Annotated in this window: 32 protein-coding genes (1 of these 32 cut by a window edge); 8 read left to right on the plus strand and 24 right to left on the minus strand. The window is 38.5% G+C overall.

Annotation, left to right across the window (positions count from 1 at the left end; genetic code table 11):
• Nucleotides 1-134: 134 nt before the first annotated feature.
• The 15 genes from VUJ46_RS05485 to VUJ46_RS05555 all read right to left on the minus strand — a co-directional run bounded on the left by VUJ46_RS05485 (nucleotide 135) and on the right by VUJ46_RS05555 (nucleotide 28335).
• Nucleotides 135-1286 (minus strand): alpha-hydroxy acid oxidase, encoded by a 1152-nt coding sequence (locus tag VUJ46_RS05485; RefSeq protein WP_326983996.1) that lies wholly within the window; start codon nucleotides 1284-1286, stop codon nucleotides 135-137.
• Nucleotides 1287-1374: 88 nt separating this feature from the next.
• Nucleotides 1375-2760: an FGGY-family carbohydrate kinase gene (locus tag VUJ46_RS05490; protein ID WP_326983997.1), complete on the minus strand. Its 1386-nt coding sequence runs from the start codon at nucleotides 2758-2760 to the stop codon at nucleotides 1375-1377.
• A 488-nt stretch (nucleotides 2761-3248) separates the two neighbouring features.
• A complete protein-coding gene (locus VUJ46_RS05495) occupies nucleotides 3249-4529 on the minus strand; it encodes a sugar isomerase (RefSeq protein ID WP_326983998.1) in 1281 nt (426 codons plus the stop codon).
• Nucleotides 4530-4724: 195 nt separating this feature from the next.
• The gene (locus VUJ46_RS05500; protein WP_326983999.1) at nucleotides 4725-6827 is read right to left on the minus strand and encodes a bifunctional aldolase/short-chain dehydrogenase; all 2103 of its coding nucleotides are present in this window, start codon (nucleotides 6825-6827) and stop codon (nucleotides 4725-4727) included.
• A 264-nt stretch (nucleotides 6828-7091) separates the two neighbouring features.
• Nucleotides 7092-9167, minus strand: a complete 2076-nt coding sequence (locus VUJ46_RS05505) for a RagB/SusD family nutrient uptake outer membrane protein (protein ID WP_326984000.1) — start codon at nucleotides 9165-9167, stop codon at nucleotides 7092-7094.
• 18 nt (nucleotides 9168-9185) lie between these two features.
• On the minus strand, nucleotides 9186-12227 hold the full coding sequence (locus VUJ46_RS05510) for a SusC/RagA family TonB-linked outer membrane protein (RefSeq protein WP_326984001.1): 3042 nt from the start codon (nucleotides 12225-12227) through the stop codon (nucleotides 9186-9188).
• A gap of 370 nt (nucleotides 12228-12597) precedes the next feature.
• On the minus strand, nucleotides 12598-13686 hold the full coding sequence (gene rhaT / locus VUJ46_RS05515; protein WP_326984002.1) for an L-rhamnose/proton symporter RhaT: 1089 nt from the start codon (nucleotides 13684-13686) through the stop codon (nucleotides 12598-12600).
• Between the two features lie 730 nt (nucleotides 13687-14416).
• Nucleotides 14417-15565 carry a glycoside hydrolase family 88/105 protein gene (locus VUJ46_RS05520; protein WP_326984003.1) on the minus strand — a complete coding sequence of 383 codons (1149 nt, stop codon included), beginning with the start codon at nucleotides 15563-15565 and terminating at the stop codon, nucleotides 14417-14419.
• Between the two features lie 222 nt (nucleotides 15566-15787).
• A complete protein-coding gene (locus VUJ46_RS05525; protein ID WP_326984004.1) occupies nucleotides 15788-16564 on the minus strand; it encodes a rhamnogalacturonan acetylesterase in 777 nt (258 codons plus the stop codon).
• Between the two features lie 238 nt (nucleotides 16565-16802).
• Nucleotides 16803-18677: a rhamnogalacturonan lyase gene (locus tag VUJ46_RS05530; protein ID WP_326984005.1), complete on the minus strand. Its 1875-nt coding sequence runs from the start codon at nucleotides 18675-18677 to the stop codon at nucleotides 16803-16805.
• A 259-nt stretch (nucleotides 18678-18936) separates the two neighbouring features.
• Nucleotides 18937-19734: a DUF4350 domain-containing protein gene (locus tag VUJ46_RS05535; RefSeq protein ID WP_326984006.1), complete on the minus strand. Its 798-nt coding sequence runs from the start codon at nucleotides 19732-19734 to the stop codon at nucleotides 18937-18939.
• Between the two features lie 151 nt (nucleotides 19735-19885).
• Complete coding sequence (locus tag VUJ46_RS05540; protein WP_326984007.1) at nucleotides 19886-22660, minus strand: glycosyl hydrolase; 2775 nt, start codon at nucleotides 22658-22660, stop codon at nucleotides 19886-19888.
• Between the two features lie 122 nt (nucleotides 22661-22782).
• Nucleotides 22783-24105: a rhamnogalacturonan acetylesterase gene (locus VUJ46_RS05545; RefSeq protein WP_326984008.1), complete on the minus strand. Its 1323-nt coding sequence runs from the start codon at nucleotides 24103-24105 to the stop codon at nucleotides 22783-22785.
• A 1-nt stretch (nucleotide 24106) separates the two neighbouring features.
• The gene (locus tag VUJ46_RS05550) at nucleotides 24107-26935 is read right to left on the minus strand and encodes a glycoside hydrolase family 2 protein (protein ID WP_326984009.1); all 2829 of its coding nucleotides are present in this window, start codon (nucleotides 26933-26935) and stop codon (nucleotides 24107-24109) included.
• A gap of 23 nt (nucleotides 26936-26958) precedes the next feature.
• Nucleotides 26959-28335 (minus strand): rhamnogalacturonidase, encoded by a 1377-nt coding sequence (locus VUJ46_RS05555; RefSeq protein ID WP_326984010.1) that lies wholly within the window; start codon nucleotides 28333-28335, stop codon nucleotides 26959-26961.
• Nucleotides 28336-28571: 236 nt separating this feature from the next.
• Between VUJ46_RS05555 and VUJ46_RS05560 the strand changes: the two genes are divergently transcribed.
• The gene (locus VUJ46_RS05560) at nucleotides 28572-28751 is read left to right on the plus strand and encodes a hypothetical protein (RefSeq protein WP_326984011.1); all 180 of its coding nucleotides are present in this window, start codon (nucleotides 28572-28574) and stop codon (nucleotides 28749-28751) included.
• Between the two features lie 540 nt (nucleotides 28752-29291).
• On the opposite strand, the gene VUJ46_RS05565 is transcribed toward VUJ46_RS05560, so the two are convergent.
• Complete coding sequence (locus VUJ46_RS05565; RefSeq protein WP_326984012.1) at nucleotides 29292-30716, minus strand: tetratricopeptide repeat protein; 1425 nt, start codon at nucleotides 30714-30716, stop codon at nucleotides 29292-29294.
• Nucleotides 30717-32150: 1434 nt separating this feature from the next.
• Between VUJ46_RS05565 and VUJ46_RS05570 the strand changes: the two genes are divergently transcribed.
• Nucleotides 32151-32636: a hypothetical protein gene (locus VUJ46_RS05570; RefSeq protein WP_326984013.1), complete on the plus strand. Its 486-nt coding sequence runs from the start codon at nucleotides 32151-32153 to the stop codon at nucleotides 32634-32636.
• Between the two features lie 255 nt (nucleotides 32637-32891).
• On the opposite strand, the gene ilvA is transcribed toward VUJ46_RS05570, so the two are convergent.
• The 8 genes from ilvA to VUJ46_RS05610 all read right to left on the minus strand — a co-directional run bounded on the left by ilvA (nucleotide 32892) and on the right by VUJ46_RS05610 (nucleotide 44613).
• On the minus strand, nucleotides 32892-34160 hold the full coding sequence (gene ilvA / locus VUJ46_RS05575; protein WP_326984014.1) for a threonine ammonia-lyase: 1269 nt from the start codon (nucleotides 34158-34160) through the stop codon (nucleotides 32892-32894).
• Nucleotides 34161-35627, minus strand: a complete 1467-nt coding sequence (locus tag VUJ46_RS05580; protein ID WP_326984015.1) for an ATP-binding cassette domain-containing protein — start codon at nucleotides 35625-35627, stop codon at nucleotides 34161-34163.
• A gap of 703 nt (nucleotides 35628-36330) precedes the next feature.
• Complete coding sequence (ilvC, locus tag VUJ46_RS05585) at nucleotides 36331-37812, minus strand: ketol-acid reductoisomerase (protein WP_326984016.1); 1482 nt, start codon at nucleotides 37810-37812, stop codon at nucleotides 36331-36333.
• Nucleotides 37813-37910: 98 nt separating this feature from the next.
• On the minus strand, nucleotides 37911-38501 hold the full coding sequence (gene ilvN / locus VUJ46_RS05590; protein WP_326984017.1) for an acetolactate synthase small subunit: 591 nt from the start codon (nucleotides 38499-38501) through the stop codon (nucleotides 37911-37913).
• A gap of 198 nt (nucleotides 38502-38699) precedes the next feature.
• A complete protein-coding gene (gene ilvB / locus VUJ46_RS05595) occupies nucleotides 38700-40442 on the minus strand; it encodes a biosynthetic-type acetolactate synthase large subunit (RefSeq protein WP_326984018.1) in 1743 nt (580 codons plus the stop codon).
• A 174-nt stretch (nucleotides 40443-40616) separates the two neighbouring features.
• Complete coding sequence (gene ilvD, locus VUJ46_RS05600; protein WP_326984019.1) at nucleotides 40617-42302, minus strand: dihydroxy-acid dehydratase; 1686 nt, start codon at nucleotides 42300-42302, stop codon at nucleotides 40617-40619.
• On the minus strand, nucleotides 42295-43197 hold the full coding sequence (locus VUJ46_RS05605) for a branched-chain amino acid transaminase (protein ID WP_326984020.1): 903 nt from the start codon (nucleotides 43195-43197) through the stop codon (nucleotides 42295-42297). The genes ilvD and VUJ46_RS05605 overlap by 8 nt, the downstream gene beginning before the upstream one ends.
• A gap of 435 nt (nucleotides 43198-43632) precedes the next feature.
• Nucleotides 43633-44613 carry an AraC family transcriptional regulator gene (locus VUJ46_RS05610; protein ID WP_326984021.1) on the minus strand — a complete coding sequence of 327 codons (981 nt, stop codon included), beginning with the start codon at nucleotides 44611-44613 and terminating at the stop codon, nucleotides 43633-43635.
• 420 nt (nucleotides 44614-45033) lie between these two features.
• Between VUJ46_RS05610 and VUJ46_RS05615 the strand changes: the two genes are divergently transcribed.
• The 6 genes from VUJ46_RS05615 to VUJ46_RS05640 form a co-directional block, all read left to right on the plus strand.
• On the plus strand, nucleotides 45034-47424 hold the full coding sequence (locus VUJ46_RS05615; protein ID WP_326984022.1) for a TonB-dependent receptor plug domain-containing protein: 2391 nt from the start codon (nucleotides 45034-45036) through the stop codon (nucleotides 47422-47424).
• 27 nt (nucleotides 47425-47451) lie between these two features.
• Complete coding sequence (locus tag VUJ46_RS05620) at nucleotides 47452-48729, plus strand: DUF4374 domain-containing protein (RefSeq protein WP_326984023.1); 1278 nt, start codon at nucleotides 47452-47454, stop codon at nucleotides 48727-48729.
• Nucleotides 48730-48817: 88 nt separating this feature from the next.
• Nucleotides 48818-49243, plus strand: coding sequence for a hypothetical protein (locus VUJ46_RS05625; protein ID WP_326984024.1), 426 nt, complete (start codon nucleotides 48818-48820; stop codon nucleotides 49241-49243).
• A 5-nt stretch (nucleotides 49244-49248) separates the two neighbouring features.
• Complete coding sequence (locus VUJ46_RS05630) at nucleotides 49249-50700, plus strand: flavin-containing monooxygenase (RefSeq protein WP_326984025.1); 1452 nt, start codon at nucleotides 49249-49251, stop codon at nucleotides 50698-50700.
• Between the two features lie 29 nt (nucleotides 50701-50729).
• Nucleotides 50730-54587, plus strand: coding sequence for an AMP-binding protein (locus VUJ46_RS05635; RefSeq protein WP_326984026.1), 3858 nt, complete (start codon nucleotides 50730-50732; stop codon nucleotides 54585-54587).
• A 16-nt stretch (nucleotides 54588-54603) separates the two neighbouring features.
• Nucleotides 54604-57671, plus strand: partial view of a type I polyketide synthase gene (locus tag VUJ46_RS05640; RefSeq protein WP_326984027.1) — the 5' portion only. Its footprint extends 1942 nt past the window's final position; the window shows 3068 of its 5010 coding nt (coding positions 1-3068); the start codon lies at nucleotides 54604-54606; the stop codon falls past the right edge of the window.

Here is a 57671-nt window from a genome sequence, read left to right on the forward strand (position 1 = left end):
GGATAATATTCCTAATGAAAAAACGGGCTAAAACCCGTTCCTATTGATCAATTGATTCTATAATATTATTTTCGAAATTGTTTTAATACCCTTCCTCCAACCTCAAACTTCCAGCTTCCGTCATCAAGTTAAAACTACTTTACCCTAAAATTCTGCAATGCCTCCGGTTTTTCACAGCAAACCTGCTCCATCACCTGTCTGAACTGCATTTTAAGCATTTCAATAATATGATCTCCGCCTTTATCGCCTAAAGCTCCGACAGCATACATAAAAGTACGTCCCATAAAGGTAAATTCAGCACCACAGCTTAAGGCACGGGCAACATCCGGACCGGTTCTTACCCCGCTGTCCATCATGATTTTAATTTGACCTTTATATTTTTCGCTGATTTCTTTTACCACAGCGATCGTAGATTCACCCGCATCCAGCTGCCTTCCGCCGTGGTTGGAAATAATCATTCCGTCGAAACCTAAACGTACTGCTTCTTCTGCATCTTCGTCCGAAGCTACGCCTTTAATGACTAATTTTCCTTTCCATTTATCACGAATGGCTTTAATTCTGTCTGAATTTAGCCTTCCTGAAAACGTTGAATTCATGAACTGTCCCAGCTGTTTCACATTCATGTTTTTATCCATGTATTTTTCCATCGTTTTAAAACTTGGAACGCCATGTTTTAATATTTCAAGACACCATTCAGGTTTTGCCAACGCTTGAGAAACATTTCGGAAATTCAACTGAGGAGGCATTGCCAGACCGTTTCGTATTTCTTTGGCTCTGTACCCAAAAGTCGGAACATCCGATAAAACACACAAAACGTCGTAACCGGAAGCTTCACAACGCTCGAGAATATCATCTCTCAACCATTCTTCTCTCGGATGATACAGTTGATACCATGCTTTTCCTTCCGTTAATTCAGCAATTCTTTCAATACTGCTCGTCGTAACGGTACTTAAAATAAATGGAATATTATGTTTAAATGCCGCTTTTGCCAGAATTTCAGGTGCATTCGGCCACATTAAACCTTGTAGGCCAACGGGAGAAATTCCGAAAGGTGCAGAATATTTTACACCAAATAATTCGGTTTCCATGTTGGCTTCGGCATAATTGTTATTCAAATAACGCGGACGAAGTAAAACATCTCTTAATTCATTGGTATTTCGGTCTCTGTTAATATTTTCATTACAACCTCCATCCAGATATTCGAAAGCAAAACGGGGCATTCTCTTTTTTGCTCTTTCGATAAGAAGTTCTAGCGAGGCGTAGCGGGTATCAAACGGAAATGACATAATTTGTTTATCGTTGTGGGTTGATAGTTGTTGGTTTTAATATTTTGCTGTCTGTCAACTGACAACAATCAACCAACAACCTAAAATATTATAAATTAAAAATTAAAGGTTGTAGCAAATTCATCTGATAATGCTGCTGCAAAAATGTTTCATCAATTTCTTTATTGGAAATCACCATCGACGCTCCCAATGCAGACCCTAATGGCGAATGGGTAGACATCACGCTGTAATCCTGAAAATGGTGAGACATCAGCTTCATAAATACATCATTATCTGTGAATCCTCCATCAATATAAATGGTATTAATTTCCGAATTTCCGATTGCATTTTTTATGGTATGAATCTGTAAATCCATCAATTCAATCATTAACTGATGATAAGCTTCCTCAAATGTAGCAAAAGAATTTAAATCTGTTTCGCTGATCATTTTTCTTTTTAATGAAATTCCTTCAAAACGGAAATAGACCGCCTGATGCTTCATCAAATGTAAGTACAGATCCTGATCAAACTGTACTTCCCGGTGATAGCCGTACTCTTTTCCGTAATGAGCACACAGTTTTTCCACCTGAATTTTATACTCATTACCCATGAAAAAACGGGACGCTTTTACACGTTTTCCGTCGATTCGCATATAATTAAGGCAATTATTTTCAATGTCTTCATCCGTTAAGCTTTCATCATTAAATGGATTTAAAGAAATACTCCAGGTTCCTGTTGAAAGTAATAAAAACGGTTCTTTTTTGCTTAAAATATAAGGCAATAGCGCTGATGAAGAATCATGAATTCCAACCCCGATTTTAATTTTTTTATTTCTGTACGAAGTGTTGATACTTGCTGAAGTCGGCACAATCGGAGGTAATAAAACATCGATTCCCTCTTCATATACCCAGTTGTGATAATCATTTTTATCGTAGTCCCACAAATTGGTGTGGCAGCCTATCGAAGTGAATTCCGACACACAAATTCCGGTAAACAGATAGGATAAATACTGAGGTAAGTGAAGACTGTATTTAATCTTTTTAAAGGTTTCGGGATGCTTATATTTTAACCAAAATAATTGTAACCCTGAGTTCAGCATTCCGGCTTGCGGAGACGCGGTTTCACGTGCAATTTTCAGCTTACTTCCATGTTTTTCGTAGAACAGATCAAGGATATCCTGATCCATTGGTTTGGTGTAATTGTACAAAGGCGTCAAAACATTTCCTTTCTGATCCAGATGCACAAAACTCGCTCCATATGTAGAGAAATTGATGGCCTTTACTTCAAAATTTTCATCATCCAGAATGGCATTGAAATTATCTTTGATCCAGTTTTGTAAGGCTCCAAGATCTTCTGTGGGATAACCGTCTTCATCCGTCGTGAGCGGCAATTCTGTATACTCACGAACAATTTCTTTATAATTTTTATCAAATAAAAAGAATTTTTTATTGGTCTTTCCAATATCAAATACGATGGTTACCTTTTTCTTAGACATTCTTGGGATGAATTTTTTTATATTTTAAACACAAATAGCACGAATATTTTTCACTAATTGCACTCATTTTTTGTTGAGTTTCTTTAACGCAAAGTCCGAAAATATTTTTTTGGACTACTAAACGTTTTAAGTTCGCAAAGGCGTTTCACCCAGCAAAGGGATGCTTTTTTTAACACCAATAGCACTATTTTTTACTGATTCCTTTTTATTTAAACACAAATTGTACGAATATTTTTTCACTAATGACACTATTTTATAATTGTGACATTTGCGCAAATAATTTGTGATATTTGTCTTTAACAAACACCATTAAGGAGTGTTCAGTTATTAAAATTCATTAAGAAAAAATCCACTAATTTCTGAAGCAATGATGCTTAAAATCTCAATAATCTAAACACTTTCAACCTTAATGATAAAAATATAAGGATACATATAATTAAGGACTTTCGATTGCACCTGAAAGTCCAAATTATCAATTTAATACAGGTTTAAAGCCCTGTTGCTTTTACATTTAACCCTCTTTCTGAGATTAAATTTTCTCTTACTTTAAGATTTCTGTACGCCGAAATCGGGTCTAATGCCGCACCTGTCTGCAATCTCGCCGCTTTTAACAACGGACGAACATCTGTTCTGTACGCATTTTGTAAAATCTCTTGTGCACGAACGACGTCATTATTCAACTGAGCCTCTTTCAATGCTTTTTGATCTACTAAAAGAGCCTGTGCATAAGCAATTAAGATCGCTTCCAACGATTGAATTAAATCTTCCAACGGATCTTTGATATTATGACTGGCATCGATCATCCAGGCCGGATAAGGATTTTGAGGATTGTTCTCGATTCCGTAAACCAATTCGTTGAAAATTAAGAATAACGCATAAGGTTTGATTGAACCTACCGTTAAATCATCATCTCCATATTTGCTGTCGTTGAAATGGAAGCCTCCTAGTTTTCCTTTATACATCAATGTGGCAACAATTTGCTCGATGTTGGAATTCGGTAAATGGTGACCTAAATCTACCAATGTGTAGGCTCTTTCACCGCACGCATTCGCTAACATGAAAGACGTACCCCAATCCTGAATGGTTGTGGAATAGAAATTCGGTTCGTAAGGTTTATACTCGATGAATAATTTCCAGTCTTCCGGCATTCCTGCGTAGATTTCTTTTAAACTTTGCTCTGTTTTTGACAAAGCCGTCTGGAAATTCAATTGTCCCGGAAAACTCGATCCATCTGCCAACCAAACGGTTAAGCTTTTCGAACCTAATTCTTTTCCTATTCTGACCACTTCTTTATTATGTTCAACCGCGTAAGCTCTAGAATCTTCATTTACAGCATTTAAAGAACCAAACTTATAAGAATGTTTTGCATCCGCCTGATCCTGAAACGTGTTGGAATTCATGGCATCGAAAATCAGTCCATGGGAAACTGCTTTTTCTTTAATCGCCACCACATCCGTCGGAATATCCCATGGAATATGCAAAGAAATCGCTCCTGCAGAATGCGTTAAAGCGTGAATCAATCCAACATCATCTAATTTTTGCTCTAAAGAAGAAGGCTCACCTCCGTAAGAAAACCTTCCGAAACGGGTTCCTCCTGCTCCCAAAGCCCAACTTGGAATTGCTACCTGAAAATCAGCAATTTTGTTGACAATTTCAGCAACATTTGCTCCTGATCTTGTTAATTTATCTGATAAATATCCGAAGTCTGAATTGAAGTTTTCAACTTCGTTTTTATTGTTCTGTTCAATGATATCTTTTCCTATAATCATAATTTGATTTTTGATTAACCATGTCAAGGTTTTAAACCTTGACATGGTTGAATTAGTATTAAATATTTATTTTCGTTCCTTCAATTGCTTTCGAAGCTCTCGCAGCCCGACCTGAGTGGAGCTCTTTTTGTGAGGAGGTACGACGAGCAAAAAAGGGGGAACGGAGGGCGGATTAAGCTGCCCAAATAAAATAAATTATCTTGGGAAGGCATTGGCCATTCCGCCATCTACATTAATGATGTTTCCTGTACTTTTATCCAAAATCGCAACACAGGCAAAAACGCCGTTAGCAATATCCTCAGGAAGGATAATTTCGTTCAAAAGGTTTCTTTTTGCGTAAAATGCAGGTAATTCTTCCACAGAAATTCCGTTGGCTTTTGCACGGCCTTCCGCCCAGGAACCTTCCCAGATTTTGCTTCCAACGATAACACCGTCTGGATTTACCACGTTTACTCTGATTTTGTCTGCCGCCAATTCTGCTGCCAATAATCTCGTCATGTGTTGTTGCGCCGCTTTTGCAGTTCCATAGGCCACGTTGTTGGGTCCGGCAACCAATCCGTTTTTACTTGCAATGTTGACAATATCTCCACCTAAGCCTTGTTTTTTAACGATCTCAACCCCTGTTTTAACCATTAAAAACTGACCTTTAACCAAAACATCTTCCAGTAAATCCCAGTCTTTTGTCGTTGTGTCTTCCAAAGATTTTGAAATCGCCAAACCTGCAGAATGAACGATGATATCTACTCCACCAAAAGCCAAAACTGTTTCTTTGAAAGCATTGGTGATTGCTTCTTCACTCGTAACGTCGCATAGAACACCAACTGCCTGATCTTTATTATATTTAGAAGTTACCGCATCTAAAGCTTCCTGATTTAAATCTGTGAAAACCACAACCGCGCCTTCAGCAACCATTTTATCAGCAATTGCCTGTCCGATTCCGCCTCCGGCTCCGGTAACAACGGCGATTTTTCTTGACAATGGCTTTTCTTTCGGCATTCTCTGAAGTTTTGCCTCTTCCAACAACCAATATTCGATGTCAAAAGCTTCTTGTCTTGGTAATGAAGTGTATTCAGAAATAGCTTCTGCGCCACGCATTACGTTGATTGCGTTTACATAAAACTCACTTGCAACACGCGTTGTCTGTTTATCTTTTGAGAAACTGAACATTCCCACTCCCGGATAAATGATGATCACCGGGTTTGGATCACGCATGGCAGGGCTGTTTGGATGCTTGCACGTTTCGTAATATTCTTTGTATTCCTGTCTGTATTGTTCGAAAAGAGGTGTTAATTTTTCAAGAACAGCTTTAGAATCCGTTAAATCTTCATTTTTATCTAAAGTTAAAACTAAAGGCTGAATTTTTGTTCTTAAAAAGTGATCCGGGCAAGACGTTCCCAACGGAGCCAATCTTTCCAAATCATTACTATTGATATATTCCAACACAACATCGCTGTCTGTGAAATGCCCCACCATTCTGCTTTCAGAAGAAGCTAAACCTCTTAATAAAGGCATGATCTGAGCGGCTTTATTTTTACGTTCGTCAGCAGGAAGAGATTCTACTTTTTGTCCGCCAAAAACCGAACCTTTTTCTTCGATTTTTTTAGCGATATATTCAGAAGCCATTTCAATCACTTCCAAACTATTGATATAAGATTCGTACGAAGTATCTCCCCAAGTGAACAATCCGTGGCTGCCTAAAACGATTCCTCTGATTCCCGGATTATCGTTTAAACATTTTTCTAATTGCAAACCTAAATCGAAACCAGGTCTCTGCCATGGAACCCACCCCATTGTATCTCCCCAGATTTCTTTAGTAATTGCTTCGCTGTCTTTCGCTGCAGCCACTGCAATAAGAGCATCCGGATGAAGGTGATCGATATGTTTGAATGGAAGTAAACCATGAAGAGGCGTATCAATAGAAGGCGCTTTGCTGTCTAAATCGAAGATACAGTGATTGAATAAACCTACCATTCTGTCTTCGTCGGCTAAGCCTTGATAAACATTTTTAAGGTTACGAAGTCTTTCTGTGTACAAACCTGCAATCCCTTTTCTCGTAAGCGTTCCGATGTCTCCACCTGAACCTTTTACCCACATTACCTCCACTTCTTCGTTGGTAAGCGGATCTTTTTCGATGGTTTTGCAACTTGTGTTTCCGCCTCCGTAATTGGTAATTCTAAGGTCTGCCCCCAAGATGTTTGAACGGTATAAAAATAAAGCAACCTGGTCATCTCCGAAAGATGCTGCTTTTTCATCATCCCACAAATAGTCTACGTATTTGAATGTTTTTACTTTTTCCATTGTTTATCTTATATTTCTAAAATTCTAAATCAAAATTAGACTGTTATATTGTGTACAGCATCCCGTACTATACTGCTTAATGCCTGAATTAAGGATAAATTAACGTTTAAATGATTTTTATCAGAATTTATCTTTATATCAGCCTTATTTTGATTATTGGTTATTAATATTTTATGATTTAGTATTTAATTTGCATCATTACCTATTTAACAACAAAAATGTATTGCCGTTAAATAGGTAATGAATATTTTAAGCAGTACTGAACTAATATCCAGGCAGCTGCGTCAAATTCGGGTTATCCACCAAAGGATGCCCTGCAGAAGCTGCTGCAAATGGAAGTAGCTCTGTTTTATTGGGTACAAATCCGTAGAAAAGACCATCGCCGCCGCCTTCGATCCAGTTTGGATAAGTTCCGCCGTTCTCGGCCGAACCTGTAGGCTTGGTATAAATAATATTTCCTATCTGAAGCTGATTAAACCCGGCTAAAAATCCCGCCGCTTTTCTTGCATTTCCATTAAACGTACTTGTATACGCCTGGAACATATTGGTAGGATACCATTTATCATCTGCAGTTGTAGTTTGCCCGTGTGCTGTTACAATCGCTCGCAGTGCAGTTTGATAAGCAGCATAATTCGCAGAACTTGTAGGCACAGTGCTAATGGTTGCAATTTCCGTAGGATTTGTAATATCAATGTATTTCAATGCTAAATAAGGATCTCCATATATTTGCGCATTCTTTTCCAATTTATAAAGACGATAAACAGGAGTATTGGCGTAAGCTCCGGATTTATTTGATAAATTTTTCATTGCCTGTTTTGTGGCTTCAATCTCGCTTGCCAAACGATTCATTCTGATCAAATCGGTACGAAGGTTGAATTCTCCGGCAAATTCCCACTTACGCTCCTGAACGATTGCTGATTCATAAGCCTGCTGACCTGATGGAAGAGGTACACTTCCAATTCCGGCACGGTTTCTTACCTGCATTAAGGCTGCATTTCCTGCCGCAGTAGGTCCTCCGTTTAAGTAGTTTTGTGTTTCAGCATACATCAATAAAACATCTGCATATCTTAAAATCGGAATATTCAGGTTACGGGCATCGGCCGCCTGAGGCGCTACACACCATCCCATTCTGAATTTACCTGCCATAATACATGAAAAAGTAGTTCCGGCATTTACCCAGGTATCACTTGCATTACCTGAATTCAGGAAATAAACACTGTATGATGTACAAGAAACATCTCTACGCGTATCTCCCTGATTAAATGACAAATAATAACTAGGAAGCACAAATTGTAAAGCTTTTCTTGACCCATAAGTTCCGCCACGAGAACCTTCATTGGCATACACTCCAAAAGCAGAGTTGGTATTAGCTCCGTATTCCGCGATCTGCCAAAGGACTTCTGTATTGGTTACTGAGAATTTTCTTTGATCGAAATTAAACCACAATGCCTCGAAACCACTTTTACCGCTCTGAGCCTGCACCAAGGAATTTGTTCCCCCGTTGATAATCGCAGCACAGGCATTGTCCGCGATCTGATAGAGTTGCTGAACTCTTGTGTTATCGCTGCGACGAGCCATCATGGCTCCACTTCCTGTATTCAGATCCCAACGAAGAGAATATCCTGCCGCATATAAAGCTATTCTTGCTAATAAAGCATTAACCCCCTGTTTGGTTAAACGCTCTGTTGTTGCATAGCCACTCTGCGCAAAATTAGGAATTACTGTAGTCGCTTCCTGAAGATCACCGATGATCTGATCATAAATGGCATCACGTGAAGAACGTTTTGGGTACAAAGTACCTGGATCATTAGGATCCAGTTCGTCTAAAGGTTTAAAAACTGAAGGAACATCTCCGTATACACGAATTAAATTATAATAACAAAATGCACGAATGGCCTTAGCTTCAGCGATTAAAACATTTCGTTTCGCACTTTCCGGCATTTTGCTCAGTCCGCTAACCGCAATATTTGTTCTTTCGATCACCGCATACATGGCAGAATAAACACCTGTAATGGTATTAGGTGTGTAAGCATCATACTGATAGTTACAGATATTGTATTTTGAATTATTGGTAGACCCATCTTCAGAGGAATGAATCACTGTATCTCCAGCTCCCAGCTGATAATACATTTCAGTAGGAATGACTCCTCTATAGCAGCCCAAAACATACATTTCTGCGGTATCTATATTATTAAATACCGATTCTGTATCCAATGAATTGTAAGCCGGCTGATCTAAAAAATCTTCGCTACAGGAATTCATGGACGAAACAGCCAGGAAAATAGCGGGAAGTATAATTAATTTTCTTAAAAATCCGGAGGTTATATATCTATTTTTCATGATTTAAAAAGTTAGATGTTAGAAAGTTAAATTAAGACCAAGAACATAACTTCTTGAACGTGGATAGGTAGAACTGTCGTAACCTGGTGTCACAGTCACTCCACTTGCTGCCGTAACTTCAGGATCATAACCTGAATATCCGGTGATCGTTGCTAAATTATTCACTGTGAAATAAATACGTGCATTGGACAGCATCACTTTATTTAAAAATTCTTTAGCAAAAGAATACCCTAAGGTAACCTGAGCAATTCTTAAATAAGAGCCATTCTCGACATAATAAGAAGAAGGATAAGCAATATTGGCCGTATTGGTATTGCTTAAACTCCAAAGGTTGGAATCCTCGTTTGGATTCAATTCTTTCAATCTTACCAAATTTGTTGTTGCCAAACCTGTATTCGGGTCAATCAAATGATAATAATTATTTCCGAATTCTGAAGGCACGTTCTGAAACATGGCGTAAGGACTTAAACTCTGCTTCGTCGCATTATAAATATCATTCCCTACACTGAACTTCATAAATACCGCCAAATCAAAGCCTTTATATGAGAAATTATTACTGATTCCCCCAATAAAATCAGGAGTTCCATTTCCTATCTTTTGCATTTTTCTGGTGAATTGATCTCCGGCTTCGTTGTCCGCGGCAAATTTCATATCTCCTGGCTTCGGAGTTCCTGAAGAAGGTTTTACCACCCCCGGCTTTAAGCTTAATGTTCCGTCTGTATTCTGAGTGAAGTCATCTGTGGTATACACTCCCTGGTAAACATATCCGTACATATCTCCCAGCTGCTCCCCTACAGTTGCATAGTAGGTTACCATTCCCGTTCTGCTGCCTCCGACACTGAAGGTTTTATTCAACTGCCCGTCTTCAAGAGACATTACTTTTGATTTATTGAAAGAGATGTTTAAATCGGTCGTCCATCTGAAATTGTTTGATTTAACGTTGATGGTATTCAATGTGAATTCCATCCCTCTGTTTCTCATCGAACCGATATTCTGATACTGTCTGGAGTACCCTGTAGAAACCGGAATTATCGACTGAAATAACATTTTGCTAACGTTATTGTTATACCATTCTGACGTTAATTTAACTCTACTGTTAAAAAATGCCATATCTACCCCAATATTTGTGGTTCTCAGCTCTTCCCACTGAAGCAAAGGATTCCCCCAGTTGGTACTGGTAACATACGCAGGAAACCCTTGAGTATTATTCATCGGATAATCTGTCAGTAAAACATTGGTTCTCCACAAGTTATTAGAGACCCCGTTGTTACCTGTAACTCCATATTCAATTCTTAATTTAAAATCATTAAAGAAATTATTGATTTTATGATCTTTCCAGAAGTTTTCCTGAGAAACACGCCACGCTCCCGCTACAGAAGGAAAATATCCCCAACGGGAACCTTCGGCAAATTTAGATGAACCATCCGCACGGAATGTTCCTGTAATTAAATAACGGTTGTCATAATTGTAGTTGACACGTGTAAAATAGGAAAGTAAACTATTGCTTGATCGATCTGTATTTTTATCAGCGACCGTCGCATTTCCAATATCATCCAGTCCGAAATTCGGATAAGGAAATTTAATCAGCCTCATGCTGCTTCCTTCCGATTCTTCATACCAGATTTCATTTCCGAGTAAAGCGTTTACCTTATGCTTCTCTCCAAAAGTTTTAGTATAATTTAAAGTATTGGTAATTTGATAACGGTAACTTTCTGCATTGGCGATATTCCCGTTGATTCCCGTATTGACAGGATCGGTAAGGAATGCCCTTGAGTTTTGATCAGAGAACGAAGTCGATTTACTATTTGTCCAGCTATATTGTCCGGCTGTTCTCCAGGTAAAGTTTTTTAAGAAATCAAACTCAATTCCTGCATTAGCAACGAAAGTTCTTGTTTTTTTATTTGAAGTAGATGCCTGAGTTTCGATGAATGGATTTTCCGTATCAAAACCGGAGTCCAGTGCTGAATAATCAGGGAAAGTCTGGGTATTGAACAGCTGATCGTCAGTAAATAACGTTCCTCCAGTAATTGGTTGAAGAAGGATCTTTTTCATCCCGGAATAAGATCCGCCCCCGTTGACAGAATTATTCGTAAACATGGTATTAAAATCTACCCTGATGCCTTTGTATAATTCTGAATTAATATTAGCACGCAATGAGTTTCTTGTTTCGCTGAAGTTCTGAAGCAAACCATCCTGCTTGTTGTAATTATAACTGATGAATGCCTGTGTTTTATCATTTCCAACGGAAACATTCACGTTGTGGTTTTGGGTTAATCCCGTTCCGCCCAACATTTTTTTCTGCCAGTCTAATGCAGCAGCAGATCCGTAACGGTCTGCAATTCTTTTAAAGGCTCCCGCATTGAATCCTGGAGTATCTGTCCCTAAACTATTATCAAAGGCATTGCTCCATTGCGTTGTTTTTCCCTGAAGCTGTGCCAGTTCGTACTGATATTTTACAAACTGCTCCGAATCGGAGATCATATCCAGCTTCTTCGAAAGCATATCAAAAGACATGAACGTGTTATAATTAATCACCGTTCTTCCTTTTTTACCGCTTTTGGTTTTAATCACAATAATACCATTCGAGCCACGCGCTCCGTAAATAGCAATGGCTGAAGCTCCTTTCAATACATCAATACTTTCAATATCATTAGGATTGATCACATTCAATGCATTATCCAGCTGAAAACCATCTACAATATAAAGTGGATCTGAACTTTGGGTAATGGAAGAACCTCCTCGCACCGTCACATTCGCACTTGCTCCCGGAGCTCCGCCCGCTGTTACGATATTCAGACCCGCTGCTCTACCTTGTAGTGCCTGCAAAGCATTCATTGCCGGTGTTGCCGCCAATTCTTTCGCTGAAACTGAAGAAACAGATCCCGTAAGATCTGATTTTTTCACTTTTCCATAACCGATAATGACTACTTCATCAATATCTTTTGTATTCGTTTTCACACTATCGTTCACTCCTTTCTGCCCCCAGACAAAACTAGCTGAAAGCATAAAAGCAGGAAACACGATCCGCTTTATATTCTGATGTTTAATTATTAAAGACATATGTTAGTTTTTATAAGGATTCATATTACTACATCACAATGTTACATTCTTACAACAATTCCCGCATCCTGCCATATCCTGCCCGAATTATTAAATAGATAACAAGTAGCAAATATTAATATAAATTTTTAGTTTAAAACAGTTAAATAGTAATGATTTTATCAAGTCATAGTGAAAATAGCAAGTGTTATTCCCTGCATTAAATCAATGATAATCATCTGATAATAAATTCTCATCAAAGAGAATAATCTCATATTAAAAAAGGCAACCGAAAAGAATCAATTGCCTTATTGAAAATTAAACTATATATTGATTAATGAAGAAATCATCCTTACTTATTTCACTTTTTTGTTCACTTAGTAATCTCCGTTTATCGCAGTGAGTTCCCATATCCCACAATCAGGATCGAAATAAACATCACCAGCATTCCCGCCACAATCGTAGAGATTGTTTTTTTTGAAACGCCTTTCCATTCTTTGATGATTACACCCCAAAGGTTCGCGATCAAAATAATAAATGCCATATGAAGAATCCATGAGCTCGGTCCGTTCCCCATTTTACTTTCTCCCATCCCATAAAAGAAGAACTGTAAAAACCACATGGTTCCGGCAAGCGCACAGAAGATAATATTCTTTACAACAGGTACATTTTTTTTAGCATAATCCGTATACGATTTATTTTTAAATGAAAGATAAAGACAGCCGATAAGGTTCGTAGCCATCCCACCCCAAAGGACAACGATATATGTGACATTGTTCTGAAAAAGAAACTCGCCCTGATTGGGATTTGCCAGTTTCCAGGCTTCATTGGCAACTACTGCCATAGGTTTTCCGGCTTCAAGACCAAAGTTGAAACAGGCACTCAAAACACCTGATATAATGGCAACCGTCAATCCCAAACCGAATTTATACTCGGTTTTTACCTGCACACCGTGAGGGTCTACAGATTCGGTCTGAAGTTCCTTGTCTTTCATTACTCCCGCTTTTCCGCTGATGATAATGCCGATAACACAGACAAAAAGTCCCAATAAAACAAATTGTCCCCACGAGCTTGAAAGCATCAGGCCAATATTATCTTTTCCGTCCTGTGGAGAAAATTCATAGTACATTGAGGGAACAAGTGAACCAATAACCATTGTCAGCCCCAACATAATGCTACTTCCAAGTGCAACACCCAAATAACGAACCCCAAGACCATACATAAAACCACCGATTCCCCACAGGGCTCCGAACAAAAAGGTAAGACCTAAAATAGATGAACTTTCATTTTTAATGATTTCCCAAAAGCCGGGTATCGTAAGAAATGCAGCTAGAGGCGGAACGATGATCCAAGAAAAAAATCCACCGATCAACCAAAAGGTTTCCCATTGCCATCCCTTTACTTTCTTGTAGGGTAAGTAAAAACTTCCCGAAGAAAAACCTCCTAAAAAATGGAAAATAACTCCTAATAATGCATTCATAATTTAGTCTTATTGATTGAAATTGAAAATTAACAAGATGGAATCGATTGCGCATCTTGTAGTGTCATGCTTAATTTTTTGATAAAATAAGATTTTTTCTCATGTTTTAAGAAGAATTCGTAAATCAATGATTAGTTATGAGTTATGGCGATTTTGAATGAATTTCGGTTAAGAATGATTTGCCGAAATCTCTAGTCAGCAGCCTGGATCAGCTCATTTAGACGAAAAATATAAAACTCTGTAAAAGGGAATACTTCACCCATTTTTAGGAGTAAATTATCTTTGTGAATAAGTTGTTACTATTTTTATTTATCAAGAATTTTCGTAAATGATGCTGTCTTTGTTGGTTTTTCGCAAAGACGCAAAGATATTTTTTAATACTCTATGTTTTTAAGGCGCAAGGATTTTATCGAAGATAAAATTGAGGGCTGAATCGTATAGCCACGAATGCACGAATATTTTATGTCCCACAGATGGCACAAGTTTTACAGATGATACTGTCTTTGTTGGTTTTTCGCAAAGACGCAAAGATATTTTTTAATACTCTATGTTTTTAAGGCGCAAGGATTTTATCGAAGATAAAATTGAGGGCTGCATCGTATGGCCACGAATGCACGAATGTATTTTGTTTTCCCTGCAAAAGAATTAGAGTATGTTGAATCTATGGGCATAAAAAAAACCTAACGCATTTAAAAAACCCGTTAGGTCAGATCAGAAAATATTGTATTATTTATTTCAACTTGTAAACTTCACTTGCTGCAAGAAGCACACAACCCAATCCGTAATCTTCAAAATCAGGAACCTTATCGATAGCTAAAGGCTGTCCATCTTTCGGTTCTTTCCCGGTTCCCTGAACCCATCCTAAAAATCCATTTGGCTGAACAGAATCTTTTACAATGGCATTCCAGGCTTTGATTAAAACAGGAAGATATGTTTTTTTATCAATCAAACCTTTATTGATTCCGTAAGCCATTCCATAAACGAAAAGAGCAGTTCCTGTAGTTTCTTTTCCTCCGTAATTTGTGGGATCATGAAGACTTACATTCCAGAAACCATCTTCCCTCTGAATCGGAAGAACAGCCGATAGTAAATCTTTATAATCCTGCAGATATTCTTTATAATGAGGATCAGATTTTGGAGTATCTTCCAAAGTACGCGCTAATGCAGCCACTACCCACCCGTTTCCACGGCTCCAGTAGCAATCTTCCCCATTCGGTTCTTTGTAAGGCGGAACGAAACTTTTGTCTCTCCACCAAAGCTTATCTTTCGCGTTGTATAAGCCGTTTCCTCCATGTTTGTATTTTGTATACGCGTACATTTCGTAATTTCTGTCAAAATACTTTTTATCGCCTGTAATTCTACCCAATTTTGTAAAAATCGGCATCGACATTTGTAAAGCATCAATCCACCACCAATCGTCAACCTGCTTCGTCGCCATCATGCTGTCAATCGAAGCTTTCACAAACTTTATTCTCTCAGGATTCTTTTTACCATCGATTTCATAAAGGTCGATATACGTTTGTCCACACGCCTGATGATCGGCATTTCGCGTATATGTCCCGCGCATCATGTCCCAATTATGTTTTTGAGACCAATCCATCGCATAATTGTAATATTCCTTTTTCGGATCTACTTTGTACAACGCGATTAATCCTTCATAATAAACGGCTCTCGTCCAAAGATTACTTGGCCACACTTTTTTCCCTACAATTTCTTTTCCCGGATCTGTCCATTTATCCATGAAATATTTGTTGGTACGTTCTGCGACTTCCAAAACTTCTTTTTTATTCGGAAGAGCATTTTTCTGTTTCTGTGCCGAGCAGGAAGAGAAACCTCCGATCATTAAGGCAACAAAACTTGCTGTTAGTAGTTTTTTCATAATATCTTTTTTATTTTATTTAAATTGAATTTTGTTGAATATACTTTGATTTTAACGCAAAGTCGCAAGGTTTTTCTTAATTCCCCTGCTTACTATTTTCGTTTGCAAGGGCACTTCGTTCAGCAAATGATAGCAGAATAACTTATTTGTAGTTTGCATTAAACTTCAAAATTTTACGTGCTAAAATCTTTTGTGACTTTTGTGGTTAAACAAAATCTTTAGTTATTTAATATATTTTTTCAGATCACATTTCTTCAGATCTTTAATACCTTTTACAACCAATTCTGCATTGAGTTTAGCTCCTGCTTCGTTGGTATGCGTATGATCTTTTGGGAAGAAAGCTTTTACTTTTTCGGCTCCCATTTTTTGATATTCAGTGATTACCATATCATTTAAATCCAAAAAATAAGCTCCGGTTTGTTTTGCCACTTCCTTCGCCCAAACTCCGTATTTATCATTTTCGATTTTTCCTTCTTTAGTAAAATTATTCCTCGGAACGGGTGAAACAATAATCGGAACAGCTCCTTTTGATTTGGCTTCATTCGCATACTTCCTCATATAATAGCCATACGTGTACACCGTTTCATTCATTTTTCGGATCGGATTATAGATGTCTTTCGATTCTTCTCCAATACCTTTTATCGTTCCTCTCGCTCTCAACGTATCCGCCAGTTCACCACCGTCATTATGACCAAACTGCATCAACACATAGTCGCCTTTTTTTATGGTCTTCATAATTGAATCCCAACGGCCTTCCGTTAAGAAAGTGCGGCTGCTTCGACCTCCTTTTGCGTGATTCTGAATTTCAATTTTATCGGTATTTAAATATAAATCCATAAAACTTCCCCAACCCCAAAGTGAATCTGCGCCTTTTCCAGAGCCATTTTGCACGGTAGAATCTCCGATAATATATAAAACAGGTTTATTCTGGAGTTTTTGAAATGAAGCTGCAATAAGGACAACTAAAGCAATGATTGGGATGATTATTTTGATTTTCATGAATTTTAATTTTATGATTAAATATTTTGATTATGATGTTAAATTTTGAACACTAAGCGCGCTAAGTTTTTTATTTAAAATGTTTTTTTAGTTTCACAAAACGAAGTTTCGCCGATTCAAATAAATTATATGTAATATGAGGCAAAGCCACTAGCGCTTATAAAAGTTCATCTTATTATTTTAATTAAATAGTAACCCATAAATATTCGTGCATTCGTGGCAAAAAAAGCATTTACAGTTAATTCTTTTTCGTAAAAATATTCGGTTTTGGAATTTCTTTAATGGATTCATCTAAATAATAATCGGTATGTGGCGGCTGATTGTAACCCACATTTTGCCAGACGATACTTAATCGGTACTGCGGATTGTGCATCAAAGTATATAATCTGTGTTTCGTCGGAATCGTGGTGCTGAAAATTCTCAATTCCTTATTATCAGAAGTTCTGTAGATCACCTCTTCTCGCCAGTCTCCAAACAGATCCGCCACTAAGGACGGGTTTTTCTTGGTTCCGTTGTTGGATTCACACTGGAAATCTTTTGTTTCAAGAACGACATTGGATTTTGAATTTTTCCAGTCCCATTTTGAAACCGTTGTTCCATCCAAAATTTCACTTAAAAAATCACCGTCCCAGTAAATCCCCATATTACAGGCGGGCGTTTTTTCAGCAATTTTATTTCCTTTGGCATCGTAAAGCCCCTTCACTCCCGCTCCGGCAGCCCAACATTCTGAACCTTCATAACGCGGATCGATATTTAAAGACAATCCCCTTCCCGGCCCCTGAAATTTACTGTCTTTGCTGTAGTTTAAAGAAGGTAACTTCCAAAGCACTTTTCCTGTTTTTCCATCTCTGAAATGGGCTCCCGCATCATCAAACCGCTCCTGAATATCAAAAATTTCCAATCCGGGATTTGAAGGATCCAGATCTCCAACATGTAATGCATCACCGTGACCGTAACCTGTGCTGTTCAACACTTTTCCGTTATCATCTACCGTCATCGCACCGAAAATAATCTCGTCTTTTCCGTCGTTATCGACATCTGCAATGCTTAGGTTATGATTTCCCTGACCTCTGTATTTTTTATTTTCTTCGGAACTTTCCGTGTCGAAAAGCCAGCGAAGACTCAGTTTTTTATCTTTAAAATCCCACGCGGCAATCGCTGTTCTGGTGTAATACCCTCTAGACATAATCACGCTGGGTCTTTTGCCGTCCAGATAGGCAACCGCTCCTAAAAAACGGTCGATTCGGTTTCCTTTGGCATCGCCCCAGGTTTCGGTCATCTCTTCATTGGTCGGATTTAAACTGCCTGCAAACCTCGGAACCTGATAATTAACCGTAGTGATCTCTTCTCCTGTTTCCCCATTAAAAACCGTCAGATATTCGGGGCCGGAAAGAATAAATCCGTTTTCATTGACGTAATTTTTTGTCGGATCTCCAATGAATTTCCCTTTTGCATCTTTGGTTCCGTCAGCAGTTTTCATGACGATTTCCGCTTTTCCGTCCTGATCGAGGTCGTAGACCAAAAACTGCGTATAATGCGCTCCTTCTCTTATATTTTTACCTAAATTGATTTCCCATAAAAACTGACCATTCAGCTTATAAGCCTGAATAATTGGCGGATCGGTCTCACCTTTCTGACTATTGTCTTTTGACCTTCCCGTCTGATGAAGAATGATCTCGTACTCTCCATCGCCATCCAAATCAGCAATGGAAGCATCATTCGGCGTATATCCTGCCGGGGTTTTCAAAGGAATTGAGAGATACGGCTTCTGATTGGCGGTATATTGTGCAAAATCCTGATCCACTTTCTGATCATTCGTATTGGATTTAATGAAATAGGTGTAGTTTTTTCCTTTATCCGCTGTTGCATCTAAAAAATGAGTTTCCTTAAGCAATGGTTTTTCATTCAGCTTCCTGGTCTGGTTATTTTCAGTGCGATACACATCAAAATGGGTATTCTGAGCTTCTGTTCCGAGCAGACGCCAGCTTACAAAAACACCCGATTTTGCAGGAATAGCCACGATTCCTCTTTTCAGATATTCCATTTGTCTTTGGGCTGAAAATGCCTGAGAAAGAAAAATAGCTGATATAATGAAGATATATTTGATTTTCATAATTCTTCTTGCTTTAATAATTTTTTGGCTAAAGCCGAATTTGAACCTTTATCTTTTTTAAACGGTTTAAAACCCGTTTCTATTGATACTATTACGTTTTTCAAGGAAATCATATTTCAACCAATGAATCTCTCGCAGCCCGACCTGAGTGGAGCTCTTTTTGACGAAGCAAAGCGAAGACAAAAAAGCGGGAACGGAGGGCGGATTAAGCTGCCCAAATATTTCTGATAAAAAATTCAACCGATTGCGCAAATATTGTTTATTTAACTTGTTTCAATAACCATTTTACCCATTCCTCTGTTCCCTGGAAATTGGTAAAATCTGCGGGAAGCTTTTTGCCATCGATATATTCGTTGTAGCACCAAGGATCTCCCAATGCGAAAACAGTACCTTTTCCGACTTTCGCAACGGCACCAATGTTTTTGTTTTCTGCCGTCAAAATCGTTTTTGCGGGAGCTTTAACCTCCATCGTACTCACTTCTTTCATGTATAATTTTTGCGCAGAAAATACAGGATTTCCTTCTGCAACCATTACTTTCCCTTGCTCGAATTCTCTTCCTTTAACACGATTAATGCTGTCATCATTAAAATGAATTCCGAATTTTTCTGCCAATTGATTGAAATGTACAAACTCAGAATTGCCATTGTCGTTGCTTAACAAGACTAAAACGCCACCGTTTTTAACCCACTCTGTCAAGTTTTTAATCGTTATCGGATCAATTAAATTTGCTTTTCCACTGAAAGCCTCTTTATCAATATCCGGGTCTACGATGATGTAGATGTTGGCATTTTTTAAATCTTTTTTTGAAGGAGCAGTCGTCAAAGTTGCGATTTCAGCTCCTTGCTTTGTGAAGATTTCACCCAGCAAAGAAAATCCGCCATTCGTTGTGTCATTCCATGTGTAATGCCACGATTTTATTTCTCCAGTTTCTTTATCCGCTTTTTTCTCGTTGTTGAAGAAGTTATCCAAAACGACTTTTGGTTTGTTTTGGGCATTGGAAAATCCAAAGGTTAATAAGGTTCCTAATGTTATTGTTTTTATGATATTTTGTTTCATTTTTTTATTTATATATAATTTTTCTTGTTAAGGCCTCGACATGCTCAGCCTGACATCTCTAATACTAAACGATCTATTTTGCGTTGTCACACTGAGCTTGTCGAAGTATTTCTATAATTTAATCATCTTTAACATTTTAATCAAATCAATTTTATTTTGAATAATGCAATGGAATTAACTGAATTTCTCCGTCCAGACCCGAAGGCTGCACTTTCCAGCTGGAGGCATCAAAAGGTTTATAATCAATATTTACAAAATTGATTTCGTGATAATTACGCCACTGGATTTTATTTTGATCCATATATCGAATTCTGTTCGCCATCAAATTGCAAACTTCAATCTGAATGGTATTTTTTCCTTTTTTCAGGTATTTTCCGATGTTGATTTCAAAAGGAAGACTCCACACCATTCCCGCATCCTGACCATTAACGATCACTTTTGCACTTTCGTACAATTTATCAAATTTTAACTGATAATCATCTGTTTTTTTATTCTTCAAATCAAGAGTCGTTGTGTACACTCCTGTTCCTGAAAAACTTTGTGTTAAAGCATCATCTGAAAAGTTTGTCCACGGTTCTAATTTCTTTAGAATTCGGGATTTCGGAAGTTCGGGACCGCCTTCTTTAAACGTTAAATTCCAAGGTTGATTTAACACAATCGGAACATCGGTTTTTTCAATATATTTCCATTTTGGAATTAAATTATCAGCATTTTCCGAAACTTTTACAATAATAGATTCTCCAGATTTCAATTGAATTTTAACTGAATTATTCTGCGCGGTTGTAACTCCAAAATCTCCGTTTTCAGGATTCATCAAAGCAATTTGCTTTCCAGAATAATTCAATGGAATTGATTGGTTGATTTCTTTTGAAGTATGATTGACAATATAATAAAACTTCCCGCCATCAAACTGTCTTCTGACAAATTTCAATCCGGTATCCGTCAATTTTTCTCTTTCAATTTTTAAATATTCCAGTCCTTTTGAAACATCGGAAGTCAATAGAATTTTTCCTTTTCCGAACGTTGCAGATTTTATATTTCCGTTTTGACTAAATTGAATTTTGTTCCATAAAGCATGAAATTCATTTCTTCTTTTCTCAACCTCAAAATTCCCCGGAATATCTCTCGGCTCACTTTGAAAAATGATTGAAGCTCCGTTTTCTGCCAGACGTAAGATATTTCTTAAAGTAGATTCGGGCAGAAAATTCAATTGAGGAACGACTAAAACCTGATAAGAGCCACCTTCTTTTGAGACCTGAATATTTTGATGATCCAATTTCGCCTCATCAATCATTTTATCAGAAATTATATCCAGAGAGTATCCGGATTTTCCTAATTTCTCAAGATTTTCATAAAATGCAGTCGGATGCAGCCATTTTTCAATATTATGAATTTTGAAAGCCATATCTTTTCCTTTTGGACTCGCCCATTGATCGTAAACAGGCCAGTACATCAGGATTTCGTTGTCCGATTTTCCGCTTTGCAGAACAGACTGCGTTCTTTCAATATAGGAATTGAGTCCTTTAATATTGGGCCATAAACTGTTTTCAGGAACGAAATTCGTCGACGCATAGAACAGCCATCCCGGAAACTGAACATCAGCTGGAGTATACGTTGTTCCGTGATAAAAAATATGGTTGATTCCCGAAAGAAAAATCTGCTCAGCTTCGGGTTTTACCTGTGACCAGGATGTTTTAAAATGCTCCGTTAACCAGGTAAAAGATTCATTGGAAATCAAAGGTTTTCCGGTAATATTGGCTGCTGAAGAAGCAAATTTCAGCATATTGATATCGGGAACTTCTTTTGTATTAATGTCTTCCACATTTCTCTTCAAGCCCTGAATATCAAATTTTGTACTTCCGAAAGTTTCAGATTCAGGAATATCCACCGCAGCATATAAATCCAGTAAATTTCCCGGTGAACCGTGTGCCTGATTGGTATTCTTGGAATTTTTGTAATGTGCCCAATTGGTGAAATTTTCAGTGAAATGATGTAAAATCAGTTCGCTCATCGTTTCCCGGTAATCCGATTTTACTCTTCCCGCAATTTCGCCTTCTTCGTCACTTACCAAATATTTGATATAAGGACTCAGATCATACCCTCTCCTTTTCTTGAATTCTTCCTTAAAATCGGCTGTCCAATCTGCATTGTACACCTCATAACTGTCGTTAAAGAAAGACCGGATCCCGTAATTGGAATTTCCAAAAGCCTTATCAAACGTTTTCAGATAATCCTTTGTGGCATTCGGTGAAAAATGGTCTAAAGTATAGCCATCTCCACCCGGTGCGGCGCGTTTTACTTTTTGTAATGTTTTGCCAATGAAAACAGCATATACCATCCATGTTCCGGAAGTTGGTTTCCAGTTTAAAGTTCCGTCACCTGAAATTTTGTCTGTTATAACAACAGCTTCATTTTTTTCATTATACGCGGTAACGATATCAAGTTTTGCCGCTTTTACATTTTTCTGTTTTTCATCTTTCAGAACGATCTTTTCAGAAAACTTTTCATTAGGCTGAATCGTATAAGTCTGAATAATCATTTTTGTTGCCGCATCCTGCTCGCTCACCTGAGGTCCGCCAATCGGCCAGCCTGTTCCGACTGCCATGTCAACACCCATATTCAGGCTTTTAGCTTTGGTAGTGGTGAATTGCAGCATTTTCATCCATTCCGGAGAAAGATAATTTAGATATCGGTTCTCAAAACCTTTGGCGCCATAGATCGGAACAATTTCAACACCTCCAAAACCTGCTTTCGAAAGAGTTGTTAATTGCTTATCTAATCCTTTTTCATCAACAGCACTTCCCATCCACCACCAGCGCGTCCAAGGCTGGGCGGTGTTCGTCTCTTTTGGCCACGGATTTTGTGCGGAAAGATTTCCGAACGTAAAACAGATAATACTTAAACTGACTATATTTTTAATTTTCATTACTTTACTTTTAATTTCAACCACAAAAGTTTAATACATTAGTTATTTTTAAGTTTGTGATTCGAATGCTTAGAAGAACACATTAGTTTAAAAAACCAAAGATTTTTATTGATCCCTTTACATTAATTTCCATCCGGTTTTAAAGATTCCATAAAAATACTTTCCGGCCAGTGGAATTTTGTGACATCATCGGGGTTATTGGGGTTAAAACTTTTATAATTTCTTGAAATAAATTTCTTCAAAGGCAGATTCTGATCTACAATGGATTTTACGACGCATTGCGCCAGTTCGTAAGCGCCATACGCATTAAAATGAGTATCATCCGCCAGAGCCTTGGATTGATTCGGGTAAGAATTGGCAGGATAATAGACAAATGCCTTTTTCGCCGCTTCAGGTCCCATTGCTTCCAATAAGGTTTTGCTTAATGCATTTAAATCGATTAAATAAATACTCTCTTGTTTCGCTATTTCGCGCATGGCTTCAGGGAAATCATCCAAAGTATTGACGATTTTATTATTTTCATCAAAAACCCTGCGGTTCATGGAAGTGACCAATACAGGAGTTGCTCCCAGCTGTTTTGCCTTTTGAATCCATTCTTTCAATCTCTTTCGGTATCCCGATTTTTCGCTGTTGCCATATTTCTGATCGTTATGCCCGAACTGAATAAAAAGATAATCACCGGGTTTTATTTTATTCCAGATTTTATCGATTCTGTGGCGGTCTTCAAAGGCTTTTAAAGTTTCACCGCTTTCAGCATAATTGGCAATCACCACTTCACTAGGAACAAAAAAATACGGCAGCATCTGCCCCCAGGAAGCCCAAGGTTCGTACTGCGCATCCACCACCGTTGAATCTCCCGTCAGGTAAACGGTTTTCGCTGTTTTGTTAGGCTGAATGATGATGGAACACACTTTCGGTGCTTTATCATTAAATTCAATCGTCAGCAAATTATCCCAATGTAAATATTTCGTTTCTCTGGGCTTCAATTTGACAATACCAATTTGTTCTCCTTTTTGATTTCGGATAATACTGTCTTTGACATGAACCGTGATTGTTTTTTCAAGAATTTCATCCTGTTTGGTTTTTACATCATTCAGCATCAGACGGCGGTTTTCTACGCGAACCGTAGTTTCCGAACTTCCTTTTGTGTCGCCCAGATTCATTTTAACATCATAATTTCCTTCAGGAATGACCACCGAAAAATAGAAAGGCTTGTCGCTTGTGATAAAATCTCCCGTCAAAGCATTTCCGCCTCTGTCAATAGATTTCAAACCCGAAATATCCATAAATCCGTAACCTATTTTTCTGTCAAATTTTGAAGTTGCAGTGATTGGTATAAAACCATTTTCCACTCTGTCTCCGCCAAAGTCAAATTTAAAGCTGGTTTGCTGTCCAAAATATAATGAACAGATAAATAGTACTAAAAGTGATAATTCTTTCTTCATTTTAATCTGTTAAAATATTTTCTTTGGGCATTGTGAATTGTTTATTTTCATCGCCTAAATTCGGTAAGCCAAAATAGAAATACAGGGTTCTCTTAAATGTTCCGTTCAGATGATTGAGTTCGCTCTCCGGTCCTAAAGATTCCGTTTTATCGTTAATGTTAAATGCGAGAACAGTTCCCAATGGCGGAATTGTATCCAAAAACGAAATGTTTCCGCTTGGCAATTTCGGATAACCTTCGGCTCCGTAAATTCCATAAAAATCAAACAATCTCACGAACATTTTTTCCTCTTTTGTTCCGACTGTTATTTTTCCTTCAGCGGTATCGAGTTGCAGCCAGGACACCTCATCGAAATAGCCTTTAAATTCAGGATAGATCCATGGTGACTGTCCGGTTCTTGTTGAGTTTTTTAAATTCTGCCATAGATTATAGGTCTGCCCCTGCAAACGGTTTTTCCAAACGTGATAAGGTCCTTTTCCGAGCCATTTTGCATTGATCACATAATTTTCAGGATAGTCAAAACTTACACCTGAAAACTGATAATCACCCGAAAGCGAATATTCATAATTTAATTCTAAAATTCCATTTGGATTCAGTTTCCAAATGATTTTATTTCCGTTTTTATAAGTGACTTCTATGTTTTGATATTGACCTTCTGTAAAAGATTTAATAGAAGATAATTCCATTGTTCCATTCACGAAAACCGGCCCGTTTTTGAAAGTCATTTTTTTGCCTTTTTTATCGACAATGACAGATTTTAAAAGTCCATCTTTTTTACCGATAGCAAATTCCTTCTCATCTGATTTTAAAATGAATTCAGTCTCATTTTCAGCTACAGAAACTGGAAATTCTTTATTTAAAGATTGTAAGAACTGTTTTGATATCTCATCATTTGATTTGATTTTCCAAGTCCAAGTGTAGATTTCCTTTCCGAAAGAATCTGTTGCGGTCAGTAATAAAGCCTCATTTTCTTTCCAATTGGCTGGAAGATTTACAATGATATTTCTTTTTTCCGTAGGATTGATATTGGGGGATTCCGCTTTTCCACTTTTAATAATATCAAATCCGGATTCTGAGGAAAATAGCGTTTTAAACTTAACTAATTTCCATTCAAACTGACAATCTTTTAAATTCGTAAAATGATAGCGGTTTTCAACAGGAATATTTCCGTTAAAATCATCTGGAAGTGTTTTCAAGTCAATTTTTACAGGACTGTAAATTTCACGAATGGCATAAAAACTCCCTTCTTTTTCACGATGCGGTCCCAAAACACCATCAGGCGCGTTGATGGCGTTGACATCGATTTGATTATTGAAATCCGTTCGCACCAAACCTTCATCCACAAAAGCCCAAAGAAATCCACCCGCTCCTTTTTTGGAATTCCAGTGCAATTCCCAGTAATCGGCAAGAGAAGTTCCGCCGCCACCATCATCCTGAGCGTGTAAAAATTCGGTCGGCATATAAATATTCTCACCTTCAAGGATCTTTTTTGTGCTGTAATAATCTTCGTAATGATTGCAGTCGATGCCGTTGAAAGCATTTCCCGGCTTGTGATGCGCGTGAATCACGGGACGATTTGACAAGTCGTATTTTCCGAATTCTGCATCCAGACTGAAATTATGTCCGCCTTCGTTTCCGTTGCTCCAAAAGATAATGGAAGGATGATTGGCATCTCGCGTAACCATTTCTTTTACAAGCTTTTTCCCCACTTCCTTATCATATTTTTTTTGCCATCCCGCCAGTTCATCCAAAACATATAAACCCAGCGAATCACAAATTTTTAAAAACGATTTATTTGGTGGATAATGAGAGCATCTAACGGCATTCATATTCATTTCTTTGATGAGCTGAACATCCATCAAATCTATATTTTCAGTAACCGCTCGACCTGTTTCCGGCCACCATACATGCCGGTTGATTCCTTTCATTTTAATCTTGGTTCCGTTGATGAAAATCCCATCGCCTTTGCGGATTTCAATGGTTCTGAAACCAAATTTCTCTTGCGTGTGGAAGATATTTTTTTTGTTTTTATGTAAGCTGAATTTTGCTTTATACAAATTCGGTGTTTCGGCTGTCCAGAGTTTTGGATTTTTAAGATTGAATTGAACCTGCTTTAAGGTATCTCCTTTCTCAATTTTAAGCTGAGACTCACCTACTAAATTATTGTTAGCGTCGAATAATTCAACTTTTAGATTATTAACTGAATTAATTCCTTTTAAATGAATATTTGAACGAAAAGTTCCGTCTGCTTTGGCATCAATAGAAGTTGAGGAAATATGCTCTTTCGGGCTCGCTTCCAGATAAACCGGGCGGAAAATCCCACCTAAAATCCAGTAATCGGCAAGACGTTCTGCATTATTGACCGATTTATCTGCCGACATTTTGGAGACTTTTACTTCAAGAATATTCTCTTTTCCAAATTGAATTTTATCTGAAATATCATATTTAAATTCATAAAAAGCGCCTTGGTGTATTTCTCCAGCTAATTTTCCGTTGATCTTCACTTCGGTATCGGTCATCGAACCTTCAAAAATGATGTTGATGGTTTTACCTTTCCAGGAATTTGGAATGGTGAATTTATGTTTGTATAAACCTGTTTCGTCGTGAAACTTGAAGTTTTTACCGTAGGTTACATAATCCCGACCGTAATTGTAAGAGCCAAAACCCTGCTGCTCCCATTGTGAAGGTACGTGAATTTTGCTCCAAACACCCGATTTCCGTCCGCCGTTGATCCAAAAATCCCACTCTTTTGTATGTTCGGCATCCTTCCCGCTCAGGAATTGGATTTCCTTAGATTGGGAATACAGGAGTTGTGAGCATATACACAGCAAAAAAGATATTTTGGAAAAAAAACTCATTTTGCAGCAATATCAGAGTCGTCTTTTTTATCGTAGGTCTGACTTAAAGAAGCCACCTGAGTCACTTTTACATTCTTTTGCTTCAGATTCTGAATCGCACTCAGGTTCTGTTCTTCAGGCTTCAATGCTTTGATTTTCAGATTTTCAAAAGTAAAATCTCTCAATGCATACAAATCGGATTTTTCTACGGAAAATGCTGTTTCACAGCTGATATCCATATTTTTTAAGGTAATATTATTCGCTAATCCCGCTTTCGGTTTTGCTTCCCCTTTTAGATCAAAAAACTGGTTCCAGCCTTTCACATATAAGAAGGTTTTTACATTGCCTCTAATATTATCCAGTGTGATATATTCGTAATGCTGAGGCGTGTCAGGACGCATTTTCAAATGCAGCAACCTTGAGGCATCCTTCACCGTAGAATTTCTGAAAATGATGTTATAATTATGAATTGATTCACTTCCGCAAGTTAAGGCAGAATGGCAGAATCCAAAGTTATTATCTTCTATTATAATGTTTCTGTTCTCCCCATTTTCAGGCGCAGAATCTGATTTTGGACCTTTTCCACCTTTTAGAGCAATCGCATCGTCATTTACGGACATATAGCAGTTTTTCACCAGGAAGTTGGTACAGGCGTCAATGTCGATGGCATCTGTGCTAGGCGCTTTTACAGGTTCTTTCGGCGCTAAAATGGTTAAGTTTAATAATTTTACAAATTCGCTTTTATAATAATGCGTACTCCAGAACGGTGAATTTTTTACCGTAATGCCTTCAATCTGTACATTTTTTGAATTGGAAACGTAGATAATTCTCGGTCTCATTTCATCCATATTGGTACATTTAGGATTCCATTCGCGTCTTTTCCAGAATGACTTCCAAAAACGAAGTCCGTTTCCGTCCAATATTCCTTTTCCTGAAATGGTAAAACCATTCAGCCCGTCTGCATTAATCAAAGCAGGGAAATATTTTACGGTCTGACCTTCCATTCTTGTGGTCACTACCGGAAAATCGTTGATATCATCGCTTCCTTTTAATTTTGCTCCATTTTCCAAGTATAAATGGGTTCCCTGTTTAAAGAAAACTGAACTGATTAAAAAAGTTCCTTTCGGCACAACCACGACTCCGCCTCCATTTTTTGAAGCGTTATCAATAACCGCCTGAAGCTGTTTAGTCTGAAGGACAGTACTGTCGTTTTTTATTCCGAAGTCAGTGATTATGTATTTTTTTCCTAATTTATTGATGTCTGTAGGTTTATTTTCTTTAAACCATTTTGGAATAACGGTTCCGTCCGGAAATTTATCCTGACTTTTCAATGAAGAAGATCCGAGAACAATAAACAAGGTGAGTACAAAAGGAGATATATTGCGAAATTTCATAGTCTTTTTCAGTAAATTCTGAATTTATTTTAATTAAACGAATTAACAAAAATAAAAATATAGATTTTAGAGAGGTACAGCATCCTGCTCTTTCATGTTGGATACCATCCCGGACTATTTTTATCCGTTTTACCACTGGACGAATCGGAAAGCATTTCCCTGATTACGATTTTGTATATTTGTCCGATGGGCAGGCATTCAGATCCTGGCATATACTAGCGGATAAAAGAGAAACCATGAAAAGAGCAATCGTAGTCGGAGCTACTTCAGGAATAGGAAAAGAGCCTGCAGAAATTATGGCCACGAATGCACGAATATTTTATTCCCCACAGATGATACAAGTTTTACAGATGATACTGTCTTTGTTGGTTTTTCGCAAAGACGCAAAGATATTTTTTAATACTCTATGTTTTTAAGGCGCAAGGATTTTATCGAAGATAAAATTGAAGGCTGCATACTATGGCCACGAATGCACCAATATTTTAATTGATTCAAAATGACTCGAATCCATTGGAGGAAGCTGGGATATTTCAACAATAACCGCTTAATTACCTTTCCTCAAGGGGCTGTCTTTGCAGATCAGTCCGCAAGAAAGAGAAATACTCATTACTACAAAAGCACAGTAAAAAAAATGTAAACTGCTAAAAATAAACAACTTCATACTTTGACGTAGATTTGTAGTAACGCAGATGAGACTGAATTGAACGAGCTTTGTCAGCGAAAGATAGGAAAAACCTTTACTCATCCATACTATCTTTATTTTTATTGCAATTCAGAAAACCTGCCAAAACCGGTATTCTGAAGAAAAAAAGATCAAGTTTACAAACCTGAAAAGATATAAGAAGACTTTGTAAATCTCATCTGGAAACACAGAATAGCTCGTAGGATCTTTTTTTTCATGATTAGTGTTTTGAAAATGTGTTTAGAAGGAAGGGGGCAATAGTATTGCCCCTTTTTTACAGTTCACTGATCCAGGTATTCAGATTAGAATCTGCATCCAGACCCAGTTTCTTCTTCAGACGGTATTTTGTAGTTTCAACGCTTCTCACGGTCAGGTTTTTAAAAGTAGCGATCTCTTTATTACTAAGGTTCAGACGAATATAAGCACACAACCGGATATCATTGTCTGTAAGGAATGGGTATTTCTGCAGTAAATTCTCATAAAACTCAGGATATACTTCTTTGAATCGTACAAGAAAAAAAGGGTCATTATTTTTGGCCATTTCTGCGACCTTATCAAATGAATGGCTGGTCTGTTTTTCAAGTTTAAGCACTCTCAGGGTTTTCTCTTCAAGCAATCTGTCTTTTTCCAGATGTTTTAAAAGATTGATGCGCCCTCTTATATACATAAAAAGCCCAAAGACTATAATAAGAGCCACTATAACAAAGTATGCGGTATAACGATCTTTTTTAGCGTCAAGAGCATCTTCTTTTGAAAGATTATCCACAACCCGGTCAACAGCCAGCTTTTCTTCCCTTTTAATACTATCATTGATTATCTTATATTTTTCAAGATAAAGCTTTGAGGAGGCTGCATCTCCGGCTCTGCTGTAATGCGCCGCCAAAGAATCATATACTGCCCGGATCTGGTTTTTAAGCTTTACCTTTTTGAAAAGCTCCAGCGCCTGAAGGTAGTAGTGGGAAGATTTTTCGTTTTCCTGTAAAGCATTGTAGAGGTTTCCGTAGCTGAATAAAGTCATCGCCTTTACCCCTATCATATCTTTATCCGGTGCCTGCATTGCCTTATCGAGATAGAAACGGGCAGAATCAAGATTCGCTTTATCTTCTATAAAATAATCTGCCATTTTGGTATAGGTAATTCCTCCCGGCATAATATTCACTACCTTGCGGTCTATACTTTTCAGAGAATCTTTATCACTCAGAAAATTGACCCTTTTCCATATATAGCAATAAAACAGCATATAATCCCTCTGTTTTTCGTTAGTCACCTTCTCAGCATAAGCGATTGCCTTATCGAAAGTAAGATTGGATCTGCTTACCATCCCCAGACGTGAATAGTTTTTTGCATACTCACTGTATAATCTCGCCTGCAATAAGGGATCATCGGACCCCGATTCCCTGATTTGTTCTTTAGCCTTATCCAGATAGCCGATACTTTCAGTAAGCTGATTATAGGAAAAGGTTAAAAAACCAATGTTAAGATAAACTGTTGACATCCCTTCCTTGTCCTTCTCTTTTTTATACCGGGCCAGGGCATTAAAGTTATACTCCATAGCCTTCACCTGTTCTCCCCTATCGTAATATTCAGCGGTTTGTTTTACGGTTTCGGGAAAAAAAGAGTAATCCTGGCTTTTATAGCTGCTGAGTATCAGCAGAAAAAAAATTACTGCCAATTTGGTAAGGGTCTGACGTGGGAACATTTGCTTATTTTTTATCATCCAAATTTAGAAAAATCATTAGTTATACCAAGTTTTAATTTCACATTTATACAATAAACTTTTACAAAACTTACGTCAATAATGCAACAAACGACTTCTAAAATACTGATTTTCAATTAAAAACAAAATGAAGTATTATTGTAGTAGTACATCTATAGATAGAACCTTGCACCTTTGCAAAAGAAATCATCAACGGCTTCCAAATTGGTATATGTCACTTTGAAAGGAAGAGATAAAATTCTGAAAACACTAAGATTAAAATGTACAGCATTATGAAGAAAACAGATCTACTTATGGGTCCGTTCCCTATTTTAAAAGCACCTGAATTTACGATATTTCAACGATATCAAAAACTCAGCGTAAAAGTGAACGTTCTGCATGAGACTCAAAACAAAAATGCTAACTGATACTTAATGAGGATTCTGATCCTCGTAACCCCAATCAGGGCAACTCCCTCTAGTCCCTGACCATCATCATAGTGTAAACTAAGGCATAACGATAAAAAATACACGGTGTATTACTTGACATTTTACATTGCTGTTTTCCCTCTTTTTAACGTTATCGCCCCTGATGACAAACGACCCCGACCTGTTATGGTTGGGGTTGCTTGCTGAATAGGGAACTAAGCGATATCCGGATCAGAATCTGGAGGCTAACGAAAAAGTTGAGTTAATTTAAACATGAAAAGTACCGCTACTGTTATTCTCCGTTTTCTTTTTAACGCTATCGATCGCTAAATGGATTAAGTACAAAATTTGGGGACCAGGCAAAAAGTTTAGATCATGTAAGGTGAAATTTTTTGCTCTCGCAGATTTTGCAAATGAAGCGGATTCTTTTCCTTACACTTTACATATTGAACACAAAGCCCCACCAAGTTTTTTGATAACTCCCGTTTTAAGTATCACCAAGCCGTTCTATTGATAAAAAACCGGAAAGGTGAAGCAAAGAAAATCACCGATATCATCTGTTGAAAATCTGTGCCATCTTTGGGACATAAAATATTCGCGCATTCGTGGCAAAAAATACATCTAAACAATTTCTCCCAAAGTTTTGAAACGGATCCCGCTAAATCTTTACCTCTCATTTTCAAATATTTTCGGTCGAAACGGCGTTTTATTCAGCAAATGACAGCCTTGTTGAATTTGTTCATTATTTGAACACAGAGAGCCTTTAAATTTACATAAGGATTTAAGTATTAAATTAGATAATAATTATATTCTGAAGAACCAGAGAAAATAAAGTGAACTAAACACAAAGTTTTTTTATAATTGACCGCTTTAAGGCTCATCCAGCCTCTTTCTTTATTTTGATCGGAAGTATATGATCAGTGCCCTAAAAACTAAAACGTATTAAATATCACCTTTTATGTATCATCATTTTTAGTTATTTTTACCTGATAATATTTAAATAACCATAATGAAAAAAATCATATTGGCAGGAATAGCTGTTTTCGGAGGATTTTTAACAGTCAATGCACAGTGCAAAACGGTAACTACTCTTACAGAGAACTTTGATACCTGGAAAGATATCAACAATTGCTGGACAGCACATCCGGGAAAAGCTATGCTGTATGCAAGCGACAAAAAAATCATCTTTTATTCGATGACCAATCCCGGAGAAAATATGTATCTGGTAACTCCGAAAATTAAAGCAGGAACCTACACCCTTTCTTTTGACATTTCGGATAACGGTGGAGAAACTTCATTAGAGCTGTTTACCGTAAATAATCCTTCTGATACCAAATCATTTGTTTCTATCGCAAAACCAGCGAAGATCACAAAAGAGAAGAAAACGGTAACCGTTACGTTGAAGAAAGATTCAAGCTTAGGATTGAAAGTCCTGTTAAATGGTGTACATCAGGCTGTTTATCTGGATAATTTATCTTTAAAGCAAAAAAAATAATTGTATAAATAAAAACAGTTCGATAAATATCGAACTGTTTTTATTTATAATGTAGCAATATAACAATGTAGCAATGTAGCAATGTAGCAATGTAGCAATGTAGCAATGTAGCAATGTAGCAATGTAATAATGTAGCAATGTAATAATGTAGCAATGTAATAATATATGTTATAGCTCTATTGGGTAGATTGGCAGAAAAAATATCGAGCTTCTCTCTTTCAGCCCCATTGAAGATTCATAGTCTGTTCAAGGGGTTCAGACCAACATATTCAGCACATCGGGATTGTCATTAAGATATGATTCAAAATAGCCAAGATTCTGCATTCTCTGTTTTAATCCTTCAAAATCATTTGGATTGGAAAGCTCTATTCCGACAATAGCCAAAGCGGTTTCCCTTGAATTTTTCTTGGTATATTCAAAATGTGTGATGTCATCATCGGCTCCCAATACATACAATACAAAATCCTTCAAAGCGCCCGGACGCTGTGGAAATTTCACCATAAAATAGTGCTTGAAACCTTTGTACAGCAAGGCTCTTTCTTTAATTTCCTCCATTCTGGTGATGTCATTATTGCTGCCACTCACAATGCAGACTACATTTTTATCTTTGATCTGATCTCTATACTGCTCCAATGCTGAAATAGACAGAGCACCCGCCGGCTCCAGAACAATTGCTTCTTTATTATAGAGCTGAAGAATGGTATCACACACTTTCCCTTCATCCACAGAAATACAGTCAGAAAGCACATTTCTGCAAATTTCAAAATTCAGGTCGCCTACTCTTTTAACGGCTGCACCATCCACAAAACCATCAATTTCAGAGAGTTCCGTATTAACACCGTTGTGAATAGATGTTTTCATGGAAGGAGCTCCCTTCGGCTCAACTCCAATCAGTTGGGTTTCTTTGGATAATTCTTTAAAAACCGTCGCAATTCCTGATGCTAAACCACCGCCACCAATCGGAATGAAAATATAGTCTGATTTTTCTTTTTGCTGTTCTAAAATTTCCAAAGCCAAAGTCGCCTGCCCTTCAATGATCTGAACATCATCAAAAGGATGGATAAACGCTGCGCCTGAAGTTTCAGCAAAATCGAAAGCCGCTTTTTTTGATGCATCAAAAGTATCTCCCACCAATCTTATTTCAGCATACGTTCCTCCAAACATTTCCACCTGTTCAAGCTTCTGCTTTGGAGTCGTTACAGGCATAAAAATCGTCCCTTTGATCCGAAGCTGTTTGCATGAAAAAGCAACTCCCTGTGCGTGATTTCCTGCACTTGCACATACAATTCCGTCTGAAATTTTGCCTTCATTGAAAAGACTTTTGATCTTGTTGTAAGCGCCTCTTAATTTATAGGATCTGACAGGCTGTAAATCTTCTCTTTTCAGAAAAATATTCGCTCCAAACTGTTCTGATAATCGGGCATTATATTGCAGTGGTGTATAATTCACCACATTTTCTATACTTTTTCTGGCTGTTTTTACCGCTTCCAAAGCAGGTAAATTAAGTGTTTTGTTTATCTTCATTTATAGTATGTGTTCTTTTATTTTAGTTTTAATTGTTGTGCGACCGTTTTCCAGAACGAGTTTATGGCTTAATTTTTGGGGTAATTGGGATTCAAAATGTCCTACATAAATCAAGGATTGTCCCTGATTTGCCAGATCATCAATCACCTGATTAAAATATTGGGTCTGCTCGCCATCCATTCCCTGACAGGGTTCATCCAGAATCAGAAGTTTCGGTTTTTTTATTAAAGTTCTCGCAAGCAATGCCAATCTTTGTTTACCTAAGGGCAGTGTATGCAGTTTTTTGTTTTTAACCTCTTTTAAATCGAAGAAAAAAAGAATCTGTTCCAACTGCTGGTGCTGATCAAAGCTCAGTTTCTGATACAGACTCATCGAATCAAAAAAGCCGGAAGCGATGGTTTGTCCCACATTCGCATTCATATCAAAATACCAATGCAATTCCGGGGAAATCATGCCAATTTTTTCTTTAATGTCCCAAATACTTTCTCCACTTCCCCGTTTCTGTCCGAAAAGATAGATTTCGTTCGCATACGCCTGTGGATGATCTCCATTGAGCAGACTTAATAATGTTGATTTACCCGAACCGTTATGCCCCTGCAACAACCACTGTTCTCCGGAGTTTACTTCCCAATCAATATTTCGTAAAACCTGTTTTTCGCCGTAAGAAATATTGATATTGTTTAATCTGATAAGATTTTCGCCTTCATTTTCCTGATTATTTTTAAGGAAAAAAGGCAGTGGTTTCGGCGTTCTTTCCTCTCCTTTAGAAAATTCTTTCGGAGAGTTCCGGTGAAGGAGTTTTCCGTTTTCTATTTCTACAAAATACTGAACGATTTCCGGATATTCGTCGTCATTACTGATTAAGATTAATGTTATATTTTCCTTCATAAAATCTTCCAAAGCCTGATTCAGAAACTGCCTCGATTTCACATCCAACCCTGTATATGGTTGATCGATCATCAAAATCTGAGGTTTCAGCCAAAGGGCTTTCAGCAATTGTAATTTTTTGTGCTCACCACTTGATAATTCAATGAGCTGCTGATTTTTAAAATTTTCAAAGCCAAACGGTTTTAAATACGGCTCTAAAGTCTCAAAATTCAAATCTTCTTCTTTTCCAAAATGATTGAGCTCTGCAAAAACGGTTAACGTATCATTTTTTGCCTGTTGATTATACCGCTGCTGATAATAAAAATTGCGGTCGCCTTCCAGATTGCTGAACTGAAACCAATTGGAAACATACATCACTTTCTTCGGCAATGCTGAATTTTCATTAAAGCTAACCTCAACGTCTCCCTCATAATTTTTAATTTCTCCCGAAATAATTTTGGCTAACGTTGTTTTTCCGCTTCCGCTTAATCCACCTAACATCCAGTATTCTCCCGGAGCTATTTCCCAATTGAAATCATTGAAAATGGGTTTATCGTAACGAAAATTCAGGTTTGAAATTTTTAGGATTGAATTTGACATTTCTAGGATTTTTTTTTAAACACGGAAACCACATTTTTTTTAGGATCAAGTACAAAAGTTGGGAACCAGGCAAAAAAGTTTAGATCATGTAAGATGAAATTTTTTGCTCTCGCAGATTTTGCAAATGAAGCGGATTCTTTTCCTTACACTTTACATATTGAACACGAAGCCCCACCAAGTTTTTTGACAACTCCCGTTTTAAGTCTCACCAAGCCGTTCTATTGATAAAAAACCGGAAAGGTGAAGCAAAGAAAATCAACGATAACATCTGTAATCTGCACCATCTTTGTGACATAAAATATTCGCGCATTCGTGGCAAAAAATACATCTAAACAATTTCTCTCCAAGTTTTGAAACGGATCCGTTTTTTATTCCATTGTTTCTTTAGGTTTCACTAAGCTGCTTCACTTTATGATAAGATTATAAAATTAATTCAAATGGGGTGCCACGTCCCTAAAGGGAGCCATTTGAATTAATTTTAATGATTATTCCTCTATTTCATTAAAAATCAGACAGATTTCTAATAAATAACAGATATGATATTAAATATTGGCTTTTTATTTTACGCCGAAATCTGCAGCCCGACTTGAGCGGAGCTCTTTTTGGCATTGCGAGCGGTTGAGCATTCAACTGATGACCTCATTTCGTTCACAATGACAAAAAAGCGGGAGCGGAAGGCGGATAAAGCTGCCCAAATCATTCTTTACACTGTTTTAATCGATTTCATCGCGGTCATTGCCTGACGCAGTTTTCTGCCAACCACTTCTACAGGATGATTTCTCAGAATATCGTTCACATGAACCAACTGAGCATTGTCAACCGACCCATTTTTGCCTTCGTTAAAGTCTTTTCCAACCCAATCTGTATCCACTGATTTCATAAAATCTGCCAACAAAGGCTTGCAAGCCTGATCGAAAAGATAGCAGCCATATTCTGCAGTGTCGGAAATCACACGATTCATCTCGAAAAGTTTTTTTCTGGCGATTGTATTGGCAATCAAAGGCGTTTCGTGAAGCGACTCATAATATGCAGATTCAGGTTTAATTCCTGCTTCCACCATAGTTTCAAAGGCCAGTTCAACACCTGCTCTGATGAATGCTGACATCAAAAGATAATTGTCAAAATATTCCTGTTCATCAATTTTCACATCGCCCGCCGGAGTTTTTTCGAAAGCCGTTTCACCTGTTTCTGCTCGCCATTTCAAAAGATTAGCGTCCCCATTGGCCCAGTCTTCCATCATGGTTTTCGAGAATTCGCCCGAAATAATATCATCCTGATGTTTTTGGAAAAGCGGTCGCATAATTTCTTTCAATTCCTCTGACAACTCGAATGCTTTCAGCTTTGCAGGATTCGAAAGCCGGTCGAGCATTCCGCTTACACCACCGTGTTTTAAGGCTTCGGTGATCACCTCAACACCATATTGTACCAATTTTGAGGCATAGCCTGCCTCAACTCCTTTTTCCACCATTTTATCGAATGAAAGAATAGAACCCGTTTGTAAAAGTCCACACAAAATGGTTTGTTCACCCATTAAATCGGACTTTACTTCGGCTACGAAAGATGATTTTAAAACACCTGCTTTGTGACCGCCCGTTCCCACGCAATACGCTTTTGCTTCTGCCCAGCCTTTTCCCTGAGGATCATTTTCAGGATGAACGGCAATCAAAGTGGGAACCCCGAAACCACGAAGATATTCCGCACGAACCTCAGAACCGGGACATTTTGGAGCAACCATAATCACGGTAAGATCTTCACGGATCTGCATTCCTTCTTCCACGATATTGAATCCGTGAGAATAAGATAAAGTGGCACCTTCTTTCATTAAAGGCTGAACGGCGTTGATCACAGAGGTATGCTGTTTGTCGGGAGTTAAATTGATCACCAGATCCGCGGTAGGAATCAATTCTTCATAGGTTCCTACTTTGAAATTATTTTCAGTTGCATTTTTCCAGGAATCTCTCTTCTGATCGATAGCTTCCTGACGCAAGGTGTAGGAAACATCCAGTCCGCTGTCTCTAAGATTTAAACCTTGATTAAGACCTTGTGCACCACATCCTACCACTACGATTTTCTTTCCTTTCAATGCGGAAACGCCATCTGAAAACTCTGCGCTATCCATGAATTCTGCCTGTCCTAACTGGTGTAACTGATCTCTTAGTGATAAGGTATTGAAATAATTTGCCATATTTTTAGTAAAATGTAAAAAGCATCAGATAAAAAATAGTCCTGTATTGCTTTTCTTGATTAATATTTTGTTTAATTTTTAATTTGTTTATTTGAAAACTACATCGTGAAAACGTTGTCCTGCTGATCGAGGTACTCGTTTTCTACGATTTCGTGGGAGGGTTCTTTTTTTTCAAATTCAAGAACTTTTTCGTGGATGCCTGCGCTGTCTTTAATAATAGCGATCCTTGCTCCTCTTACAAATTCGATGAGACCGTATTTGTTGAGTTCTTCAGTCAGTCGGTCGATTTCTTCACGATGTCCCGCAGTTTCAAAAACGATGTAATCCTGGCGGATCACCACTGTAGAAGCTCCGTACTGACGGAGGAGTCTTTCCACATATACTTTTTCGGTCACTACATTCGCGGGAACTTTATAAAGTGCCTGCTCCTGCCACACGATTTCGTCATCAGTATTGAAGTAAGCTTTCAGAATATCGATCTGCTTTTCCAACTGGCGACAAAGCTTCCTTACCACTTCCTCACTTTCGTGAATGACTATCGTGAAGCGGTGAATTCCTTCAACCTCGGAAGGTGAAGTGTTCAGACTTTCTATATTGATCTTTCTCCGTGAAAAGATCCCTGATATTCTGCCGATTAATCCCACAGAATTTTCTGTATATAAGGTGATGGTAAATTCCTGTTTTTCCATTGTTTTGTTTTTCCAAATGCCGTTATCAAATTGTTATTAAACCCTTCGGGTTTTATTGGCGGTTGATGCTATATACCATAGGTTTCACCTATGGCTACTGATATTCAACCCTCTGGGTTTTGCATTGCTTATAATGTTATTGATAGGATTTTCATCCTATCCTATTTTAAATCGTATTTTCAGGATGTTGTTGAAAATTTATTTTAAACGAATTTCAGAAACGGAAGTTCCCTGAGCTACCATAGGAAATACGTTATTTTCTTTTCCCACCATTACTTCCAGAAGATAGGCATCATCGTGATTCAGCATGGTCTCTAATGCTGTTTTCAGGTCTTCCCTTTCAGAAATTTTCTGCCCGTCGATATAATATCCTTTTGCTACAGCCACAAAATCGGGACTTGTGATATTCACGAAAGAATAGCGTCTGTCATGGAAAAGCTGTTGCCACTGTCTTACCATTCCTAAAAACTCATTGTTAAGAATCATAATTTTAACTTTGGCTCCGAACTGCATAATGGTTCCCAATTCCTGCAGCGTCATCTGAAATCCACCATCACCAATGATTGCAACTACGGTTTTTTCAGGAGCCCCATACCATGCTCCAATGGCGGCAGGTAAACCGAATCCCATTGTTCCTAAACCTCCCGATGTTACACTGGATTGAGAAGAATTGAAATGCGCGTACCGGCAGGCAACCATCTGATGCTGACCGACGTCTGTTGTAATAATTGCATCACCTTGGGTCAACTCGTTCAATACTTTGATCACCTCGCCCATCGTCATGACTTCTGTTGTTGGATTTAATTCATCCTGAATGACTTCTTTGATTTCCTCTTTTTCCAGTTCGCGGAATTTCTCAACCCATTCGGAGTGGTCATTATTTTTCAATAAAGCAGTTAAAAGTGGAAGTGTTTTTTTACAGTTTCCCCAAACAGGAACCGTAGTTTTCACATTTTTATCAATTTCAGCGGGGTCAATATCAAGATGAATGACCTTCGCCTGCTTTGCATATTTATCTAAACGACCCGTAACGCGATCATCGAAACGCATTCCGACTGCGATCAGGACATCACATTCGTTGGTCATCACGTTGGGCGCGTAGTTTCCGTGCATCCCTAACATTCCGACATGTAATTTGTGATGAGTGGGAAGGGCGCTCAATCCCATTACTGTAGCTGCAGCGGGAAGATTGACCTTCTCAATAAAAGTTTTGAATTCCTCCTCCGCTTTTCCTAAAATAACGCCCTGCCCAAACAATACAAATGGCTTTTTTGCCTGATTGATGAGCTCTGCCGCCTTTTCAATATATTCATTTCTGATCTCAGGTTCGGGGCGATAGCTTCTGATATGGCTGCATTTCTGATATCCTTTATAATCAAATAATTGCAGCTGTGCGTTTTTCGTAATATCAATCAAGACCGGACCGGGGCGGCCTGTGCTTGCGATATGAAAAGCTTTGGCAATGGCTTCAGGAATTTCTGTTGCGTCCGTTACCTGATAATTCCATTTGGTAACCGGCGTTGTAATGTTAATTACATCCGTTTCCTGAAAGGCATCGGTTCCCAGTAAAGAGGCAAACACCTGACCGGTAATGCAGACAATCGGGTTGCTGTCTATCATCGCATCGGCCAAACCTGTTACTAAATTGGTCGCACCGGGACCGCTTGTAGCGAATACCACTCCCGTTTTTCCTGAAGTACGGGCAAAGCCCTGTGCAGCGTGAATCGCACCTTGTTCGTGGCGAACCAGAATATGCTTCAGTTTTTCTGAATAATCATACAAAGCATCATAAATGGGCATAATAGCACCACCCGGATATCCGAAAATTGTTGTAACATTTTCCTGTAATAATGCCTCCAAAACAGCTTTGGAACCTGAAATCTCTATCGCTTCCGGCAGTTTGGCTTCTTCATTTTCTATTTTTGATAAGGTATTATTCATTATAAATATAGTTTTTCATTTGTACATAGGTTTTACCCACGGTTATTGATTTTGAAACATCTTTCCATTGCAGCCCGACCTGAGCGGAAATCCTTTTTTGCTGCTGGTGGAGCAAAGGCAAAAAAGATTGGGAGCGGAGGGCGGATAGAGCTGCCATAAAAATTATTTTAATAGTTATAAATCGGTGACGCACCCTTGTGAAGCATCGGCAACCGACTTGGCATATTTATACAGAACTCCGCTTTTCACTTTGTATTCAGGTTGTGTAAATTCCGACTTTCTCTTGGCAATTTCTTCGTCCGATAAAAGGGCATTGATGGTATTTTTTTCTGCATCAAGTTCGATGACATCTCCATCTTTGATCAACCCGATCAATCCGCCAACGAAAGCTTCGGGAGTAATATGCCCGACGACGAAGCCGTGAGTACCTCCTGAAAACCTGCCGTCGGTGATCAGGGCTACATTTTTACCTAATCCGGAGCCCATTAACGCAGAAGTAGGTTTCAGCATTTCCGGCATTCCGGGAGCACCTTTCGGACCTTCATTTTTAATAACGACCACATTTCCTTCCTGAATTTTTTTATCTTCAATGCCTTTAATGAATTCTTTTTCGCCATCAAAAACAATCGCTGTTCCGCGGAAATAGTTTCCTTCTTTACCTGTAATTTTGGCTACAGATCCTTTCTCAGCAAGATTTCCGTACATAATTCTGATATGTCCTGTTTCTTTAATCGGATTTTTAATATCATGAATAATGTTCTGCTGTCTCTCAATAATAGAAGTTACATGCTCCAGATTTTCGGCAATGGTCTTTCCGGTTACCGTTAAACAATCGCCGTGAAGCAAGCCCAGATCCAGCATATATTTCATCACCGCCGGGACGCCGCCAACTTTGTGAAGGTCTTCCATCAGGTACTTTCCGCTTGGTTTAAGATCTGCCAGAAAAGGCGTTTCATCACTGATACGACGGAAATCATCTAAAGTAAGGTCGTAACCTATCGATTTGGCAATCGCTATAAAATGCAGGACGGCATTGGTACTTCCGCCGAGGATCATGATCAACCTTAACGCATTTTCAAACGCTTTCGGAGTCATAATATCTGACGGTTTGATGTCTTTTTCAAGTAATATTTTAATATAATGCCCTGCAAACTGGCATTCTTCCTTTTTTTCTTTGCTTAATGCCGGATACGATGAAGAATAAGGTAAGCTCATTCCCAACGCTTCGATGGCTGAAGCCATGGTATTTGCCGTGTACATTCCGCCACAGGCGCCTGCGCTAGGACAGGAATTCTGGATCACCCCCTGAAAATCTTCTTCGGAAATTTTTCCAGCAATTTTATTTCCCAATGCCTCAAAAGCCGAAACAATATTGAGGTCTTCACCTTTGTAATGCCCTGGAGCGATACTTCCGCCGTACACCATGATCGAAGGGCGATCCAATCTCGCCATTGCCATCAGGGAACCTGGCATATTTTTGTCGCAACCGGGAACTGTAATAAGTCCGTCATAATATTGTCCGGCGCAAACGGCTTCGATAGAATCTGCAATGATGTCACGGCTTACCAAAGAATATCGCATTCCATCGGTTCCGTTGGTCATTCCGTCGCTGATACCGATGGTGTGGAACATGAGTCCTACTAAATTTTTCTCTTTGACCCCTTTTTTCACAATTTCCGCAAGACCGTTCAGGTGCATATTACAGGTATTTCCATCATAGCCCATGCTGGCAATTCCGATCTGAGCCTTGTCAAAATCTTCCTTTTGAAAGCCAATTCCGTAAAACATCGCCTGTGTTGCCGGCTGCGTGGGATCTTTCGTTAATGTCTTAGAGTATTTGTTCAGTTCTGTATTACACATATTGCAGGCTTGATTTTAAGTATGAATAATCTTCTTCCAACACCAAATGACGATAGGCCGTCTGAATTTTGGAGGAAATACTTTCTTCCCAATTCAGTTTGAAAGAAACCTCATCGAGTGAATCCAAAGCCACAATTTCAGCTGCCGTTCCACAGAAAAATCCGGCATCTGCACCCTGCATTTCTTCAGGTTTAAAAAATCTTTCTTCAGCCGGAATCCCTAGCTCCCCACACAGCTGCAAGACCGTCGCACGGGTGATTCCCGGCAGGATGCTCCCTTTTGCAGGAGTGATCAGTGTTCCGTCTTTCTCAAAGAAAATATTAGCGCCTGAGCTTTCTGCAACAAACCCATTTTCATCAAGAACCAATGCTTCATCAAATCCTTTATCTTTCGCTTCCTGACAAGCCAGGATTGAATTTACATAATGCCCGCTAACCTTTGCCTCAACTTTAAATGCTTTTGGATTCGGACGTTGGAAAGACGAAGTCATTACCCGCATTTTATTGGCCATATACCCATTGTCCCAGTTCCACACTTCTATCGCCAGATAACTTTTCTGTCCTTTTGACAAGGCCATATTGGGAGAACAAATAACAATAGGACGGATGTAAGCGTTGCTCAGATTATTCATTTCCAATAATTTATAGGTTGCCTCTACCATTTCTTCAGTAGAATAATCGAAAGGCATCAGCATTGTTTCTGCCGACTTTCTCAATCGGTCATAATGCTCTTCTGCTTTAAAAACTTTGGTCCCGTTTGCTGTTTTATATGATTTTATTCCTTCAAAAACGGCATATCCGTAATGTAACGATTGTCCGTAGAGATCGGTCTTCGCTTCTTTTGCTTTCATATATTCCCCATCGAAAAAGAGAACACTGTCGTCATTGTAATACATTCTATTTTGATTTTTTATATTTAATTTGTTTAGTTCTTTTAAATAAAAAAACCATCCTCGTGATGAGAATGGTCTGTATTGTTTCAAAAATTATCACAAGCCATCACTCATCACCGAAATCCGATAATGACAGAAATAACTATAATAATAATTGTGGTACTCATTCGCTTATATTAACAGTACAAATGTATAAACTTTATTGATGTTCCCGTAAAAAAGTTTTAGAAATCTCATTAAAAATATATTAAAAAGGCCTTTTTTTACGATATTCACTAAAAGAAAAACTACCCGTAAAATATTGATATTCAAGAGATGAAAACTAGAAAAAATACGATGTCTAAAATTTGGATTTTGAAACTTTTGTTTTGATCAATTTCATCTTTCTCATCTTTTCAGGATGTCTTTTTCAGAATCTGATCCCTTAAAAAACGTCGTTTATTTTCTAAAATAGCTCGGAACTACCCCAAATTTTTTCTTAAAAGCCGTTGCAAAATGCCTTGAATTTTTATATCCTACGAGCTCCGCTACATCACTGATGCTTTTATTTCCTTCATGTAAAATTTCCTTGGCCTGCTCCATTTTGGCATCATTCCAGAATCCGAAAACTGTGGTTCCAAATAATTCTTTGAAACCTTTTTTTAATTTAAACTCGTTGGTTCCCACCATGTGAGCCAGCTCGATAAGGGAGCTTGTGGTATCTATATTTTCCAGCATATATTCCTTTACGGCATACATTCTCTCGACATCTGCTTTTGGAATGGGATAATGACTTTCATTATGATTTGTAAACTGTTCCAGCTGAAGTAAGATGAGCTCAATCACTTTCGCTTCCAGATAGATACGTTTAAAAATCCCTTTTCGGTTGCAGTTTAATATTTCCTGAATCAGCTGATACATATTGTAAGAGATCTGCTGGTTATGCTTATCTAGCAGATCAGTTTTCCGGTTGTGAAGAGCCTCCCGAAAACGGCTGATCAAGGTCGATTCATCTGATAAAAAACGGTCAAAAAACGGGGGTGAAATATTGATCTCGAAAATCTGCATCGCCTCCGACATCCATTCCATTTCGCCTCTCAGCTGATGAGAATACACGATATTATGCTGATAATCATCGAAAGCAAAATTCCTCAGGGTACAGTCGCAGCTCGTTTTACTTTTACCTTTTAAGGCAAAATACATTTCGACTGTTTCGCCACTGCTTTCGAACTGCATTCTTATTTTTTCAGATAAATAGCCGTCCCCAAAGCCAATATGAACGTTCTCAAAATAGATTTCACGATAATATCCTTTACCAATCGGGAGATCCAGCTGGGTAACGCTTTCCTTAATATCACCGTCTTCGGTGTAGTAAATGCTAAGATATTCTTTTTCAACAAGAACAGCATTTCTATTCTGATCATATAATTTTACATTCATACTGTTGCCTCTTTACAATTAATCCGTATTGCGGACTTTTTTATCCTTTTGGGAAACCAGCCTCCGTTTTCTTCCTTTTACATTTGCACAAAGTTAATTATTATTTAGAATAATTCTTAATAAAGAAAATATTTAGTCAGTTTTTGAATCATTGTGATCTATTTTCAAAGCCCTGAATAGATAAAATATAAACTAAAAAATTGTATTTCAGTATCTTAATACAAATCAATGCCAGAAAGTGTAAAGAAAAATTTATTATAAAAAACACTTCATTAGAGAAGAAAAATAAAGAGCATCTATAGTGATAAATTAAAAAAATATCAAGCTAGAGCCCGAAAAATGCAGCTAACAATTATCAGGTATAAATAATTCTTCACAAGTTAAATTATTATTTATATTTGGACTAATTATAAATAAGGAATGGAAATATTTTTTAATCGTTTAAATACAAGTAAGGCAATATTTATGATTTTCGCCTGCACTACCGTATTTAATTTAATTGATGCTCAAACGATTATAAAAATAAAAAAAGACAATAATATTCTTTTTTCTAAAGAAAAAATCACTGTTGAAGGAAGAGACAACACTTATGATTTAAATACCGACAGCAACGGACAGATTAAAATTTACGAAAAAGAAGGCAATTATTTTATTTTAATACATAATTCATCATACAGCAAAAGACGTTATCCTATAAAAATCACTTCCGATCACCAATCGATTGAAATTGTCCTTAAAAATTCAGCACATGAGATTGAAGAGGTTACCCTTGAAGGGAATAAGTACTCTCCCATTCAAAAAATGAAGGAATCTCCCTACACACCTGAAATCATTGATTTTAAAGAACTTAAAACGACTACCAAAACCGTTGTGGAAGCCTTAAATCTGGCATCAGGGATCCGCATTCAGCAGCAAGGAGGCATGGGAAGCACTCCCAATGTGATTCTTAACGGGATTGATGGTAAAGATGTACGCATTTTTGTGGATGAAATTCCGGTTTATCTCTTAGGACGCGGATTTGAACTTCAGAACCTTACCACCAATATGATCGAACGTGTTGAAATATACAAGGGTATTATTCCTGTGCAGTTTGGAGCCGATGCGCTGGGTGGGGTCATCAATATCGTGACCAAAAAGAGTGAAAAGGATATTTTAGGGATGAGCTATATGTACGGTTCATGGAATTCTCATGAAGCCACATTCAACGCTTCAGGTCATCCGTTTGAAAATAAAAAAATCTATGCCGGATTTGATGCCGCTTACCGTCATTCAGACAATAATTACCGCATGGATGATGTGGATGTAGTTGTGGACGATCTTTACAATACACGAAAAGGCCAGGCCAGAAGATTCAATGATCAGTATGATTTCGGAATGGCTAAAGTGCAGATGGGCATCAAAGATCTGAGCTGGGCAGATGATCTCAGACTGATCGCTTCTTTCACTGAAACCTACAAAGAATGGCAGCATGGAGTTACCGCATTGAGACCATGGGGCGAGCCTTTTTCAAGAGAACATACGTTCGGAGCGGCGATCAACTGGAAAAAATCGGATGCCGAAAAAAATAAATGGCAGATGAATGTCACTGCGGGATATAATTTTGAACATACTTACTTTGAAGATATTTCCTCCAGAATTTACTTTTGGGACGGCTCTTATATACAAGGCAGTACCAAAGGTGAAAGCGGACTTTACAGTCAGGGAAGAACTCCGAAAATTAATCAGAATGTGTTCTATGCCAGAGAAAATGCCTTTTTCAAATTGGGAGACCAATATAAAATCAATATCAATCTATTGACAAGCCTTATGGAGCTCAGTGGAGAAGACCAGGCGGGTACGGCAACTTATGGAAAAGACCCCTTTACCATACCGCAGAAGTTATTTAATAATTTTCTTGGAGCCTCATTGGAATCAAAATTTTTCCAAGGGCAGCTAACTTCCAATACTTCTTTCAAGCATTATTACAATCAGGTGAAAGGCGTTAGTTTTAAGATCAATAATGAATTTGATCAGCTGAATTCGTCATCTTCTTCCGATATTGGTTTCGGTCAGGTATTCAAATGGACACCAACTTCTGTAATTTCTATTCTTCCGGGTTATGAATATACGGTACGACAGCCCGACAGCAAGGAAATTTTTGGAGATTATATTACGGTAAGTCCGAATCCTAATTTACAATCAGCTAAAAGTCATAATATCAATTTCAAAGTACAATACCATTCGGTCAACAGGAAAATTTTTACGGGCATCGGAGCTTTTTACAGAAACTCAAAAAACCGCATCCTGCTTACTTCATTTTCCAATGCACTGGCTGCCTATACCAATCTTTTAAAGACCTCTACCATCGGCGGTGAATGGTTTATGGAATATAAACTCAACAATAATGCAGGTTTCAATCTTAATGCAACCTATTTAGATACCCGATTAAGAGGAACTGACAATTCAGGGATTTTCAATAGCGATTATATCGGGGCGAGAATTCCGAATACCCCTTACCTATTCGGAAATGCACAGATTTATTATAGGCTGGATCCGGGCGATCAAAAAAAATATTACCTCAGATTTCTATATACAGCTTCTTATGTGCACGAATATTTTCTTACCTGGGCCATGAATGGTATTAAATCTTCCAAGACTACCATTCCATCGCAGTTTGTCAATGATATTTCGATTTCTGTCAACTCCAAAAACGACCGTTGGAGTCTGGGAATAGACTGTAAAAATCTGACCAACGCAAAGGTATACGACAACTTCTCGGTACAGAGGCCGGGACGTAGCTTTTACGGAAAAATAACGTACTCATTCAACTAAACAAATTATCATAAAAAATCAAAAAAAATGAAGAACAGACTTATTGCTTTAAGTGTCATGCTGCTGGCATTTGTTTCATGTAACAGCAAAGATGACGAGGCTACAGATCCTTCAACAGACAGTGGTTCTGCCAATTTTGCTTTAATTACAAGACCACAGAATTCAGATGGAATGTCTTTTTCCGCTTATATGCAGAAAATTGAATCTCCTGATGTTACCGGAACCATAGACAATGCAAAAGCTCATGAAATATCGGCTTCTCATTCAGGAGGAGTGTACGAATTTCAGAAATCAGTTTTTGTTAATGATTATCAAAACAAATCCATTACGAAATGGAGCCTATCAAACGCCAATAACGGCGAGAATAAAGGTTCGATCATGGTACCGGAACTTGGATTTCAGGGAAATATTGCATTTAAAGATGAAAATACTGCGTACATCGGGGGATCAGGAAAAATCGTGATTTTCAACCCCAGTACCATGACAAAAACCGGAGTGATCGACTGGAGTTCAATGTCAAGAGTCGGGCAGGTGACCAACTTTCCGACGACCGGAGCCGCCATTCAGGCCGATGGAGTCACTGAAATTATCATCAACGGTAATTATATGTATGCCGCATTATATTATATGAATGATTTTAACACCTTCACTCCTGCTACAACAACCTGTGATATCCTTGTGATCGACCTTACGAAAGTGAACAATGCTTCAAGCAACAACGCAGATGCACTCGTAAAAATCATCAGCGATACAAGAGGATCATTTACAGGCGCATGGAATACCGGAGGCGGTGTCTATTATATGAATAAAACGGAAAACGGAGACCTTTATGTGCTGTGTCACAATGTATTCGGAGGTGCCCGAAACATCATTGGTAAGCCGGCGTGTATGCTTAGAATCAAAAACGGAGCTACCGAGTTCGATCCTGATTATTATTTTAATCTGGAAGCAGCCTCTCAAGGAAACGGCAATCCGGTGACCAATTTTGAATATTACGGAAACGGAAAATTCCTGGCAACAGTTCTGGATCCTTCAAAACTGGATCCATCCAACCCTTACTCATACAATACAGATGCGATTTTCCGCTGGTGGAGCTTTGATCTTAATACGAAAACAGCAACAAAGGTAGATGACGACTATACCATCGGCGGAAAAGTGGCGAGATGCTATTTCTCCAATGGCTTTGCCTATGTGCCTTTTGCCAGTAAAACAAGCAATTATATCAATAAGATCAACTTAAGTACTTTAAGTAAAACCAAAACAATTACCACAACGGGGATGTCTCATATATTGAAGCTTAACTAACTGCATGACGAGGATTTGAGCATCTGATCACAACATCCGATGCTCATCCTTTATCATGTTAAAACTTTTCTATTTAAAATCAAATATTATGAGAAAAACGATGACCATACTGCGATATATTTTTGCGGTAGTTCTTATCCTTTTCGGAATTATAGGAACTTATGCCATGATCACAGAAGGCTACAACCCGCAAAGCGAGGGAATTTTATTATTCGGAAAAACCTTCAGGCAGCTGCACGATGCTATTATGATGAGCTACTTGGGTGTTATTGTCCGTGTGGCACAACTGATCGCCGGAGTATTGCTTTTAACCCGAAAATACTGGTGGATCGGTCTGCTGTTCTACCTTCCGTTTGCGGTCAATATTTTCCTGATTCACATCATTCATGATATGCCGCCTGCGCATCCCGGGTTTTTCGCTTCAGGAATGATTGTCTCACTAATGAATTTCATTTTGGTGTTGTATGAAAAAGACCGACTGAAGCAACTTATCGTCAATCCTCAGAAAAAATAAACAAAATGGCCGATCATCAAAAAATATACGAAGTCATTATCGTAGGATCAGGATTTTCGGGAATTTCGATGGCGATAAGCCTGAAGAAATTGGGAATTGATTCTTTTTTCATCATGGAAAAAGCCAAAGACATAGGCGGAACCTGGAGGGATAACAGCTATCCGGGTGCGCAGTGTGATGTGCCGTCTGCTCTTTACAGCTATTCTTTTGAACCCTTTCCAGGATGGAAGAAAAAATGGTCGGATCAGCCTCAAATTCTTGATTATCTCCGCTTTAATGTAGAAAAAAACGAACTGGATAAACATATCTTTTATGAAAAAGAGTTTTGTTCATCTTTATTTAAAGCAGAGCAGGGAATCTGGGAAGTGAAGACCAAGCAGGGTAATGTTTACCTCACAAAATCATTAATTATGGCAATCGGGCAGCTTCATCATCCGAAAATCCCTGATATTAAAGGCAAAGAAATCTTCGATGGAATCAGTTGGCATTCTGCCCGGTGGAATCATGATTTTGATATCAGTGGAAAACGTATCGGTGTGATAGGAAATGCGGCCAGTGCGATCCAGTTTATTCCTGAAATCATTGATAAAACTAAATCTCTGACGGTTTTTCAAAGAAGTGCCAAATGGTTACTGCCCAAGAAAAATACGTTATACAGTAAAAACCTTCAGCGAAAACCATTTCTGCTGAATTGGGACAGATATTCCAATAACGCATTCAATGGGATATTTTATCATTTAATGGGCCAGAACCCGATCTGGAAAAAAATGTGGCAGCAGGTGAGCTTAAGCCATCTGAAAAAGCATATTAAGGATCCTGAACTTCTGAAGAAGCTGACCCCGGACTATCCGATGGGAGCGGTGCGCGTGCTTTTATCAGATGAATATTATCCGGCCATGGCAAAAGAAAAGACTGAGCTATGCACAGAAGGTATCTCACATTTCGTGAAAGATGGAATTGTAACGAGTTCAGGCAAAGAAATTCAATTGGATGCCGTTATTTATGCAACGGGATTTGAAAGCAATCCTTTTCTGAAAGACCTTGATATCCACGGAATAAACGGGATCTCCATCAGTAACGCCTGGCAAGAGTCTACGGAAACCTATCTCGGAATCACCACAGCCGGTTTCCCAAATTTCTTTATGATGTTTGGACCGAATACGAATCTTGCGCACAGCTCCGTCCTTCTGATGATTGAAAGCCAGACCCGATACATTACAGAATGCCTGACCTACCTTTCAGCAAACCGACTGAAATATATGGATGTAAAACCTGAGTTTCAGCAAAAATTTACCCGACAGGTCAATCAAAGAATGAAGAAAAAAGCCTGGGTGCAGGTAAAAGACAGTTGGTACAAAAACGGAGATATCATCCTCAACAATTGGCCCGGCAAAGCTAAAGAATATCAAAAACTAACAAAGAAGATAGACGAATCTGCCTATACTTTTTGTCCGTAACAAATTAAAATTAAACTCATAAAACTAATATGGAAAAAAATCATGTTCAGGATATACCAGTCCTTTCTGATCACCATCACCATACCGACAAGTGTCTGATTGATTTTTTGATCAAGAGAACAATCCAATATCCTCATAAAACCGCCTTTTCTGAAGTTGACATTGATCTTGAAGAAAAACCGTTTACCTATTCGGAACTTTTGTTTCAGGTAAAAGCGTCTGCTCAGAACTTTAAACAACAAAATATAGAAAAAGGAGATCGCTGCCTGCTGATCTTCAACCAAGGAGTAGAATTCATTGTCGCCTTTCTGGCTTGTCAGTGGATCGGTGCTATTCCCGTGCCGCTGAACATTCCGGGGCGCTCAAAATCATTGGATAAATGGAAAAATATTGCTAAAGAATGTTATCCTAAAGCCATAATGACGGGATCGAAAACCGCGGCAAGGCTCAGCCAGTCGTTTGGAAAATCTGAGCTGCTGGGTAAAATCCCCATGATCAGCATTCAGTTATGCGAATCAGAAAGCCTTGATACCCCGTTTACTGTGGAGCCTGATATTCATCCGACTGCCTTTCTGCAATATACTTCAGGTTCTACAGGAAATCCCAAAGGAGTTGTTGTAACTCAGGATTCACTGATCAAAAATTCAAAAGAATCGAAAAAAAATATGAATGCCGGTCCGGACAGTATTTTTGTGAGCTGGCTTCCCTTCTATCACGATATGGGACTTATTCTATTTATCGTGCAGACTATTTACAACGGAAACAGTCTTTATCTTATGAAACCTGAAGATTTCATGAGCAGACCCATGAACTGGATGCACGCCCTCAGCAAATGGAAAGCCACCCATACCGGAGGTCCTAATTTCGCCTATCAGCTTGTCGCAGATAAACTGATGCAGCTGCATGAAGAACTCAAAAAAAATAAAAAAAAGGCAGATATTTCTCTGAAAACACTCAGAATGTGTGCTTCGGGGGCTGAACCCATCCGTTTTAAAACAATCGCTGATTTCCAAAATGCCATCTCACTGTTCGGAGCTCCCGATCATGTGATTTCACCGGGATACGGACTGGCAGAAGCGACCTTAACCGTGACCTTGAACAAAGAAGGTGAAAAAGTAAAATGGCTGAAGGTAGATCAGGAAGTACTGAAAAAAAATAAGGTCATTGTAAAGGAAAGCGGCTTTTTGGAAGCCGGGAAGCATTTTCCTGAAGACGAAGATTATGTTTATCTGGTTGGTAACGGAGTATGTATTGATAACCATTCAGTTGACATTATAAAAAATTATGATTTCGAAGGAGAATTTGCTGGAACAGTCTCTGAGATCCTTCAGACAGAGCCCTACTCCATTGGTGAATTATGGTATTCTGGACCTTCGGTAACCAATGGTTATTATGAAAACAAGAAAGCAACTTCTGAAACGTATATCTATTCAAATCAGGGCGATACCGTTTATTTAAGAACGGGAGATCTCGCATTTAAAGATGAAGAGGGACAGCTGTATATCGTGGGGAGAATAAAAGACTTAATTATTATTCGTGGTTTAAACTATTATCCTCAGGACATCGAACGGACAGCCTGCTATGCCCATCCCGATCTTAGAATTGACGGAGCCGCCGCCTTTTCATTAACCGAAAACGGAAATGAATCATGTTGTATTGTGCAGGAACTCAACAGAAGTGCCTTGCCTTCCCCAACATTCGATGAGTACACAAAAGCCATACGCAATGCTGTTTTACAGGAACATGGTATTGCGGTAGAAACTATCCTTTTTGTAGCTCCTATGCACGTTCCGAGAACGACAAGCGGTAAAATTCAAAGACGGTTGGCAAAACGCATGACTGAAAACGGAGAATGGGAAAACCTCTTACATTCTTCAGCTTTACATTTAAAAAAAAACCAGAAGAAAGAAACGCCAATATATTCTCCTCTTTCCGAAGAGCTACTGAAAAGTAAGATACTGGAGCTCAGACACTTCCTTAAAACAAGGGTGGACAGCTATATAATTGATGAAAGGCGCACTATTCCTCCTTACATCATGACCGAATTTTCGCATATGGGACTGATGGGTCTTCTGATTCCAGTCGAACATGGCGGAATGGGCTGTACCCTGGATCAGGCACGGAATTTTATAGAAATTATTTCTTCTGCGGATCTCACCTTAGGCTTAATGGTAAGTCTTCATAATCTGCTGGGGCTCCATCCTATCGCAAAATTTGCGGGTGAAGAGATCAGAGAAAAAATAGTGAGAGAATTGGCAGAAGGCAAAGGAACCGCAAGCTTTGCTTTAAGTGAACCAGGTGCAGGAAGCAATCCTAATGCGGGTAGAACTTTAGCCCAAAAAAGCAATGACGGATGGATCTTAAACGGCGAAAAATGCTGGGTAGGATCTTCATCCTGGGCGAGCTATCTTACGGTAATTGCCCATACTCAGGACGAAAACGGAAAATATATGGGACAGTCTGCTTTTCTTGTTCCACAAGGAAGCCCCGGACTAAAACATATTGAGGAATGCATGACCATGGGAATGCGGGGAACCGTGCAGGGGCATTTTATTCTGAAGGATGTAAAAATTTCTGATTCGCATGTATTGGGGGGGATTGGTAAAGGAGCAGAAATTCTTCATGAAGTTGTTTCTATGGGTCGTATCGGAATCAATTCTATGTGTATCGGAATTCTCAAAACGGTGTTATCAAGATCCAAAAGATGGGCAGAAAACAGAACCGTCAATTCGGGCACGCTCATCGATCAACCCATCGTCCTTAAAAAACTCACTGAATTTCTGGGCATTCTGGAAATCATCGAAACTTATCAGTCCAAATTGGTAGAATGGAAAGATGAAGGACTTGTAGTTCCTGATATTTTAATAAGTGCCGGAAAGATATTTTCCACGGAAGAAACATGGAAAGGCGTAGATTTTCTGATGCAGTTGACTGCAGCCAGAGGCTATTCTGAACCTAACGGCATTGCCCAGCTTTTCCGTGATACCCGGGTACTGAGAATATTTGAAGGACCTACCGAATCATTAATAGCTGATCTTGGAGGGCGTACTGAGGACACCATTATGGAAACTTTAAACTTCCTGACCTATCAACATTTGGCTATTAACGCCGCCGTACAGCAGGAAAAAATTCAACAGATCAGACATCAGTTTGAAAAGAACAATATCACTTCCGATTATCAAAATAAAAAATTGGCAAGGTATGCCTTCGGAGAAGTACTGACCTATCAGCTGATTTCGTGGTTGTGTCAGGATGACATTTCGTCTTATGCCAAAAACTGGCTGGAGAAAAAAATGGAAACCATTATTTCTGAGACCATGGAAATGAATACGTCGCTATTAACGAAACAACGGTTTGAGTTACAGTTCAATCAAGCCATGAAGGATCATGAAGTAATTTACACACAGTCTCAACATCCTGAAGTTTCAATCAGTCATCCTTTCCGGGATCTGCACTCCATAGAAAATCACCGTATCTCTAATGAAATAATTGAAAATCAATTCATCCCAAAAATTTCTGAACAGAATTACCCATCAGTCTATACCCAGCCTAAAATCAATACGAAGAACATTTCAGAAGTTGAAAACTGGATTTTCAGATGGTTGTCCCAAGAGGCAGGGATAGAAAGCAGCCAGTTTCTTCCCTCCGCTTCTTTTTCAGAATACGGTCTTGATTCATCACTTTCGATACGGTTTATCAGTGATCTTAACAGCCAATATTCGATTCATATAGAGCCTTCAATTATCTGGAGTTATTCGACAGTAGATGAACTCGCAACTTACCTGTGTACGTACGAAATAACCGACTCCAAACAACCGGAAAGCAAAGAAAGCAGGTTGAATGACGATTTTCTGAAAGGACTGCTTGATGAAGAAATCCCATCATAATCTTAAACAAGACAATATGAACACCATCAAAAAAAATAAGATAGCGGTCATTGGTTTAGATTGCAAATTCCCCGGAGAATCGAATAGTCCTGATCAATTCTGGCAGACATTGACCGATAAAAAAGACGGAATCACTCCCATTCCTCCCGATCGTTGGGATCATTCTTTTTATTACGATGCAAAAGGTGGAAAAGGGAAAACATTTGTGGACCGTGCCGGATTTATTTCAGGAGTTTTTGACTTTTCCCCCGGAAGTTTCGGTATTTCAGAAAAAGATGCCGCCGATATTGATCCTCAACAACGTCTTTTGATCCAGTCATCCTGGAATACGATTCAGAATGCAGGTTATAAAATAGAAACCATTAAGGAAAAAACGGGCGTCTTCTTTGGAATGAGCTACCGCGATTATTACGATTTCGATATTGCTCCTCAAGGTGTAGATGGCTTTACAGCCTCCAATCCTTTAGGTAATTTCAATGCTGTTGCAGCGGGAAGAGTGGCTTATCTATTAGGTTTAAATGGCCCTGCCATTCAACTGGATACCATTTGTTCTTCTTCACTAATGACCCTGCATTTAGCCTGTCAGAGTCTACTGAATGAGGAATGTGATTATGCTCTTTCAGGTGGCGTAAACTGCATTCTGTCACCTCATGCTCTGGTTGCATTGGCTCAAATGGGCGCTTTATCACGGTCTGCCCGATGTCAAGCTTTCTCTAAAAATGCAGACGGCTATATCCGTGGCGAAGGCGTGGGTACTCTATTGCTTAAACGGCTGGAAGATGCAGAAAGAGATGGCGACGCTATTTACGGCATTGTGGAAGGAACAGCGACCAATCATGACGGACGAAGCAACGGGCTGACAGCACCTAACGGAAAAGCGCAGGTTCGACTTATGGAAGCCTGCCTGAAAAAAGCAGGACTTTCACCAAGCGATATTGGCTACGTGGAAGCCCATGGAACAGGAACTTACCTTGGAGATCCTGTGGAGCTGGAATCTCTTCATCAGGTATTCGGAGCATCAAAATCGTTAGAATATCCTCTTTTGGTGGGATCTGTAAAATCAAATATCGGGCATCTGGAACCTGCTGCCGGAGTGGCTTCATTGATAAAATCCCTGCTAATTCTAAAAAATAAAGTGATCCCCGCCGGATTGTATCTTGAAGAACTAAATCCTGGATTCAAATGGCATGAAAAGCCTATTTTACTGGTAAAAGAAAATAAACGCTGGGAAGCAAAAAATGCCCGTATCGGAGTGAGTGCATTCAGCATGACCGGAGCGAATGTGCATGCCATATTGGGACAGGCACCTCAACGGGAAACTAATGAGTATTCACCATTACCAAACCCCCAAAAGTATCCTTTTATCCTCTCTGCACAGAATGAAAGTACATTGAATCAATACGTGACTACCCTACTCTTAAGTATGGATGAAAAGATGCCTATTACAGATCTTTCCAACACGTTTGTCAATGGTCGCGAAATATTTGAACAGTCGATTTTCGGCAGTTTTTCAAGTACCAAAGAACTGCTGGATGAGCTTAAAAAATATAAGGAAGGTACTCAGAATACATTTCATCAGGTTTCATTAAAAGGAAAAAGGAAACAAAATCAGGTGATTCTGAATATTAAAGGTATCACCGATTTCAATTCCGACCATCTTAAAGCATGGAAAAAAGAAGAAGCACTGAAACCATTGGTGATAAAAGCAGATAAGATTCTGCAAAAACTTTTAGGTAAATCGCTGGAGCAGATTTCTGAAGAAAAATCCAGTTTGTTGGAAAAAAAAGCTCTTCATTTTATTCAGGTATGGATCTGGAGCAGTCATTTACGATCTCTGTTCCAATCCGACTTCATGATAAAAACATCCGGACAGGGTGATTATATCGGCGCTGTATTGAGTGGAATTTTTCCTGTTGAAGAGGCATTACTGCTTTTTATGCTTGAAAACGGGGACAAACGCCTTCAGCTCCTCGACAGAATGACGTTCCATCCCGAAAATATGGATTGGGAAAAAGCTGAAGAGGCTTCAAATAAAGAATTCTGGCTCGAAAAAAGACAGAATGACCAACAAGAAATGAACCTTCATATCCTCAACGATGATCAAATTTTTTCTGTTTCGCCCTTCGAAAAAACAGAAATTTTACAAGATATTCTTCTCGAATGTTATGCCAAAGGTGCCCGCATTCACTGGTCTTCTGTTTTAGGAAATAAACTGCTGAGAAAAATAGCACTTCCACCCGCTCCGCTTGCCATGGCTGCATACATTTCAGAATCTTACAAGATTAACAGCAGAAAAAATCCTGATGCATCGGTTCATAGCAATTCAACAGAAAAAAAAGAAAATATAAACTCTGTTTTGCATCAGCAACAGGAAAACGATGACGATCACAGGAAAGCATTTAATTCTGTCTTCAGCCCTGAAAAATATGGTTTTATTAAAGATCATATCGTCAACGGGCATTATATTTTCCCAGGATCAGGATATATTTCCATGATTTCCGAGGCATTGCTTTATCTGGAAAAAAGTCATCTGATCACCTTAAAAAACGTGCAGATCTTTCAGCCGATGAGTTTTTCGTCCATTAACGAAGAGAAAGAAGTAGAGCTGAGTGTGAACTATGATTTTGCTGACCTTCATGATTCTTTTATAAAAAAGGGGGGTTGGGAAATTAAAAGCAAAAAATCTCAGGAAGACTGGACTCTTCATATCAAAGGAAGCTTCGGGATCCGTCGGGAAAATGCGGCACAGGATCATAATAATTTATTAGCTTATAGTGACGAAACTACACTGAAAACTGTAGAAGTACAAGCTTTCTATGATCATTTAAGTCGATGGGGTGTTGAATATGGATCTGAATTCCGTCTGGTAAAGCAATTAAAAGCTGATACAGACCACATGAAAGCCGCCATCGAGCAATCACCTAAAATCGAACGTCTGATGGCTGCTCCCAATTTGCTGGATGCCTGTATGCACGCTTTATTTTCAGCAAAGACATTTGAACAGTTTTCGGAGCCTTTTGTTCCTGCACGCTATGATGAAATCACTTTCTATCAGCCACTTCCCGATTCCATAAATGCCTCAGG

The sequence above is a fragment of the Chryseobacterium sp. MYb264 genome (assembly GCF_035974275.1).
Lineage (GTDB): Bacteria > Bacteroidota > Bacteroidia > Flavobacteriales > Weeksellaceae > Chryseobacterium.

Excerpts from the sequence above, each read along its gene's own strand:
- VUJ46_RS05605 (WP_326984020.1), bottom strand. The coding sequence starts at position 43,197 with ATGTATTACAATGACGACAGTGTTCTCTTTTTCGATGGGGAATATATG.
- VUJ46_RS05580 (WP_326984015.1), bottom strand. The coding sequence starts at position 35,627 with ATGTCAAATTCAATCCTAAAAATTTCAAACCTGAATTTTCGTTACGAT.
- VUJ46_RS05565 (WP_326984012.1), bottom strand. The coding sequence starts at position 30,716 with ATGTTCCCACGTCAGACCCTTACCAAATTGGCAGTAATTTTTTTTCTG.
- VUJ46_RS05620 (WP_326984023.1), top strand. The coding sequence starts at position 47,452 with ATGAAGAACAGACTTATTGCTTTAAGTGTCATGCTGCTGGCATTTGTT.
- VUJ46_RS05530 (WP_326984005.1), bottom strand. The coding sequence starts at position 18,677 with ATGAAAATCAAATATATCTTCATTATATCAGCTATTTTTCTTTCTCAG.
- VUJ46_RS05500 (WP_326983999.1), bottom strand. The coding sequence starts at position 6,827 with ATGGAAAAAGTAAAAACATTCAAATACGTAGACTATTTGTGGGATGAT.
- VUJ46_RS05525 (WP_326984004.1), bottom strand. The coding sequence starts at position 16,564 with ATGAAAATCAAAATAATCATCCCAATCATTGCTTTAGTTGTCCTTATT.
- VUJ46_RS05625 (WP_326984024.1), top strand. The coding sequence starts at position 48,818 with ATGAGAAAAACGATGACCATACTGCGATATATTTTTGCGGTAGTTCTT.
- VUJ46_RS05570 (WP_326984013.1), top strand. The coding sequence starts at position 32,151 with ATGAAAAAAATCATATTGGCAGGAATAGCTGTTTTCGGAGGATTTTTA.
- VUJ46_RS05485 (WP_326983996.1), bottom strand. The coding sequence starts at position 1,286 with ATGTCATTTCCGTTTGATACCCGCTACGCCTCGCTAGAACTTCTTATC.
- ilvA (WP_326984014.1), bottom strand. The coding sequence starts at position 34,160 with ATGAAGATAAACAAAACACTTAATTTACCTGCTTTGGAAGCGGTAAAA.
- VUJ46_RS05540 (WP_326984007.1), bottom strand. The coding sequence starts at position 22,660 with ATGAAAATTAAAAATATAGTCAGTTTAAGTATTATCTGTTTTACGTTC.
- ilvN (WP_326984017.1), bottom strand. The coding sequence starts at position 38,501 with ATGGAAAAACAGGAATTTACCATCACCTTATATACAGAAAATTCTGTG.
- VUJ46_RS05505 (WP_326984000.1), bottom strand. The coding sequence starts at position 9,167 with ATGAAAAATAGATATATAACCTCCGGATTTTTAAGAAAATTAATTATA.
- VUJ46_RS05535 (WP_326984006.1), bottom strand. The coding sequence starts at position 19,734 with ATGAAACAAAATATCATAAAAACAATAACATTAGGAACCTTATTAACC.
- VUJ46_RS05560 (WP_326984011.1), top strand. The coding sequence starts at position 28,572 with ATGAAAAGAGCAATCGTAGTCGGAGCTACTTCAGGAATAGGAAAAGAG.
- ilvD (WP_326984019.1), bottom strand. The coding sequence starts at position 42,302 with ATGTGTAATACAGAACTGAACAAATACTCTAAGACATTAACGAAAGAT.
- ilvB (WP_326984018.1), bottom strand. The coding sequence starts at position 40,442 with ATGAATAATACCTTATCAAAAATAGAAAATGAAGAAGCCAAACTGCCG.
- VUJ46_RS05545 (WP_326984008.1), bottom strand. The coding sequence starts at position 24,105 with ATGAAGAAAGAATTATCACTTTTAGTACTATTTATCTGTTCATTATAT.
- VUJ46_RS05520 (WP_326984003.1), bottom strand. The coding sequence starts at position 15,565 with ATGAAAAAACTACTAACAGCAAGTTTTGTTGCCTTAATGATCGGAGGT.
- VUJ46_RS05635 (WP_326984026.1), top strand. The coding sequence starts at position 50,730 with ATGGAAAAAAATCATGTTCAGGATATACCAGTCCTTTCTGATCACCAT.
- VUJ46_RS05490 (WP_326983997.1), bottom strand. The coding sequence starts at position 2,760 with ATGTCTAAGAAAAAGGTAACCATCGTATTTGATATTGGAAAGACCAAT.
- ilvC (WP_326984016.1), bottom strand. The coding sequence starts at position 37,812 with ATGGCAAATTATTTCAATACCTTATCACTAAGAGATCAGTTACACCAG.
- rhaT (WP_326984002.1), bottom strand. The coding sequence starts at position 13,686 with ATGAATGCATTATTAGGAGTTATTTTCCATTTTTTAGGAGGTTTTTCT.
- VUJ46_RS05555 (WP_326984010.1), bottom strand. The coding sequence starts at position 28,335 with ATGAAATTTCGCAATATATCTCCTTTTGTACTCACCTTGTTTATTGTT.
- VUJ46_RS05610 (WP_326984021.1), bottom strand. The coding sequence starts at position 44,613 with ATGAATGTAAAATTATATGATCAGAATAGAAATGCTGTTCTTGTTGAA.
- VUJ46_RS05615 (WP_326984022.1), top strand. The coding sequence starts at position 45,034 with ATGGAAATATTTTTTAATCGTTTAAATACAAGTAAGGCAATATTTATG.
- VUJ46_RS05630 (WP_326984025.1), top strand. The coding sequence starts at position 49,249 with ATGGCCGATCATCAAAAAATATACGAAGTCATTATCGTAGGATCAGGA.
- VUJ46_RS05510 (WP_326984001.1), bottom strand. The coding sequence starts at position 12,227 with ATGTCTTTAATAATTAAACATCAGAATATAAAGCGGATCGTGTTTCCT.
- VUJ46_RS05495 (WP_326983998.1), bottom strand. The coding sequence starts at position 4,529 with ATGATTATAGGAAAAGATATCATTGAACAGAACAATAAAAACGAAGTT.